47 protein-coding genes (2 of these 47 cut by a window edge) are annotated in these 57,671 nt (G+C 38.3%); 36 read left to right on the top strand and 11 right to left on the bottom strand.

What is annotated here, in order from left to right:
* A protein-coding gene (locus tag QNI15_RS08390) for a hypothetical protein (protein ID WP_314031370.1) crosses the window boundary here: on the top strand, positions 1–305 show its end. It extends 364 nt beyond the left edge of the window; 305 of the gene's 669 nt are visible here — the last part of the coding sequence; its start codon lies off the left edge, out of view; the stop codon is at positions 303–305.
* 194 nt (positions 306–499) lie between these two features.
* Positions 500–1,264, top strand: coding sequence for a type III pantothenate kinase (locus tag QNI15_RS08385; RefSeq protein ID WP_314031369.1), 765 nt, complete (start codon positions 500–502; stop codon positions 1,262–1,264).
* Between the two features lie 32 nt (positions 1,265–1,296).
* Here QNI15_RS08385 and QNI15_RS08380 read toward each other — a convergent pair whose 3' ends face one another.
* Positions 1,297–2,289 carry a LuxE/PaaK family acyltransferase gene (locus QNI15_RS08380; protein ID WP_313996658.1) on the bottom strand — a complete coding sequence of 331 codons (993 nt, stop codon included), beginning with the start codon at positions 2,287–2,289 and terminating at the stop codon, positions 1,297–1,299.
* A 34-nt stretch (positions 2,290–2,323) separates the two neighbouring features.
* Between QNI15_RS08380 and QNI15_RS08375 the strand changes: the two genes are divergently transcribed.
* A complete protein-coding gene (locus QNI15_RS08375) occupies positions 2,324–2,872 on the top strand; it encodes a hypothetical protein (RefSeq protein WP_314031368.1) in 549 nt (182 codons plus the stop codon).
* Positions 2,873–2,940: 68 nt separating this feature from the next.
* Here QNI15_RS08375 and QNI15_RS08370 read toward each other — a convergent pair whose 3' ends face one another.
* Positions 2,941–5,352, bottom strand: coding sequence for an alpha-ketoacid dehydrogenase subunit alpha/beta (locus QNI15_RS08370; protein ID WP_314031366.1), 2,412 nt, complete (start codon positions 5,350–5,352; stop codon positions 2,941–2,943).
* Between the two features lie 369 nt (positions 5,353–5,721).
* Here QNI15_RS08370 and QNI15_RS08365 point away from each other — a divergent pair, with 369 nt between their 5' ends.
* A complete protein-coding gene (locus QNI15_RS08365) occupies positions 5,722–6,489 on the top strand; it encodes a DUF1573 domain-containing protein (RefSeq protein ID WP_314031365.1) in 768 nt (255 codons plus the stop codon).
* Positions 6,490–6,770: 281 nt separating this feature from the next.
* Positions 6,771–7,334 carry a DUF4136 domain-containing protein gene (locus QNI15_RS08360; RefSeq protein WP_314031364.1) on the top strand — a complete coding sequence of 188 codons (564 nt, stop codon included), beginning with the start codon at positions 6,771–6,773 and terminating at the stop codon, positions 7,332–7,334.
* A gap of 54 nt (positions 7,335–7,388) precedes the next feature.
* Here the strand turns inward: QNI15_RS08360 and QNI15_RS08355 are convergent, their stop codons facing one another.
* Positions 7,389–10,241: a hybrid sensor histidine kinase/response regulator gene (locus tag QNI15_RS08355; protein WP_314031363.1), complete on the bottom strand. Its 2,853-nt coding sequence runs from the start codon at positions 10,239–10,241 to the stop codon at positions 7,389–7,391.
* A 70-nt stretch (positions 10,242–10,311) separates the two neighbouring features.
* On the bottom strand, positions 10,312–13,137 hold the full coding sequence (locus tag QNI15_RS08350; RefSeq protein ID WP_314031361.1) for a PAS domain S-box protein: 2,826 nt from the start codon (positions 13,135–13,137) through the stop codon (positions 10,312–10,314).
* Positions 13,138–14,128: 991 nt separating this feature from the next.
* Here QNI15_RS08350 and QNI15_RS08345 point away from each other — a divergent pair.
* From QNI15_RS08345 to QNI15_RS08265, 17 genes are all read left to right on the top strand, one after another.
* Positions 14,129–14,503: a response regulator transcription factor gene (locus QNI15_RS08345; RefSeq protein ID WP_314031360.1), complete on the top strand. Its 375-nt coding sequence runs from the start codon at positions 14,129–14,131 to the stop codon at positions 14,501–14,503.
* 19 nt (positions 14,504–14,522) lie between these two features.
* Positions 14,523–15,398 carry a sugar transferase gene (locus QNI15_RS08340; RefSeq protein WP_314031359.1) on the top strand — a complete coding sequence of 292 codons (876 nt, stop codon included), beginning with the start codon at positions 14,523–14,525 and terminating at the stop codon, positions 15,396–15,398.
* 85 nt (positions 15,399–15,483) lie between these two features.
* Positions 15,484–16,245 carry a TolC family protein gene (locus QNI15_RS08335; protein WP_313996642.1) on the top strand — a complete coding sequence of 254 codons (762 nt, stop codon included), beginning with the start codon at positions 15,484–15,486 and terminating at the stop codon, positions 16,243–16,245.
* The gene (locus QNI15_RS08330) at positions 16,242–18,440 is read left to right on the top strand and encodes an exopolysaccharide transport family protein (RefSeq protein WP_314031358.1); all 2,199 of its coding nucleotides are present in this window, start codon (positions 16,242–16,244) and stop codon (positions 18,438–18,440) included. Before QNI15_RS08335 ends, QNI15_RS08330 begins: the two co-directional genes overlap by 4 nt.
* Before the next feature lie 38 nt (positions 18,441–18,478).
* Positions 18,479–19,822 (top strand): oligosaccharide flippase family protein, encoded by a 1,344-nt coding sequence (locus QNI15_RS08325; RefSeq protein ID WP_313996638.1) that lies wholly within the window; start codon positions 18,479–18,481, stop codon positions 19,820–19,822.
* Positions 19,810–21,270 (top strand): O-antigen ligase family protein, encoded by a 1,461-nt coding sequence (locus QNI15_RS08320; protein ID WP_314031357.1) that lies wholly within the window; start codon positions 19,810–19,812, stop codon positions 21,268–21,270. Before QNI15_RS08325 ends, QNI15_RS08320 begins: the two co-directional genes overlap by 13 nt.
* A gap of 85 nt (positions 21,271–21,355) precedes the next feature.
* Positions 21,356–22,267, top strand: coding sequence for a glycosyltransferase family 2 protein (locus QNI15_RS08315; RefSeq protein ID WP_313996635.1), 912 nt, complete (start codon positions 21,356–21,358; stop codon positions 22,265–22,267).
* A 92-nt stretch (positions 22,268–22,359) separates the two neighbouring features.
* Positions 22,360–22,986 (top strand): acyltransferase, encoded by a 627-nt coding sequence (locus QNI15_RS08310; RefSeq protein ID WP_313976043.1) that lies wholly within the window; start codon positions 22,360–22,362, stop codon positions 22,984–22,986.
* The gene (locus tag QNI15_RS08305; RefSeq protein WP_314031355.1) at positions 22,983–24,182 is read left to right on the top strand and encodes a glycosyltransferase family 2 protein; all 1,200 of its coding nucleotides are present in this window, start codon (positions 22,983–22,985) and stop codon (positions 24,180–24,182) included. Before QNI15_RS08310 ends, QNI15_RS08305 begins: the two co-directional genes overlap by 4 nt.
* 5 nt (positions 24,183–24,187) lie before the next feature.
* Positions 24,188–24,310 carry a hypothetical protein gene (locus QNI15_RS08300; RefSeq protein ID WP_314031354.1) on the top strand — a complete coding sequence of 41 codons (123 nt, stop codon included), beginning with the start codon at positions 24,188–24,190 and terminating at the stop codon, positions 24,308–24,310.
* Positions 24,300–25,514, top strand: coding sequence for a glycosyltransferase (locus QNI15_RS08295; RefSeq protein WP_314031352.1), 1,215 nt, complete (start codon positions 24,300–24,302; stop codon positions 25,512–25,514). Before QNI15_RS08300 ends, QNI15_RS08295 begins: the two co-directional genes overlap by 11 nt.
* The gene (locus tag QNI15_RS08290; protein WP_314031351.1) at positions 25,504–26,463 is read left to right on the top strand and encodes an acyltransferase; all 960 of its coding nucleotides are present in this window, start codon (positions 25,504–25,506) and stop codon (positions 26,461–26,463) included. Before QNI15_RS08295 ends, QNI15_RS08290 begins: the two co-directional genes overlap by 11 nt.
* A gap of 2 nt (positions 26,464–26,465) precedes the next feature.
* Positions 26,466–27,656, top strand: coding sequence for a glycosyltransferase family 4 protein (locus QNI15_RS08285; RefSeq protein WP_314031350.1), 1,191 nt, complete (start codon positions 26,466–26,468; stop codon positions 27,654–27,656).
* Positions 27,643–28,812 (top strand): glycosyltransferase family 2 protein, encoded by a 1,170-nt coding sequence (locus QNI15_RS08280; protein WP_313996627.1) that lies wholly within the window; start codon positions 27,643–27,645, stop codon positions 28,810–28,812. The genes QNI15_RS08285 and QNI15_RS08280 overlap by 14 nt, the downstream gene beginning before the upstream one ends.
* A gap of 42 nt (positions 28,813–28,854) precedes the next feature.
* Positions 28,855–30,900: an LruC domain-containing protein gene (locus QNI15_RS08275; protein WP_314031349.1), complete on the top strand. Its 2,046-nt coding sequence runs from the start codon at positions 28,855–28,857 to the stop codon at positions 30,898–30,900.
* Between the two features lie 328 nt (positions 30,901–31,228).
* Positions 31,229–31,948, top strand: a complete 720-nt coding sequence (locus QNI15_RS08270; RefSeq protein ID WP_390902170.1) for a ferritin-like domain-containing protein — start codon at positions 31,229–31,231, stop codon at positions 31,946–31,948.
* Positions 31,949–31,962: 14 nt separating this feature from the next.
* Positions 31,963–32,757, top strand: coding sequence for a ferritin-like domain-containing protein (locus QNI15_RS08265; protein ID WP_314031347.1), 795 nt, complete (start codon positions 31,963–31,965; stop codon positions 32,755–32,757).
* A gap of 98 nt (positions 32,758–32,855) precedes the next feature.
* Here the strand turns inward: QNI15_RS08265 and QNI15_RS08260 are convergent, their stop codons facing one another.
* On the bottom strand, positions 32,856–33,740 hold the full coding sequence (locus QNI15_RS08260; protein ID WP_314031346.1) for a hypothetical protein: 885 nt from the start codon (positions 33,738–33,740) through the stop codon (positions 32,856–32,858).
* Positions 33,741–34,166: 426 nt separating this feature from the next.
* Between QNI15_RS08260 and QNI15_RS08255 the strand changes: the two genes are divergently transcribed.
* The 3 genes from QNI15_RS08255 to QNI15_RS08245 all read left to right on the top strand — a co-directional run bounded on the left by QNI15_RS08255 (position 34,167) and on the right by QNI15_RS08245 (position 37,690).
* The gene (locus QNI15_RS08255) at positions 34,167–34,769 is read left to right on the top strand and encodes a CGNR zinc finger domain-containing protein (RefSeq protein WP_313996619.1); all 603 of its coding nucleotides are present in this window, start codon (positions 34,167–34,169) and stop codon (positions 34,767–34,769) included.
* A 251-nt stretch (positions 34,770–35,020) separates the two neighbouring features.
* Entirely contained in the window at positions 35,021–37,003 is a 1,983-nt protein-coding gene (locus tag QNI15_RS08250; protein WP_314031345.1) for a tetratricopeptide repeat-containing sensor histidine kinase, read from the top strand.
* A gap of 57 nt (positions 37,004–37,060) precedes the next feature.
* Positions 37,061–37,690 carry a response regulator transcription factor gene (locus QNI15_RS08245; RefSeq protein ID WP_314031344.1) on the top strand — a complete coding sequence of 210 codons (630 nt, stop codon included), beginning with the start codon at positions 37,061–37,063 and terminating at the stop codon, positions 37,688–37,690.
* Between the two features lie 146 nt (positions 37,691–37,836).
* Here the strand turns inward: QNI15_RS08245 and QNI15_RS08240 are convergent, their stop codons facing one another.
* The 6 genes from QNI15_RS08240 to QNI15_RS08215 form a co-directional block, all read right to left on the bottom strand.
* Positions 37,837–38,532, bottom strand: coding sequence for a dioxygenase family protein (locus tag QNI15_RS08240; RefSeq protein ID WP_314031342.1), 696 nt, complete (start codon positions 38,530–38,532; stop codon positions 37,837–37,839).
* A 212-nt stretch (positions 38,533–38,744) separates the two neighbouring features.
* Entirely contained in the window at positions 38,745–40,058 is a 1,314-nt protein-coding gene (locus QNI15_RS08235) for a hemolysin family protein (protein WP_314031340.1), read from the bottom strand.
* Between the two features lie 697 nt (positions 40,059–40,755).
* Positions 40,756–41,499 (bottom strand): LytR/AlgR family response regulator transcription factor, encoded by a 744-nt coding sequence (locus tag QNI15_RS08230; protein ID WP_314031339.1) that lies wholly within the window; start codon positions 41,497–41,499, stop codon positions 40,756–40,758.
* Positions 41,496–42,533 (bottom strand): sensor histidine kinase, encoded by a 1,038-nt coding sequence (locus QNI15_RS08225; protein ID WP_314031337.1) that lies wholly within the window; start codon positions 42,531–42,533, stop codon positions 41,496–41,498. Before QNI15_RS08225 ends, QNI15_RS08230 begins: the two co-directional genes overlap by 4 nt.
* Before the next feature lie 69 nt (positions 42,534–42,602).
* Entirely contained in the window at positions 42,603–43,034 is a 432-nt protein-coding gene (locus tag QNI15_RS08220; RefSeq protein WP_314031336.1) for a DUF4288 domain-containing protein, read from the bottom strand.
* 59 nt (positions 43,035–43,093) lie between these two features.
* Positions 43,094–43,840 carry a LiaF transmembrane domain-containing protein gene (locus QNI15_RS08215; protein WP_314031335.1) on the bottom strand — a complete coding sequence of 249 codons (747 nt, stop codon included), beginning with the start codon at positions 43,838–43,840 and terminating at the stop codon, positions 43,094–43,096.
* Positions 43,841–44,107: 267 nt separating this feature from the next.
* Here QNI15_RS08215 and QNI15_RS08210 point away from each other — a divergent pair, with 267 nt between their 5' ends.
* From QNI15_RS08210 to QNI15_RS08160, 11 genes are all read left to right on the top strand, one after another.
* On the top strand, positions 44,108–45,730 hold the full coding sequence (locus tag QNI15_RS08210; protein ID WP_314031334.1) for a hybrid sensor histidine kinase/response regulator: 1,623 nt from the start codon (positions 44,108–44,110) through the stop codon (positions 45,728–45,730).
* Positions 45,731–45,736: 6 nt separating this feature from the next.
* Entirely contained in the window at positions 45,737–49,378 is a 3,642-nt protein-coding gene (locus tag QNI15_RS08205; RefSeq protein WP_314031333.1) for a response regulator, read from the top strand.
* A gap of 62 nt (positions 49,379–49,440) precedes the next feature.
* The gene (locus tag QNI15_RS08200) at positions 49,441–49,812 is read left to right on the top strand and encodes a response regulator (RefSeq protein WP_314031332.1); all 372 of its coding nucleotides are present in this window, start codon (positions 49,441–49,443) and stop codon (positions 49,810–49,812) included.
* Positions 49,813–49,830: 18 nt separating this feature from the next.
* Positions 49,831–50,643, top strand: coding sequence for a CheR family methyltransferase (locus tag QNI15_RS08195; RefSeq protein ID WP_314031331.1), 813 nt, complete (start codon positions 49,831–49,833; stop codon positions 50,641–50,643).
* Entirely contained in the window at positions 50,625–51,212 is a 588-nt protein-coding gene (locus QNI15_RS08190; RefSeq protein WP_314031329.1) for a chemotaxis protein CheB, read from the top strand. Before QNI15_RS08195 ends, QNI15_RS08190 begins: the two co-directional genes overlap by 19 nt.
* 94 nt (positions 51,213–51,306) lie before the next feature.
* Positions 51,307–51,567 (top strand): hypothetical protein, encoded by a 261-nt coding sequence (locus QNI15_RS08185; protein ID WP_313976083.1) that lies wholly within the window; start codon positions 51,307–51,309, stop codon positions 51,565–51,567.
* A 166-nt stretch (positions 51,568–51,733) separates the two neighbouring features.
* The gene (gene nhaD / locus QNI15_RS08180) at positions 51,734–53,011 is read left to right on the top strand and encodes a sodium:proton antiporter NhaD (protein ID WP_314031327.1); all 1,278 of its coding nucleotides are present in this window, start codon (positions 51,734–51,736) and stop codon (positions 53,009–53,011) included.
* 609 nt (positions 53,012–53,620) lie between these two features.
* Positions 53,621–54,979: a BNR repeat-containing protein gene (locus QNI15_RS08175; protein ID WP_314031325.1), complete on the top strand. Its 1,359-nt coding sequence runs from the start codon at positions 53,621–53,623 to the stop codon at positions 54,977–54,979.
* Between the two features lie 154 nt (positions 54,980–55,133).
* Entirely contained in the window at positions 55,134–55,841 is a 708-nt protein-coding gene (locus tag QNI15_RS08170) for a hypothetical protein (RefSeq protein WP_314031324.1), read from the top strand.
* 95 nt (positions 55,842–55,936) lie between these two features.
* The gene (locus tag QNI15_RS08165) at positions 55,937–56,614 is read left to right on the top strand and encodes a response regulator transcription factor (RefSeq protein WP_314031323.1); all 678 of its coding nucleotides are present in this window, start codon (positions 55,937–55,939) and stop codon (positions 56,612–56,614) included.
* 8 nt (positions 56,615–56,622) lie between these two features.
* Positions 56,623–57,671, top strand: the 5' portion of a protein-coding gene (locus QNI15_RS08160; protein ID WP_314031322.1) for a sensor histidine kinase. Its footprint extends 289 nt past the window's final position; 1,049 of the gene's 1,338 nt are visible here — the first part of the coding sequence; its start codon is at positions 56,623–56,625; the stop codon falls past the right edge of the window.

The following is a 57,671-nucleotide window of genomic DNA, read 5'->3' as shown; positions in this document are numbered from 1 at the left end:
CCAAACAAGCTGAGATTCAAGTGAATATCCAGCAGACTAAGCAACTGATTCTACAGTTGCAGGAAATAGAACAAGTTGAAAATAAGCTGGTTAATAGACTTGTTCAACGTGAGTTAGAGCGAGCGGGTATTGCTGTATTTACATCCGTGCATATTTCAGTTGAAAAACCTATAGAAGAAGTAATGAGATTGGAGGAAGATTCTGACTCTCGAGTTATTCATTTGACTTCTTCTGAAAATAACTCAGAGAATATAGTTAGTTGTAATAGCCATGACTTAGAATCGAAGTATTATAAGTTTGGTTAAATAATTGAGTGAAAAAGTATATGTATTTCTTCATTAACGTTTAGTAAGCAGATTTATATCTGAAAAGATGTTATTTTGGCTAATTATTACCCAATAGGAGCTATATCACAAATTTTTATTTTTATTCTTATTCTTAGGTTTGTGGTCTCTTATAGGGATGTTTTAGTCGTAGTAATCTAATTCAACTATAATTCATGTTATTAGCCGTTGATATTGGCAATTCCGATGTAGTAATAGGCGTCTGGGGCCTACAACAATGGAAACAAATATGGCGAATCCGCTCACTTCCTGAAGAAAATGCATTGTATTATCAAACCCGTTTGCTAAATTATTTTCTGGAAGCTGGTTTTCGGTTCAGCGACTTTGACCGGGTGGTGATAAGTAGTGTAGTACCGTCATTGACAGGATTGTTTCGCGAATTGCTTCAAGCATTGTTTGGATTCAAACCTATTGTAGTAACGATAGATACTTTTCCTACATTAAAAGTACAGATAGATCGTCCTCATGAGCTAGGAAGTGATTTGTTTGCCAATGCGGTAGCTGCCTATACAAAATACCAGCAAAATTGTATTGTTGTTGATTTTGGAACCGCATTGACTTTTACTACAGTTTCTGCCAAAAGTGAGTTGTTAGGTGTGGCAATTGCTCCCGGTTTAAAGACCGCCATGAAAGCACTTTCTGCTAATACGGCTCAACTGCCTGAAATTCCACTGTTTTTACCTTCTTCTGCATTAGGAAAGAATACAGTCCATGCCATACAGGCAGGTATTCTGCTGGGGTATGTAGGGCTAGTAGAGGCTTTATTAAATCAGATCAGAAAAGAATTAAATGGAGAGTGTATAGTAGTAGCTACAGGTGGTCTGTCGTCAATTATTCAACCTCTTCATTCACACTTTACGGAAGTGAACATGAACCTGACTCTTGATGGATTGCGTATTATAGGTGAGAGTACGCTTTAACCTTCTTGTCTTATAAAGAGCAATATTGCTCTTTATAAGACAAGCAGATTACAACCTCTGATATCAGAATTGTCAAAACGTCCTAATACCTGGAATGTATTGTCAGGATGTACAATCCCAATATCTTTTGTTTCAATGAATGCACAAGAATCTACATTGGCTAAATCTATGATATTGATGCCTCCACTTCGTTGATTGGTATTTATAGAGAAGGGGTCATTTACATCCCGTATCAGGATACGCATGGTGGGAGGCATCTGAAACACACCATTTCCAAAAGAATAAGCCTGGGAAAGGAGTTCTGTCATTCCATATTCAGAATGAACTTTAGGTAATAGAAATGCCTGTTTCAGAATTTCATGCACTTCTTCCCGCAGAAGTTCCTCACGTCGTCCTTTCATTCCTCCAGTCTCCATTACAATTACCTGGCTCCAGTCTCTGCCACCATAGTGTTCAGCAAGATCTAGTAAGGCAAAGGTAACACCAATGAGTAAGACTTTTTTGTTCTGTTGGACAAGTGTATCAATCTTTGAAACCAACTCAGATTGGTCATGTAGAAAAAATCCTGATTCCGAAGAATGGCTTTCCCGAATAAAATGCTCAACCATATATACTAAAGAAGAACCTGTTCGTTCTAAGTAAGATGGAAGTAACGCCAGCACATGAAATTCAGCCAGAGAGCCATAGAGTTGTTCAAAGATATGTTGTGCAACCTTTTCATAAAAAGAAGTGTCATATACATAGTGACGACTACGAGTCTGACCGGTTGTTCCACTACTTTCAAATAGAGCCGCTGGTTGGTTTTGTACAGAAGTAATGGTATGAGATTTGAAAAATTCAATGGGCAAAAAGGGAATCTCATTCAGTGAAGAAATTTTTGCCGGATCAATCTTAAGAAATTCTAAATACTTTCGATAAATTTGATTAGCAGAAGCCTGGAAACGAAATAGCTCAAGTGCATTCTCTTCAAAATGAAAAGACTCGAAAAGAGATTTTTTAAATGATAAAATAAATTGTTGATTCACTACTGAAAAGGGCTTTCTTCAACCTAACAAAAATATGAGTAAAAATAGTTTAACTACAGCATTTGTATTAACTCTGGCCGTTTTATTTTTTAGTGCCTGTGATGAGATCATTCCAAAGTTTAGTGATACTCCAAAAATTACCTTTGATAAGATTGATATAAGACAGAATCCTACTGCACGTATAGATACCCTTCGGATTTCTCTAAAGTTTCAGGATGGGGATGGCGATATAGGTAGTGATACAAAGGCAGACACTTCAAAGTGGAACTTTTTTTTTACACCCTATAAAAAATTCAGAGGAGAATTTGTGACAGTTATAATTGATTCAGCTAGCAAGAATGACTTTACACGAGGGACTATACCTGTTTTGAAACCGGATGGACGTAAAGGACCTATAGAAGGTACAATAACATGGATAATTCCTGCCATTACTCAAGTTGAAGAGTTTCCATTAACTCCAGAAGACTCTATGAAATTTTTGTTTAATGATATTGTAAAGTTTAAAGTCAAAATTAAAGATGAAGCTGGTCATTTTAGTAATGAAGTAGAGAGTGACGAGGTGCAAATATTGAAACCACGTTAGTATTGATACCTTAGATACAAAAAAAGGTCAGTTTTAACTGACCTTTTTTTGTATCTAAGGTATCCTATTTATTTATATAGAGCAGGAAAACGTTTAGGATCTACATCATGCATTATCTCATAGGCCATATCAAATACCATTTCAATATTCGGCTTGGAGAAATAGTCTCCATCAGTAGTATAAGCTGGGCGGTGAGGTTGAGCCGCTATAGTTTTAGGGGCTGAATCAAGCCACCGATATGCATTCTGGCCTACCAGTACCTGATCCATCATAAAGGCAGAAGCTCCTCCGGGTACATCTTCGTCTGCAAATATAACCCGGTTTGTTTTCTGAACCGATTGGAGAATAATCTTATGGATGTCAAATGGCAGTAGCGTTTGCACATCAATTACCTCTACATCAATACCTACTGTATCAAAAAGCTGACGGGCAGCTTCTAATACAATCCGACACATAGCTCCATAGGTAACAATGGTGATATCTGATCCTTTACGAAGAATTTCTGGTACGCCAACAGGCACACAAATCTCATCAATATTTTCAGGCATCCGTTCTTTCAGACGATACGCATTCAATGGTTCTACAACCAATGCTGGCTCGTCGGATTTGAGTATGGTATTGTAAAATCCGGATGCCTGAGTGAAGTTACGGGGTACAATTACATTCAATCCACGCAAGCTGCTTAGAATAAGGCTCATTGGGGAGCCGGAGTGAAATACTCCTTCCAATCTATGACCACGGGTACGAATGATTACAGGCGCTTTTTGTCCGCCCTTAGTCCGGTAATGCAAAGATGCCAGGTCATCTGAAAGGGTCTGAATGGCGAATGGAATATAATCAACATACTGAATCTCAGTGATTGGACGAAGCCCACGTAGTGCAGCCCCAATACCCTGTCCGATAATAGTTGTTTCACGAATGCCTGTATCTGTTACTCTGAGTTCACCATGTTTTTTCTGCAGGCCAGAAAATCCCTGATTTACATCTCCTATCATCCCTACATCTTCTCCGATGGCAAATACGCGTACATCACGTGTTAGAATAGCATCAAAACATGCCCGTATAATCTGCCATCCATCCATGAGCGGACTAGTTTCTGTATATATGGGCTTTACTTCTGCAATTTTGATCGCTGCTTCATCTGAATGACTATACAGATGAGAGTTGTAACGTTCTGCATTCTCCTGTTCTGTACGTTGCAGCCAGGCTATTAACTGAGTACGGGAAGGAATAAAATCATCTTTGAGCAATCGTAGTGCTTTCTTAATCGTGGCTGTTGCATCACTACGAATGGGATTAAGCGTTTTGGCAAGTGATTCACGTAATGCCAGTATTTCTGCTGCACGTCTACTTTCATGTGCTGCCTTTTCTAACAAACCAAGCGCTTCTTCATAATCTGGTTTCATAGAGGCTACAAACGCTTCCCATGTCTCACTTCTGACTTGTTTCAAATATTCTTTTGCCTGATTTTCTATTTCCTGTAGTTCATATTCAGATGCAATGTCATTGGAAACAATCCATTCTCTCATTTTACGAATACAGTCATATTCTGTTTCCCAGGCAAGTCGTTCTTTTGTCTTATAGCGTTCGTGTGAGCCTGAAGTAGAGTGCCCTTGAGGCTGAGTCATCTCAGCTACGTGTAGCAGAACGGGTACATGTTCTTTACGGGAAAGTTCGGCAGCTGACAGATAAGCATCCAGCAATGCCGGATAATCCCAGCCATTTACCCGGATGATTTCCAAGCCTGGTTCTGTTTCTGTACGTTGAAAGCCTGACATTAGCTTGCTAATCTCTTCTTTCGTAATCTGATATGAGTTAGGTACAGAAATACCATATCCATCATCCCAAACAGATACCAGCATAGGAACCTGTAGCACCCCTGCTGCATTCATCGTTTCCCAAAATACCCCTTCTGCTGTAGCGCCATTGCCAATTGTACCAAATGCTACTTCATTCCCTTGAATAGAGAAGTTTGTCAAATGTTGCAAGTCCGGGTTTTGCCTATAAAGTTTAGATGCATAAGCTAGTCCCAGAAGGCGTGGCATTTGTGCTCCTGTAGGAGATATATCAGAACTTGAGTTTCGTATTTCAAGTAAATTTTTCCAGCTACCATCTGCATTGAGAGATCGGGTTGCAAAGTGGCCATTCATCATCCTGCCAGCCGACGAAGGTTCCGCTTCTATATCTGTATGAGCATATAACTGCGCAAAGTATTCATGCCAGGTAAGTTCACCAATTGCTATCATAAAGGTCTGATCGCGGTAATAACCTGACCTCCAGTCTCCTTTTTGAAAAGCACGCGCCATAGTTAATTGCGCAATTTCTTTGCCATCGCCAAAGATGCCGAACTTGGCTTTGCCTGCGAATACTTCTTTTCTACCAAGTAAACTGGCCTGACGACTTTCACACGCAAGACGATAGTCGCGTAGAATGTCTTCTTTTGTTAGTCCTGACACAGATGATAATTCTTTAGTGATCACTTTACAATCCGGTTTTAATTTTGTTGATTAATAATAGTAATGTTGCTCCTTTGGACTGATTTTCTCACTTTGCGGCCTTTCTTTCTGCAATAGACTCTATAAAGAGGCCTATTGCCAGAATTATAGTAATCAGCAGGTAAGAGTTTGTATATCAACAGAAAATCTGGATAAATCCAAATAGAATCGTATTTTGAACAAGCATAAAACCTGCACTTATGCTTCAAAAATAACCAAAAACTAACACCAGTCAAAAAACACTGGAATCCATAAAACAATAACATTACTTACGTAGATCCGTTTCCTAATATAAAAGCCATATATTTGTAAATGATTTAACAGAATTATCCAAATATTTAATCGTATAGGATTATGAAGGTAAAATATTTAACTTTATTTATTCTCTTTGTTTCTGTTCTGCTAAAAACCCAGGCCCAAGGCATTATAAAGTTTGCGAAAGATGTACATGATTTCAGCACTGTAACAGAAGGCAAAGTGGCTACTCATGATTTTGAGTTTACTAATGATGGAAATGCACCTATTATAATTTCCAATGTAACTGCTTCCTGTGGTTGTACCACTCCATTCTGGACACATGAACCTGTGTTGCCTGGGAAGAAAGGAAAGATATCAGCTTCCTATAATAGTAATGGCCGGCCAGGTGCTTTCACCAAAACGATCACTGTGACTAGTAATGCCAGTAATGCCTCATTGGTGTTAACTATCAAAGGAACAGTAGTTCCTAAGCCAAAAGCAAGCCCTGAAGAACTGGCTAATTCACCATCTATGAAACTAGAGACAGAAGGACATAATTTTGGGAAAATTGAAAAAGCACAAACTGTAGTTAAGTCTTTCACTTTTACTAATACAGGCAAAACAGATCTATACATTAAGAATGTAGCCAGCACATGTGGTTGTGTAACGTTTAAAGGACCTGCTTCAGGAGTAAAATCTGGAGAGAAGGGAACTTTGGAATTGCGTTATTCGCCTCGTACACTGAATCAACAAAATGAACGGGTAACTATAACTACAAATGATCTGAATAACTCTACCCAAGTGATTATGTTGCAGGCAACTGTTGTAGAAAGTCTGGCACAGCAAAATATACTACGTGAACAGAAACGTGCGGTTCCTTTTTAGTTGAAAAATAACTAGTTATGAAGGCCTTGTCAATTTATCTGACAAGGCTTTTTTTATTTTCTGTGGATCTATCTTTCATATACGAATTGGATTTTTTAGACGTTTGAATAGTAGTTTCCCAATATACTATTGTCATACAGAAAATAGCTCTAATATAAGGTCCTATAGCAAGTTCTACTCTTACTTTCTGTTAAAACTTACCATTAACTACTCAGATGTAGCACATTTACGCATTCCAATGTGTGGAATGAATTTGGTTTCACATTAAATGCTACCGTAAGATGAAAACTGCAGTAAATTGCTTGTGGATTGTTTTGCTTATCAGTGTAAGCAGTTGTGCTTCACTTTCTGTTCGTTCTGATTATGACCGGCAGGCAAATTTCAGGCGTTATACTACCTACACCATAGAAAATCCGCCTGTAATCGGTAATGATCCCATTATGGGAAGTGAATTGAACCGACGTCGTATTGTTGAGGCTGTAGAAAGTGAAATGAATGCCCGTGGCTATGTCCGGAATGATGCCGATGCTGATCTAATGGTGCGTTTTCAAACAGATTCTAAAGACCGCCAGCAGATACAGTCCAATATGGCAAGTCCTATGTGGGGATGGTGGGGACAACCCAACAATATTTCGTCACGTACCTATGAAGAAAACCGAATCATTATAGGTGTATGGGATAACCAGAACCGACAGATGATATGGCAGGGGTGGGCCAGCGGGCAGTTAACTGCTCAACGCAAAGAAAAGAATATGGATGCCGCCATCCGAAATGCCGTATATCGCATTATGGAACAGTATCCGGCAAAAGAAAGGCTGGCAATGAACCGTTCCAATCCTAAATAATTTCTGCGACCAGTCTACACTAACAGGCTGGTCGCAGATTTTTTATAATACCCTCTACACTAATTCCTCTTCTTTTAAGGAGTGTAGTACCTGGTTGATTACCTCTTCTACATAATTAATCAACTCATTTAGCCGATTAATATCCAGTTGTTGAATATCTCCTTTGCCAAGTGTTTCTATCTCACGGATCTCATTCTTAAGCGATTGAATACCCATATTATCAATACTGGCTTTCATCTTATGTGCCAATGACCCTATTGCTGTCCAGTTTTCGGCTTGCTGATATTCTCTAAGTTGGACAAGTGCTTCTGTAGATGTATCCTGAAAGATATTAACCATCTTTTGCACAAAACTTTGATCTCCTCTGCTAAACTCTTTTAAAATAGAAAGATTATAGAGCTTTTGATACGAAGCCTGTGGTATATTAAGAAAATTCTCTTTTTTTAGATTTTCATATTTTTTGCCCAACCATGATGCGCAACAAAGGATAAATGTTTTTTCCTCAAACGGTTTTGACATGTAGTCATTCATTCCCAGACTTAAACATTTTTCCTTTTCACCTTTGATGGCATTTGATGTCAGGGCAATAATAGGTAAGCTTTTCTGAAGCGATTTACGTATATATTCTGTTGCTTCATATCCATTCATTTCCGGCATCTGAATATCCATTAGGATCAGATCAAAGTTTTGTAAAGCACATATGCGTACTGCTTCAGCACCATTTATAGCCTCTGTAACTATAGCCCCATAGTTGGTTAGGATTGTTGTAGCTAGAAAACGATTAAATTCATTGTCTTCCACAAGCAGTATTTTACTACCTTTGAGTACATATTCGTCGTTTTGAGGAATATCATTTTTTACTATATCTGAAGAGTTACCTATATCAAAACCCAATGTAAAAGTCATATTAGTTCCTTTATCTTTCTCACTGATGACTTCCATAGAGCCCCCCATTAGTTCAATAAGACGTTTACTGATACTGAGCCCCAATCCTGTACCTCCAAACTTCCGGGTGATGCTATTATCTGCTTGGGTAAAGCTATCAAAGATATGCGCCATCTTTTCCATATCAATTCCGATCCCGGTATCTGTTACCTTAAATTCGATAACCTGCATCTGAGGTGTTTCAAATTTTACGTCAGCATATATATCAATATGTCCTTCATTGGTAAACTTCACTGCATTTCCCACCAGATTTAAGAAAATCTGATTCAACCGATAAGGATCACCACGTAATACAGCCGCTACTTTAGGGTGGATGTGGGTTCTGAGCAATAATCCTTTTTCTTCAGCTTTATAGGATAATACTTCTACTACTTGCCGGAGAGTTTCCTGAATTTCAAAACCGACCTGTTCCACCTGCATTTTTCCTGCTTCAATTTTGGAAAAGTCGAGAATGTCGTTGATGATAACCAGCAGGTTTTCAGCCGATGTAGTGATTGCTTTCAGAAAGGAAATCTGTTGTTCATTCAGTGGTGTTTTATGTAACAACCGACTCATACCCAGAATCGCATTCATTGGCGTACGAATCTCATGACTCATATTAGCTAAGAAGATTTCTTTGGCTCTGGAAGATTCTTCTGCTTTACTGATTGCTTCCCGCAGATCGGCTTCCATACTTTTTTGTCTGGTGATATCCAGAAAAATGCCTGTTGTACCAATAACCTGTTTCTGACTATCATACAAAGGGCCTCCACTTCCGAGTAACCACAAAGGCTCTCCTTCTTTTGTATGTACCTCCATTTCGTAGATATCTGAGACTCCTGTCAGTCTTTTTGCCCTAATCTCATTTTCCTTCTCTTTCGTAAGTCCCGGGGCCAGTATATGACCAGCATGTTTTCCAGTTACTTCTTCCTGAGTATAACCGAGCATTCGACAAAAACTTAGGTTAGAGTATTGAACAATAGTATTTATGTCTACTTCCATCAGCCCAAGGTTCATATTTTCAATAATCTGACGGTATTTTTCCTCACTACGCTGCAACAGGAACTGAGTCCTTTTACGTTCTGTAATATCTTCATATTTCCATAAATGACCTGTATATTCTATACCATCAAAAATGGGTATAAAATCGCGTTCAAGGAATCTTCCATCAGCCATGGCTACTTCTTCATGTAATACTACTTGTTGGTCTTGAAGAATCTGATCCACACGTGTAACAAAACCTTCCGGATCTTTGAATAGGTATTTAGCCTGCTGAGCAGAATTACTGCAATCTGCTCCTACCAGTTGGCTGGCAGGAATAGGTATATTAAAATAATCACAAAATAACTGATTAGTGAGTACTATCTTTCGGTTATTATCTTCTACCAGAATACCACTACGGATATTGGTTATCAGAGTAGTAAGGCGATTGGCAGTATTATTCAATTCATGCTCTACTTTCTTTCGGGTAGTAATGTCTCTGCCATACACATTGATATAGCTCTCTTTAAAAATGGGTACACACACAAATGAGTAATACGCATTTTGTGTCTTAACTTCTATTTCAACATTGGTTTGTTGGGCTTCTACGAGTTCTGCTATTTTCTGAAGAAAAGTATCAAAGTTAAGTTTATGGGTATACATTGTGATTTCCTGCCCAATTTTTGTAATGGCTTCATTACAAAAAAGAAGCTTTCCTACAAATGAGATACGAAAGACCGGATCGGGTTTTTCGAGAGCAAGGTTAGCATAAGACTGTAAATGTAGTGTTTTCTTATCTACTTTTTCCTCCATAAGACGATCTACTTCTTTCAATTGTTCCTGAAAGAGCTTTAAGAAGTAATTTTTGCTCTCCAGCTCCTTTTCCAGCCCTTTCTTTTCCCGTTTTGCTTTTTCCAGTTGCTGTTCAAGTGCTACAATCTTCTTTTGTAATTCTACCTCTGGGTTCATGTATATACCTGTAATAGTTGAATTCTTTGTCAATAGTAAAAAGAGGTAGGTTGTTTTTGCGGAATGGTTAGTACTATATTGTGTAATTAGAATCTGAATTGTATTAGGACACTGGCTCTTTTAAGTGTTCCAGTTCCTGATGTAATTCTTGATTTATTTGTACAATAACTTCTTCGAAGTGGGTCATCAGATAATCCAGTCGGTCCAGATTATAGTTCCTATGGCTGATTTGTTCAATTTCTCTGATTTCATCCCTCAAAGAACTAATACCCATATTGTCGATATTGGGTTTGAGTTGATGAGCCAATGAGTAGAATCGATCAAATTCGCGATTTTTATGATAGCTTTTAAATTTGCTTAATGCTTCACTACTTGAATTTATAAAAAGCTGAATCATTTTGCAGACAAAGTTTTTATCCCCCCGGCTAATTAGTTGTAGCTGAGATAAATCGTATAGTTTTTCCTGTGTTTTCAATGTCTCAGCAATTTTTATTTCCATGGTAGATTGTTGCTTGAAAAGCCATACAGAACATCTGTGAATCAAATCCTTTTCTTCAAATGGCTTAGACAGATAATCATTCATTCCGACTTCCAGACATCTTTCTTTTTCCCCTTTGATTGCATTGGCTGTCAGAGCAATGATAGGAGTCTGTTTATTAAGATGACTACGGATATAAGAGGTTGCTTCAAATCCATTCATCTCAGGCATTTGTATATCCATCAGAATCAGATCAAAATCTTTTTTCTGGACTTTCTGCACAGCATCTAATCCATTGACAGCTTCTGTAACGATAGCTCCCTGATTACTCAATACGGTAATTGCCAGCATCCTATTGAACTCATTATCTTCTACAAGCAGAATCTGACGATCTGGTAACATATTTTCTGCTTCTTCTAATTTTTCTTCCTGTTCTAATGTTTCACTGTTGCCAATCTCAAATGTTAATGTAAAGGCCATAGTAGTACCTTTTCCCTTTTCACTAAAGACAGAGATACTGCCCCCCATTAACTCAATAAGACGTTTACAAATGCTGAGTCCCAACCCTGTACCTCCAAATTTCCGTGTTACACTATTGTCTTCCTGTGTAAAGCTTTTGAATATATCAGACTGTTTTTCTTTCTCAATACCAATACCTGTGTCACTGACAATAAACTCTATGCATTGACTGTTTTCAGTTTCTGTCAAAAGTCGTGTTTCTATCTTGACAGAACCCTGGTGGGTAAACTTCACAGCATTGCCTGCCAGATTAAGTAATATCTGATTGAGTCTATATGGATCACCCTTTAATGCTTTACTAATACGGTTATCAATATGGGTTTTGATATGGAGTCCTTTTTCTTCGGCTTTATAAACTATAATGTCAGAAACCTGCTTCAGGATATCCTTAACAGTAAAGTCCACCTGTTCCATCTGCATTTTTCCTGCTTCAATTTTGGAAAAGTCGAGAATGTCGTTGATGATAACCAGCAGGTTTTCAGCCGATGTAGTGATTGCTTTCAGAAAGGAAATCTGTTGTTCATTCAGTGGTGTTTTATGTAACAACCGACTCATACCCAGAATCGCATTCATTGGCGTACGAATCTCATGACTCATATTGGCTAGGAAAATTTCTTTGGCCTTTACCGATGCCTGTGCTTTACTGATCGCATCACGTAAGTCTTTTTCCATCTGCTTCTGGTCTGTAATATCCAGATGTATACCTATCGTACCGATGAAATTTTTATTGTCATCAAATAATGGGGCTCCACTAATTAATAGCCATACATCGTTTCCTTCTTTGTTCTTGATACAGATTTCATACGCATCTGAAATGGCTTTGCGTCTTCTGCTTTGAATCCTTTCCAGATTTTGTCCTATCTCACCCAATCTGTTGTCTCTGAAAAATATTTCTGTTGTTTTCTTTCCAATGAGTTCTTTGGAAGTGTAGCCAGTCATTAAACAGAAACTTTGGTTGGCATACGCGATTCTTTCCTGTAGATCTACCTCTATGAGGCCAAGATTCATGTTTTCAATAATGTTTCTGTATTTTTCTTCGCTTTGTTCCAGTAACGCCTGATTTTTTTTCCGTATGGTAATGTCCTGGAACTTCCATAAAGAACCCAGATATTCTTTGTTATCCAGAATAGGTATGTAATCTCTTTCAATCACACGACCGTCCTTAGTTTCCATTTCTATATCCAGAATAACCTGTCGTTCTTCAACAAGCTTACCGACCTGGTTCTGGATTACCTTAAAGTCATCAAATTGCCGCTGGATGAGTTTTCTCATCTTCCAGGCATCCATGCCAATCAGTTGATTAGGAGAGAGAGGAATATCAAAATAATCACAGAACATTTGGTTGACTAACAAAACACTATCTGTTTCATCTACAACCAATATAGCACTCTGGATACTAGAGATAATAGTGGTTAGGCGGCTGGCAGTTGCCTTGAGTGTATGTTCAATATTTTTCTGAGAGGTTATACTTCGGCCATAAATGTTTATGTAGCCTTCTTCTTTGAGGGGAACACAGGTAAATGAGAAATAATGATTTCCTGTTTCTGCCTCTATTTCTTTTTGGGTGTATGTTTTACATACATTTAGAGCTATATATTCCCAGAACTGGTCAAATGCATACCGTTCTTCTCCAACCTGTAAATCTGATGCAATCTTATTTATTGCTTCATTGCAGAATATGATCTTACCTTCAAAGTCTATTCGTAGTACAGGCTCAGGATTTTCCAGTGGCATCCTGGCCAATGATTTCATATCCTGAGTTCGTTTTGCTACCTGTTCCTCCAGTAGTTTATTTACATTTTTTAGACGCTCATTCAATACATACAAAGAATAGCTTTTTTCCTCTAGTTCCGCTTCTGCTTTTTTGCGAGCTTCTCTTTCTTGTGTCAGTAAGCGTTTAAGCTCCAGTATATCGTCTGGTATTGTTGTCATTGTTGTATTCTGTTAACAAACTTGACTTTGAACACAGTATGTATCGTATTTTAAATCCAGTTTAAGATAAGTCTCTATGGATTTCATCAGCATATGGGATAATAACACAACAATACGTGAGTTTATACATTGTTAAAGAGATAAATTCAACTCTATATAGTATTGAAAGAGGCTGTCTCTCGAATTTAATGCTACTATTTATTGAATGACAAAGATTTGTAATGGTTGATCTGTGCTCAACAGTTGTCGGGTGGGGTTATTTGTTTAAAGTGAAAAGTGTTTGACATACAGTTAGTTGTATTCAAAGATAGTAGAACGGTTGCTGTTAGAAAAGACATTGCTATTTATTAACTATCGTTTGTAATAGAATTGGGGTTTTTAATCATGCTATTGCTCTCTATCAAACAGAGAAAGAGGTTTTATAAAGAATAATCGCATATTTATAGTTGCAATAGTTAAATGAGGAGTAGGTAATGAAATATAGAGGTTTAGAATTTATAAATGTTTTTTCAGCCTTTCTTCAGTGTGAAAAAACGATATAATACTTAGATATATCAGATTGTTTTGTGTCTTATAGGTAAATAACTGTAGTTTACTCTGAAACTTAAGTTGGTTTTACTGTGAGGTAGGCTAATGTATATTTTTCTGTTAGGGATATCTTACTGATTGATTGTCAAAGGAAAACAACGAATATTTATTCTGAAAATTACAAATAGTCTATGTTGTAGCTTTCTTATCATCAGTTACATGAAATTGCGATAAATACTCGCTTTAAAATGCTTAAACAGTTGTTTTTCTTCTAGTTGACTTTTTAATTGTATTTTATTTAAGCAATAATACCTACCGGAAACCTATAGTTTTTCACCATTAAAATACATAGCTTTTATTCTGCCATATTTTGCAAAGGTTCCCATTCTTTTCCACTCTATCTTTGTCTGGAGCTAAAGAAACTCATGTCATTCTTTTAAATCAATTAGCTACGTGTAAGCTTATGAAAAAGACAATTCTTGTCGTTGATGATGAACCATCTATCCGACTGATTTTGGAACATTATCTGGGACTGAACTTTCAGGTCTTTGCAAAAAACAATGGAAGTGAAGCATTGGATTGGCTACAGGCAGGAAATAAGACAGATGCAATTATTGCCGATTATTCAATGCCATTAATGGACGGGTTAGAGTTTGTTGGTAAAATTCGCTCACTTAATGAGTATAAGAATATTCCTTTGATTATGTTATCAGGAAAGGATGAAACGAAGGAAAAAATAAAATGTTTGAAAGCAGGTGCAGATGACTATATGATAAAGCCCTTTAACCCTGAAGAATTAGAGGTGCGGATAGCCAATATTTTAAGAAGAGTAGGATAGTCTATAATACGTTTTCTTTATGAAAGAAATAACATATTCAGTGCCGTCAGATTATCTTCTGGAGAAAGAAAAAATACTGGCTACTCAGCAGGAAATTGCTGCACAGCGACAGCAGGAGTTGGAAGCAATCCGGGAGGTTTCCAAAATCAAGTGGGATAAACGCCTTTTTGATATTTTCTTTTCTTCACTCGCATTGATTTGTTTACTGCCTTTATTTGCTGTAATAGCTATTCTTATTAAGGTAGGATCTAAGGGGCCAGTATTCTATTACTCTTACAGAGTAGGAACAGGATATAAAATATTCAAGTTCTGGAAATTTCGCTCGATGCGCACAGATGCTGACCAATTGCTGGATTCTCTCAAAGGTCAGAACCAGTATGCCAATGCTGTTAACAATACAACATCTGTAGCTACCAGTTGTGCAGAATGCGATAGGATTGGAAATCCTTGTTCTCCATTGTTAATCGATGAGAAAGGAACACTGATGTGTGAGAACAGCTATAAGGAAATGAAGAAACAACAGGTAAAACCGGCTTTTCTAAAAATCAAAGACGATCCAAGAATTACCAAAATAGGCAAGTTTATTCGAAACACCAGTATTGATGAACTTCCTCAATTATACAATGTGCTGACTGGTGATATGTCTATTGTTGGTAATCGTCCTTTGCCTCTGTATGAAGCAGAAAAGCTTACAACAGATCAATTTGCTACACGTTTCAACGCTCCTGCAGGAATTACAGGATTGTGGCAGGTGAGTAAACGGGGTAAAGGAAATATGTCAGAAGAAGAACGAATTGCTCTTGATAACGACTACGCTCAAAATCACTCGTTGAAACGAGATCTGGGAATTCTATTACGTACAATCCCTGCATTGTTTCAGAAAGAGAGTGTCTAACTATTCATTATAAATTCAGCGACATTTCCAAAGTGTTATCTATGCTGGTCATACTGGTATATTGTATATCTATTGTTTTTATAAAATGAAAAAGCTTTTGCTTCTACTGTTTCTGAGCACTCTTACTCTTTCTGCATTATACGCACAAAGTACAGGTACAGAGTATGTAGCAGATTCTATATGGCAAAAGAAATTGTTTGAATCCCCTGATAAAATTTTACCTGTGTTGATTGAGGCTGCATTACAACATGCACCTGAAGTAGAAATTGAGTTAGCTGAGAAGGAGATCGTTAATCAGGATGCCATCATTGCTCGAAAAGCATTATTAAGTGGTGTTTCTCTGGTTTCAGCCTATAACTATGGAACGGCAGGCAATCTTTCTGTAACAGAGTCTACTATCAATAATCCGGTGAACTCCTTTACAACAGCTAAGTCATCTCGCTATACTGTTGGCGTTAATCTTTCTCTTCCCCTGGATAAGGTGTTTACCAGAGGAAATCAGTTGAAGAAGAAACAAATAGAACTTCACCAGACTGAATTAAATCAGAAAATTAAAGAGAATGATATACGTAAGGAAGTAATGGGACTATATCAGGAGCTGGTATTGACCAATCGCATACTGTTATTATCTAACGAATCATTAAATTCAATGCAAATTCATAAAAAGATGGCGGAGAAAGAATTTGTAGAAGGTGAGATTCCTGTTTCTGAAATAGTCAGAGTAAGCGAAATGTATACAAAAGCTGCTGTTAGCAATGAAGAAGTAAAAAGTAAGCTAAAATCTATGTATCTGTTGCTTGAGCAGCGGGTGGGTGTAAAACTGAGTGAACTGCTGATTGGAAAATGAGTCTGATTGATCTTATACGGTTACTGGTTAGAAACTGGTTGATGTTGACAGTGATCCCCATGATACTGGCAGTAACAATCTTTTATCTTACCCGCAATGAAACAAAGATTTATTCTTCAGACACAACTGTATATACAGGTATTGCATCTGGCTATACACTTCAGGGAAATGCTCAGGCTGACTTTTTTGCAACCAGCAATGCGTTTGATAATCTTTTAAATCTGATTAACTCCCGTCAGACACGTGAAGAAGTTGCTGTGCGACTTATTGCTAGTCACCTGATGTTGAAAGAACATGATCCTGATCTACTCAGTTGGAAGTCTTACTCCAAATTACATGAGTTGATCAGCGATTCTCTTGCCAGAACAATTGTAGCGGATACAAAAGAAAAGACCATCTCCAATATTTATAACTTGTTGAGACGGGATGCTCAAAATGCTGTTTATCTTCTTATAAATGGCGATAAACCAAATTACTCCATTTCGGCTCTGTCTAAAATGACAGCCATGCGTTTGAATTCCAGTGACCTGGTCAAGATTCAATATGAATCTGAAGATGCTGCTATGTGTAAGAACTCACTGGAAATACTCACAGAAGTATTTATTCGTAAAAAGAGAGAACTTCGGGAAGGTCAAACGGAATCTGTTATCAAGTATTTTGAAGAAGAGGTGGCCAAGGCACAGGCAAAACTAGGTGAGGCAGAACAAAAATTTCTGGCATTTAATAAAAACAATAATATTATTAACTATTATGAACAAACCAAGTACATCTCTGCTGAGAAAGAAGATCTTTATGATAAATACAATGGATTAGAGATGGACTATGCTGGTTCATTCTCTGTGATGGGAATGATTGAGCAGAAACTGCAAAACCGGACAGGTGTAAGTTTGAATGCTCAGGAAATTATGTCCTATCGTAGTCAGTTAAGCAAAATATCCACTGAACTGACTAAAATGGAGCTTTACTCCAAAGATACTAACGACCAGCGGGCACAAACTCAAATGGAAGATTTGAGAAAGCAGGCAGATAATGTGTCTCAACAGATCAAAGCTAGTGTAGACAATCTTTTTAAAAATACACATACCATTCAGGGGCTACCGAGTAAAGATTTGCTGGATGACTGGGTAAAAAATGCCATTATAGCAGAAGAGACAAAATCGCGTTTGTCTGTGATGGATAAACGTAAACAGGAGTTCCAGCAGGTATACGAACAAATGGCTCCACTGGGAGCTACATTAAAGCGAATAGAGAGAGAAATAGATATAGCAGAAAAGGAATATCTGTCTTTGTTACATGGACTTAATTTAAGTCGATTAATGCAACAAAGTAATGAACTAGCTTCCAATCTGAAAGTAATGGATGCCCCTTATTTTCCTCTCAAGTCAAAGGGATCTAAACGAATGGTTCTTGTGATTGCTGGTGGGTTTGGTGGGTTTGTAATCATTGCAGCTTGCTTGATTGCTATGGAAATGGCAGACAAAAATCTTAAAAAATTATCGCTGGCTGCAAAGCGTATAGGATTGCCTATGTTTGGGATATATCCCCTACTGATGAAGGGATCTACATGGAATAAGTTTTTGACTCGGGTTGAAGAACTGCTTGTTCAGCAACTTTTATTGAAGAAAGGTCAAGCGAATACAAAATCTGTATACACAGTAGCAATCATAAGCACTCAGAATGGAGAGGGGAAGACGACAATTGCCAGATCGCTGGCCTATAAACTCAATCAGATGCAGCAACCTTCATTGGTTGTTTTGCCAAATAACCACAGAGAAAATCTGACAGATACTGTAGAAACGGATTGTTTCTATAATATATTTTCCAATTTGAGTACAGCCCAATCCTGGGCAGAAATGACTGAAGGGAAAGTGAAGGATGGATTCCTGTTGCTGGAAATCCCTGCATTACTTGAAAATACCTATCCAGTGGCTTTACTTAAGGAAGTAGATCTGATTCTATTGGTAGTCAGGGCAAACCGTAACTGGAGGCAAGCAGATAAGCTTGTAATTGAACAGTTGCAACAATTGACTGTAACGCCTATTGAAATAATCGTAAATGGTGTGAATCCGGAACATACAGAAGAATGGATTGGAGAAGTACCTAAAACACGTAGCAAACTGCGCCGCTGGACAAAAAGAATGATGAAAATGGAGTTTAAAAAGAAGATAGGTTTTGCTGTCCGAAAGAAAGTCTGATAAGGGCATGTAGTTCATTTTACTAAGCAGGAACGGGTATGAATATAGCTACTATAGTTAAAAATAAGCATCTCCAGTCTTTGGCAGGGAATCTGTTGCCTGCTCTTTTAGGGCTGCTATCTTTTATGCTTTTGGCGCGAGGTTTATCTAAAAGTGACTTTGGTAGTTGGGCTCTATATCTCTCCTCTTTTACATTGCTGGAAATGATCAAGTCGGGTGGTGTTCAAACTGCTTTGGTGATGAGAATTTCCGGAAAAGAAGAATCTGAAAAGAATAAGACAATAGGAGCTGCCTGGAAATTGATTACACTCATATCGCTGACTGGGGGAGTCTTACTATTTGTCATCTCATTCTTCAGACAGACTAACTGGAACCAAGGTTTGGTGTCCTTCCTGTATTGGTATCCGTTAGTTGGGTTTATTACTATTCCATTTAATCTGAGTCAGGCAATTCTACAATCTGAACACCGTTTTGATAGATTACTACTTCTGCGTTTCATAAATAGTATTGGATTGCTGGTTATTTCAGGGGTTGTATTTTTCTATCATATTTCTCTGCAGGATGTAATTGTAGGGCATGCGTTGCTTCAATTAGTATGTTGTGCCTTTCTGATTGTCTCTGGCTGGGCTAAATTATATACCATTTCATTGGCATCCTGGAGACGTGTAAAAGAATTATTCCGGTTGGGAAAATATTCTTTTGGTACACTTGCGGCTACAAACATGCTTAAAAGTGCAGATACCTTTTTGATTGGTGCCTTTATGGGCCCAGCCGCTGTAGGTCTCTATTCCATTCCCTTGCGATTAGTTGAAGTATTGGAGATTCCCTTACGCAGTGCAGTAGGTACTGCCTTCCCTCGTTTTTCGAGTTTGTACAATCTGGGTGATAAACAGGAACTTCGGGTGTTGTTTTATCAATACGCAGGAGTAGTCTCATGGTTATTTATTCCTGTACTGGCAGGCTGCTTTGTGATGGCTGATCATCTGGTAGTATGGTTGGGTGGTGAAGCCTATGCCTCTTCAGCAAGTATTTTCCGTGTTTTCCTGTGTTATGGGTTATTTCTGCCTATGGATCGTTTTTCCGGAGTATTACTAGATGCATTGCAAAAACCTGCCCTAAATCTGACCAAAGTGCTGGTAATGGCAATCTTTAATATTCTGGGTGATATAGTGGCTCTTTACTTTTTTCATGATCTGCATGTGGTAGCGTTTGTATCTGTGTGTAATGCAGCTATTGGAATACTTCTGGGTTTTTATCTGAGTCGCAGATTTATATATGTCCGTATTAGCGATACAGTTTGTCGTGGATGGGTAATTATTAAAAGCACAGTGTTGAAGTATATTCAACCTGTACAAAAGGAGGGACCTGCATGGCACAAATAAATGCATTCTCTCCAGAAAAGCCATGGTTCATCAGATATATATGGCCAATCTGTATACTGTCCGCGATTGTGATTGGTTGGCTAACAGCTCGCAAAGGCATAGTTATTCCAGGTTTACTCATCGCAATGCCTTTTGCCATAGCCTTTTTTGTTGGATTGTTTTTACAGCCGCGTATTGCCCTTGTAACCTATATCATCTATTGTTTTGTGATTATGGGAGTCATACGACATGTGAAAGGACCTCCGTTTGGGTTAGGGATGGAAGCCTTATTGCTGTTAGGTTGGCTGGCTATCCTGTTTTATCAAACAGATCGCTTTCCCATGTCAAAGACAAAAAATGATTTGTGCAAAATGGGAACAGCATGGATGATCATTAATATCCTGGAAATTGGCAATCCGGCAGGAGCCAGTATAGCAGGTTGGTTTTACGAAATGCGTTCTTCTGCACTAGCCTGGTATATGATTGTTCCATTGGCATTTATGGTCTTTGATAAACCCAGGGATCTTAATTTATTTCTGATGTTGGTACTTGGCTTCTCAACCTTAGGGGCTTTGTATGGAATGAAACAATTGTATCTGGGTGTAGATGAAATGGAGCATTTATGGTTGGAAGCAGGTGCAAAAAAAACACATTTGCTTTTTGGTAAACTACGTGTATTCTCATTTTATAGTGAAGCCGCTCAGTTTGGCGCCTCACAAGCACATGTGGCTGTTATTTCTATCGTACTGGCATTGGGACCCTATAAACTATGGAAGAAGGCTTTGTTTGGAATAATGGGATTGCTTATTCTCTATGGAATGCTCATTTCCGGTACAAGGGGAGCTATGTTTGTATTGGCAGGAGGAATCTTTACCTATTTGTTTTTAAGCGGACAAACCCGTATCCTGATTCTGGGAATGATTGTCGCAATGATTGCTTTCGGAATATTAAAGTATACAACAATAGGAAATAATAATTCAGATATCGTTCGTATGCGGACCTCACTTGATCCTAATGATCCTTCATTGCAAGTCCGTTTTAAAAATCAACAGATATTACGAGAATACATGAGTTCTCGCCCTTTTGGGGGAGGTGTAGGTGTAATCGGTATGTGGGGCGTAACCTATAATGCAGACAAGTTTCTTTCTACGATTCCACCTGATAGTTTGTATGTCAAGGTTTGGGCTATGTATGGTATTGTAGGTTTTCTCATCTGGTTTGGAATCATGCTATACATATTAGGTAAATGTTGTGGAATAGTTTGGATGACGGAAGATAAGGCATTAAAACAAAAACTGGCTGCGTTGACTGCTGGTTTTGCAGGAGTACTCCTGGCTAGTTATGGAAATGAGGTATTAAATCAGATGCCCTCTGGGATGATTGTGTACTTATCATGGGTCTTTGTTTTTCTGGGACCTCAGTGGGAGTTGGAAAAACGTCAGCTTTCAAGTGCATCTTTAACTATATAAGTCAAACCATAATTACATAGACAAAAAGTAAGGGATTTCCCTGAATGTAAATAGTATTCAAACAGTGTCTAATTAAAAGGTTAGTATGGAAAGACCGTTAGTTTCTATTGTGAGTGTTATCTATAATCAGGTTGAGATTACCTGTGCAATGCTCACTTCCTTACGGAATCTGACTTATCCAAACATAGAAGTATTTATTGTAGATAATGATTCTCCGTTAGAAGATTCCTCTGTTATTAAAAAACGATTTCCGGAAGTACATCTTATTAAGTCTGACGAAAACCTTGGATTTGCAGGAGGTAATAACCTGGCTGTAAGACAAGCTAAAGGCAAATATGTATTATTTCTCAATAACGATACAGAAGTAGATGCCGGATTTCTGGAACCTTTGGTTGAATTATTTGAACATAACCCCAAAGCAGGTGTAGCCTCTCCTAAAATTATTTATTATGGTACGGAAGGCATTATTCAATATGCCGGTTGCACTGGAATCAATCACTGGACAGGGAGGGGGAGTGCTATTGGTAGTAAAGAGAAAGATCAGGGGCAATACAATGATCTTCGTTTAACAGATCTGGCTAATGGTGCAGCAATGATGGTTCCTATGGAAGTAATTCATAAAGCCGGATTGATGCCAGAGCAATATTTTCTCTATTATGAAGAGCACGATTGGTGCGAGATGATCAAACGGGCAGGTTATTCCTGTCATTATGTGGGCACTTCAACGATTTATCACAAAGAATCCATGTCAGTGGGGAAGGGGTCGGTATTAAAAACGTATTACCTCAACAGAAACCGCCTACTATTTATGCGAAGAAATCTGAAAGGATGGCAGCAATGGGTAAGTATCCTATTTTTTCTTTTGGTAGCCATTCCTAAAAATTCCCTAATGTTTGGTTTGCAACGACAATGGAAGCATCTGGATGCCTTATGGCGTGGGGTAAAGTGGCATCTGAGCCGACAAAATATTCATCAGAATATATTTATCACACGATAGATATTTTTCTTCCCACAATCCACAAGAGTCTGATAGAAAGTGAAAGTAGTAAAATGCAATGATTTGCCTGTGATAGTAAACCTGCACTTTGTATGTATGCAATAGCAAATGTAAAAACAGTACTTAGCCAGCGTGCTGCTTTGATTCGGGAACAACATCCGGATCAGTCTGGCTTGCAACTGATGTTGCATATGGGGTTGGATTTGTTTGCTGGTATAGGAAAGATGTTAGCAGCCCGCTATTATCTGCGGGGATGCCAGATTGGAAAAATGGTGTCTGTAAAAGGAAAACCTATGTTCAAAAATGAAGGACAGGTTATTATTGGTAATCAGGTACGTATCTGGTCTGTTATCCAACAGGCAAAAATATTTGTTGGAAAAGGAGCAACTTTATCTATTGGTGATAATTCAAGAGTAAACGGCGTACATATCTCTGCCAGTGAACGGATTGAGATTGGCAAGAATGTCCGTATGGCTCCCTATACCATTATCATGGATGATGATTTTCATGATCCCTCCAATCATTTCTCATCTGGTAAGAAAGCCCCCATTATCATTGAAGACGATGTCTGGATTGCAACCAGAGCCATCATTCTAAAAGGTGTAACCATCGGGCGTGGATCGGTGATTGCGGCAGGTGCTGTGGTCAGCAAGGATGTAGAGCCTTATACAGTAGTAGCAGGAGTACCTGCAAAACCTATAAAAAAAATAAAACCATGAGTATACTGGAAACTGTGATTCAGGTAACATTGTATGTTACAGCTGGCTATCTGGCATTTCATACTGTATATCTACTGTTTTTCGCTGTCGCTGGACATTTTTATAAGGAAGTCATAAAAGCCAACAAGCCCATTTATAAAAACAGGCCTATTTGTGTATTGATACCTGCCTATAAAGAAGATGCTGTTATTCTTGAGACGGCCCGTAAAGCATTAAAACATAACTATGCAGGCGACTTTCGGGTTGTTATCATTGCTGATCAGTTGCAAGCATTTACTCTTCAGACATTGCGTAGTCTGGGTGCGGAAGTGATAGAGGTGCATTTCGAGAAAAGTACTAAAGGAAAAGCCCTCCGATATGCTATGAACCTGTTACCTGAGCATATTTATCCCATTGCTGTGATTCTGGATGCGGACAATATTATGGGTGATGGATTTCTGAATCAAGTGGACATTACATTTGACAATGGATATCGGGTGGTTCAGGGACATCGGACTGCCAAAAATGTGGATACATCTTTTGCCTTACTGGATGCCTGTAATGAAGAGGTCAATAATCACATATTTCGTAAGGGGCACCGTGCTGTAGGATTATCCTCTGCTCTGATTGGTTCAGGAATGGCTTTTGAGTTTACCTATCTTAAGAAGCTGCTTGCTGATATTGGTGAAACTGCTGGTGAAGATAAAGAGCTTGATATAAGAGTGCTACGTGACAAGGTGACCATTCACTATCTGGAAACAGGATGGGTGTATGATGAGAAAGTATCAAGTGCCCAGGTCTTTACTAAACAACGCACACGCTGGATTGCCACCCAGATTGATTTCGTTGGAGGACACTTATCAGCTGGTTTGTATCAACTTTTGTTTAAGGGAAATGTTGCCTTCTTTGATAAGATAGTACAGTCCCTGTTGCTACCTCGGGTATTGCTTATGGGTGTTTTAACAGGAATTACTTTTCTAAGTATATTCTTACCCTGGGGGCCTTCATTTCTATTCTGGTTTTCACTACTTATTCTTACAGGAAGTGCTTTACTGATTGCACTCCCTAAAAGATTCTATAATAAACAACTCTGGCGTGCCTTAATCAATCTGCCAGTTGCTCTGAAAGCTATGAGTATCGCTTTGATTCGCAGCCGGAAAGCTGGTAATACATTTATTCATACTCCTCATACATCAACATCTAACGCTAAACTGTAACAACTATGCCTTGGGATATTATTGCTATACCTGCTATTCTGGCACTTGTATTTGGATTTTTGAATGGGAAGAAAGTGAAAGAGAAACTAGCTGCTCAGCCCGTAAAAAAGGGACGATATGGAAAATAAAGATATTGTTATGCTGGTCCAGCAAAGCTGGGATCTGGAGATAGGGAGTAATGCCCGAAATCTTGCTATGGAGTTTGCCAGGAAAAACAGGGTATTGTATGTGAATCCTCCTCTGGATATCAAGACTGTGTTGAAGGGAAGAAAAGATCCTAAAGTGCGTCAGAGATTAAAATCTGTCTGGAATGTAGCACCATCTTTACAGCAGGTAGATACAAATATATGGGTCTATACACCTGATTGTATTTGTTTATCAATCAATTGGTTGACTTCAAAGTCGTTGTTTCGTCGGTTGAATGGATACAATAACAGATTACTGGCAAAATCCGTTTGGAAAGCTATCTGTCAGTTAGAATTTTCCGGATTTACTTTATTTAACGATAGCCAAATGTTTTTAGGGTTGAATCAGAAAGAACTGATACATCCTGAGAAATATATTTACTATGTACGGGATTATCTGATTACACAGGATTATTTTAAAAAACATGGTACCTGGACCGAAGCAGAACTGATGCAAAAAGCAGATCTGGTAGTAGCTAACTCTGCTTATCTGGCAGACTATGCGCGTAAAAGTAATCCCCAAAGTTATGATATAGGTCAGGGATGTGAACTGGACGCATTTGATCCTGCTGTTAAACATTCCGTTCCTATTGAATTAACCAACTTGCCAAGACCTATTATTGGATATACTGGATTTCTTACTGCTGCCCGGCTGGATATAGCCTTGCTTGAAAGTCTTGCTGATGCCCGACCTGACTGGAGTTTTGTGTTGGTAGGGCCGGAAGACCAGGTTTTTAAAGATTCCAGGCTTCATCAGAAGAAAAATGTCTACTTCACAGGAACTAAGCCACCATCTCAGTTGCCTGCTTATTTACAACATCTGGATGTTTGTATCAATCCGCAACTGGTAAATGAACTTACTATAGGCAATTATCCCCGTAAGATAGACGAGTATCTGGGAATGGGTAAACCTGTTGTTGCCACCAGTACACGTGCTATGGAGATGTTTGCAGACTATGTATACCTGGCAAAAAGTTCAGGTGAATATATTGTTTTACTTGAAAAAGCACTGGCCGAAGACAATCATGCACAGGCATTAGCCAGAACTTCCTTTGCGAAAGGGCATACATGGGAAGCATCTGCCCAGGCAATGTATGATGCATTGCCATCATCATTAGAACAAAAAGAACCTGTCTATGAGCCTTAAAACACAGACCTATTATCCTGGTCTGGATGCTATTCGTGGAGTACTTATTATTCTGGTAGTGCTTTCACATTGCCTTTCTCCAGGTACGCCCGTATTTATTCTGTATTCATTTCATATGCCTCTTTTTCTGGGTATCGGAGGATTTCTTATTAAACGAGACTATATCAGAAATACAAGTACATTCCAGATTTTGCACAAGTATCTGTATCGGATGATTATACCCTGGATACTGGCAGTATGTATTTATTATCTGTGGCGCAGGTTATTGAGTATTCCGGTTGACTCACAACATGAGATTTTGTATCCATACTATCATTTATGGTTTGTACCTGCCTTATTGGGTATGGTATTGTCTGTAAAGTTATTGGAATACTGGAACATTTCTTATAAGGTTGTTTTGGGTGCAAGTATGCTTCTTTGTCTGGGGTGGTATATCCTGTATAGAGAACATCCTGATAATATGATCTATCCGTGGTTGTATTATCTGGGAGATAAACGTATCTATGGCTATTTTGGATTCTTTTATCTAGGATATGTACTAAGGGCGTATCCAGATGTATTTCCAAAGGTTAAAATGCACTATGTATTGCTTGCTGCTGGTGTATCTTTAAGTTTATTGATAGTTTCTGTTTATTTTCCTGTTGACCGACTGGTTTCCTTTCTGCCTTATTGGGTATTAAATATAGGTCTGATCTATTGGGCAATAGTATATGCTTCGGAACAGACACTAACTAAAAATTCATTCATTCTCTTTTGTAACAAGCAGTCACTGGCTATTTATCTATATCATTACTCAGTAATTCTGCTTGCTAGCTCATTTCTGACCATCAAAGGACCTCTTACAGTCGCTCTCTTTTTAATTACAGTAATTGCCACTTATCTGACAGTCTATCTGACTTCGTCTTTGCCTTTCGTTAATAAATATTTCTTTGGGTATACAAAGGCCTGATTATGAATACACCTTTACGGATTGGTATCGAGGCCCAACGGCTTTTTCGTGCCCGAAAACATGGTATGGATATCTATGCACTGGAGTTGATAAAAGCTTTACAGGAAATAGATACCATAAACCAGTATTACATTTTTGCTCAACCGGGTGAAGATGAACAGTGCATAGATGAGACTAAGAACTTTCATATCATAACCCAGAAGACCTTATCCTATCCTCTTTGGGAACAATGGACTTTACCAGACTTGGCAAAAAAGTATTCTTTGGATCTATTGCATTGTACGGCTAATACAGCCCCTCTGAGATTAAAAACCAAATTGTTACTGACATTGCATGATGTGATTTTCATGCAAAAAGACCCGCAGGTTAAGGGAAAGAAAGGTAATTCCTATCAGCATTTTGGAAATATGTATAGAAAGTGGGTTGTTCCTTCTGTTGCCAGAAAAGCAGACGCGTTGCTTACTGTATCTAACTTTCAGAAACATGAGATTGCACGGGTGCTGAATGTTTCTGAACAAAAAATTCAGGTGACCTATAATGGAGTATCTCCACATTTCTTTGAAGAATTGGACGAAAGTTACCTGGCACAGATTCGGCATAAATACCATTTGCCAGAACATTTTTTCTTTTTTCTGGGTAATACGGAGCCTAGAAAAAACCTTACAGGCGTATTAAAGGCTTTCCATATTTTTCAGCAACAAAATCCTAACCTGGCTTCACTAGTCATCAAAGGCATAGATGAAACTTATCTGATGCAGAAATTGACAGAAGAGGGCATACAGGATATTCGAAAATATATACATCTGGTTTCCTATTTAACATCAGAGGAACTGGCTGCTCTGTATCATCTTTCAGATTGTTTTCTGTTTCCTTCTTTTAGTGAAGGATTTGGTATTCCTATTATTGAAGCCATGGCTTGTGGTACTCCTGTCATAACTTCACAAACAACCTCTATGCCTGAAATTAGTGGAGGCGCTACCTTATTGATTAATCCCGCAGATGCAGGAGAGATGGCAGTAGGTATGAAACAGATGCTATGTAATACGGCTCTGGCAGAACGATTCCGAAAAGCTGGTAAGAGCCGGGCCACTTCATTTTCATGGAAAGATACGGCAATTTCTACACTGGCCACTTATGAAAAGATAACTGGTCGAATCTCTACCTCTCACTCAAATATATATGCAAGTTATTGAAATCCTGTTCTGGATCTGTGTAAGTATAGTATTCTATACCTTTATAGGCTATGCCCTGCTGGTTGGTATTTGGGCAAAGGTTACCAAATTATGGACACAGAAGAATTTTGACCAATCATATGAGCCTGAAGTTACGCTGGTTATACCTGCATACAATGAAGCAGATATTCTTGCTCAAAAGGTAGAAAATTGCCTGGAGCTTGATTATCCGGCTGAGAAGCTCCAACTGATTGTGATTACAGATGGATCGAATGACCATTCGGCCTCTATACTGGAAAAATATCCTCGGGTACTGCATGTACACGAAGCAGCCCGTAAAGGTAAAGCAGCTGCAGAGAATCGGGTAATGCATTTTGTGAAACATCCTCTGGTGATTTTCACAGATAGTAATACACGGCTTAACAAAGAAGCTGTACGGGAAATTATCAAACATTACCATGATCCTAAGGTAGGAGCAGTGTCTGGAGAAAAGAAAGTACAACAGGATCAATCTGCAGCAGGAAATGGAGAAGGTCTTTATTGGAAATATGAATCTTTTCTGAAACGTTGTGACTCAGATATTTATAGCCTCATGGGAGCAGCCGGTGAATTGGTGTCGTTTCGGAAAGAGCTATTTGCTCCTCTGGAGGAGGATAGCATTCTGGACGATTTTGTCCAATCCCTAAGAATTGTAGAGAAAGGATATAAGGTAGTGTATGAGCCTAAAGCATTTGCTTCCGAATTACCTTCTGAGTCATTGAAAGATGAGATGAAACGCAAAATTCGCATTTGTGCAGGAGGCTGGCAATCTATGTCACGACTTACAAGCCTGCTGAATATATTTAAGCATCCGGTAATAACATTTCTTTATGTCTCACACCGGGTACTACGCTGGAGTCTGACACCATTGATGCTGGCAATCTTGTTGCCTGTAAGTGCTTATTTATCTTTTCAGTTAGGTGGTATCTATACTTTGTTCACAATTTCACAAATTCTGTTCTATGCAATGGCATACATTGGCTGGTATGCTGATGGCCGTGGCAGGAAAATAAAATTGCTTCTGATTCCGCTCTATTTTAGTATGATGAATGTTGCAGTATTTTTTGGGTTTTTGCGTTTTGTCCGTCAGTCGCAGCCTGCGGCTTGGGAAAAAGCAAAAAGATCTGCTTATGCCTGATGTTTCAAGCCTTCTAAAACAAAACAATTATTAAGCATTTGTATGCCTATTCAATCCGTTTTTTTCAAATCATGCTTTGGCATTGCATTAATTACCTCTCTTGTTGCCTGTGTAAAAGACCCGGGACTAGAGCCAGGAGATTCGCAAGAGCCAATACAGTTAGAAATACCCGAAAGTTTTAATCATAGTACTACTGCCAATGTTTCACTGGCACTTATCTTGAAAGATAACCAGAATACCGCGCTTTCCAGCGTACGTGTTTCCGTTGCGTCAACAGATGCTCCCGATAAAATTTTGTTTACAGGGGCGACTGATGTAAATGGTAGTCTGACTACTGATATGACATTGCCATCTTATATCGAAAAATTAGTAGTTTATACAAACTATGTAGGATTGCCTAATCAGATAGTATTACCTGTACAAGGTACAGTCAATGCTGTATTGGGTGGAAGTGATCCGATAACCTATGAAACAATGGAAGCTAGTTCCGCACGTACTGCCTATACATCAGGTGCCAGAACACAGGCTATTACCTATTCTTACCTGGGAACCTGGAACGGTCAGGGAGTACCCAACTACAAAGAAGCAAAAACAGATACAGTAAGTTCGGAACTGATGTCCTGGATAAATGCTTCATTGCCAGAGCAAAAGCCTGTGCCAACCTACCACCCTGATTATGTGGATGCTACCACAAAAACCAATATGGATGTATTAGCTACCTCAGATGTGTGGGTTACTTTCGTGCATGAAGGAGCTGGCTGGACCAATAGCCTTGGATTTTATACGTATCCTACAGGAAGTGCTCCTGCATCTGTCAATGATATTACCAATATCAAAATTATTTATCCCAATGTCTCTTATGCAGGAAGTGGCGGTGGACTGAAAACGGGTATGAAAGTAAAAATTGGCCGTTTTGAGCCAGGAACTAGTATCGGTTTTGTATTAGTTGCCCAAGGCTGGAATGGAAGTGGCGTCGGAAATGGAGCATATAAACTATTCTCTAATTCAAATCTGAATCCGGAATCCAATACAAACCTACAAAAGCACAATGTGTTGCTATATGACTCAAAATACAAAATAACGATTCTCGGATTTGAAGATTGGCGTAGAGATGATGTATCGGGTTGTGATAATGATTTTAATGATGCTGTTTTTTATATTTCTTCTAATCCGGTTGATGGACTGAATGTTAAAGACTTTCTACCTGTAGATAAACCTATAGATTCAGATAAAGACGGTATCAATGATACGTATGATGATTTTCCAAAGGATCCTACCAAAGCCTTTATCAATTATTATCCGGCAAAAGGAGTACCTGGCACGCTGGCATTTGAAGATATGTGGCCTACTGTAGGGGATTATGATATGAATGATTTGGTCGTTAAGTATTATCATACAACTATTGCCAATGCCCAGAATAAAGTAATCCAACTTAAAACAGATATTGTACCTACAGCAGTTGGAGCTACTTTTAAAAACGGTTTTGGTTTTGAAATGCCTATTGCTCAGTCAAAAATTAAATCAGTATCAGGTTCCCGACTTACAGAAAATATCGTTACACTGGCATCAAATGGCGTTGAGGCAAATCAGAACAAGAGTGTTGTGATTGCATTTGATAATGCATTCTCTTTATATTCATCCGGGTCAGGACAATATGAAAACGTTGTTTCTAATACCAGTGTAAATACTCCGGATACAGTGAAGCTGACTGTTGATTTTGCAACACCTGTAACATCAACTGAGTTGGGAGATATGACCTTTAATCCCTTTTTGATTGCTAATGCAACAAGAGGCAGAGAGATACACCTGGCTGGATATTCAAATACAAAGCTCGCAAATCCAACGTATTTTGGAACACATCAGGATAATACCAACACTGCCAGTGGTAAATACTATAAAACATCAGGTAATTTGCCTTGGGCAATTAGCTTTGTTCAACCATTTGATTACCCATCAGAAGGGAAAGCATTAACAAGTGCCTATGTGAATTACGCTGCATGGGCTAAATCGGGTGGAACATTGTATAAAGACTGGTATCTGAATAAATCGGGATACAGAAATACAGGTAATATTTATACAAAGAAGTAAATCTGCATTCATTTAGTAGTATAATTCTGACAAAGGTTGTTGTATCAGGCTCTCCTGAGATAACAACCTTTGTTGCTTTTGCACAGCTTCTTACAGTTGTTTTCTGGTTTTATGAAAAAAATAATTATTGTATGTTGTTGATTTACAGTGTGTAAGCGTTGGCGTGAAATCTTTTTTCGGGAATTGTTTACAAAAATAAAATCCAATTATTTGTAGGCAGACGTATGTATGAACAGACTATATGATGAAAGCTGTGTATTAGATAAATATCACACAATCAGGCATATATGATGTTTTATTTTTTAACCAAACCAACCTGAGTAAAGCTATGTCCAAACTCATCATTCCTGAAATACAGGAAAGCCACATGCAAACAAAGGGTATGCTTACGCCTATGGGCCGAGGTTCTTTTTTAAAGTACCTGGGTGCATCTGCAGCATTGACAGCCCTTGTCCTCACCGGATGTAAAGACGATGACGACGATATGACCATTCAAGGAGTAAACCTGGGCAGTGGAGATACAGGGATCTTAAACTATGCTTATGCATTAGAGCAACTGGAAGCTGCATTCTATTCACAAGTAATTACTTCCAAGTACTCTGGTATGAGTTCTGCGGAACAGGAAATTCTGACAGAAATTCGTGATCATGAATTAGTGCATCGTGACTTTTTTAAGGCCGCTCTGGGATCTAATGCTATTGGAAGCCTGCAGGTAGACTTTAGTTCTATTGACTTTACTTCCCGTACAGCTGTATTAGGCGCTGCCAAAGTATTTGAAGATTTAGGTGTCTCCGCTTATAATGGAGCTGGTAAGCTACTCCAGAGCGCAGATTATCTGTTGATAGCTGGAAAAATAGTTTCTGTGGAAGCACGTCATGCTGCTGCAATCCGGGATCTATTGAGTCCTAATTCTGCAGACTTTGCCGGAGATGATGTGGTAACTGCATCCAATGGTTTGGACGCTGCCAAAGCACCCGCTGATGTACTAATGGCTGCCAAGACATACATCAAGAATACAATCAATGCAAGTAATCTTCCTCAAAGCTAAACTTACAGACAACCATGAATTTATTCAAAATAATTAAAGATATAGAGAAAGTCGATGCAGAAGTATATGATCGACTGGATTCCCGACGTGGCATGTTTAAAAGTGTAGGAAAGTGGGGTGGACGTATAGCTGCTGCTTCTGTACCGTTTATGTTGGGAGGTATGCTTAAGAAAGCCTATGGGCAGACTTCTAATAATAATGCTATTATTGAGGTTTTGAATTATGCGTTGACTCTAGAGTATCTGGAAAATGAGTTTTACGCGATGGGGCTTGATGCCAGCGGACTAATTCCGGCAGATCGGAAAGCGATTTTCCAGCAGATTGGAGAACATGAAGCTGCTCACGTTACTTTTCTGAAAACTGCAATTCAAAGCTTACAAGGTACTCCTGCTCCTAAACCAACATTTGATTTTACAGCCAATGGTACCTATTCTGATGTATTCTCAAATTATCAGACTTTTCTGGCTTTATCACAAGCTTTTGAAGATACAGGGGTACGTGCTTATAAAGGACAGGCTGGCAACCTTATTTCCAATAATGATGTGTTAACTGCCGCCTTACAGATTCATTCAGTAGAAGCCCGCCATGCTGCAATGGTACGCAAGCTTCGTGCACAGAAAGGCTGGATAAACGGCAAAGATAGTGGAGGCACAGTAGATGCAATCTATACAGGAGAGGATAATACTACACAAGGTGGAGTAAATCTAACAACATTGGGATATTCAGCAGCTGCTATAAGTCAGGCGTTTGATGAACCATTAACAAAAGAGCAAGTACTTCCTGTTGCTTCAACATTTATTAAAAGTTAAAGAAATTGCCTGAATTGCAATACTGGTTACAGTGTATAGTAAAAGCCAAAAAAGCATCTGTCTCAGATGCTTTTTTGTTTAGTAAGGAAAGATCTTTTTTAAAGTTGCACATAAGCAACGAAACTATTTTGCAGGAATATCACCCCCTGACTGGTAATGATAAGACTGCGGCTTTCTTCAGATGCAGGGAGTATATCTGTTACTCCCATTGAATGAAAATCAGAGACTCCTGTTTCTAACTGATGTGTTTTTGTAAAACCATCATAAGCAATTGTCAGTGTAATAGTTTGATTTGTCGGCACAGATGCTTCATAAACGCCCAGCGTATTAGTTTCTATTTGTCTAGATCCATCCGGCCAATTCAGTTTTACAATAGCATTTTCTAGAGGAATGCTTTGCATACTCACTACGCCTGATACGATAGATTGAGCTCCTGTCAAATCGAATACACCAAGACTAATGGTAGTATTAGAGTCTTTGGTCGTAAAAAATTTGGTTACTTTCATACCAGATTCAGTTTGTACTGTCATTGCTACTGTAGAGTTTGGCGCAAATGTTGTCTGTATGTAAGTGCCTTTCATTAGTTTAAATACTACTCCCTGAATAGGATCTCCAGCTTTGGTTTTGAATGATGCCCGCACAGCACAGGAACTATCCTGAGAGGTTACTGTTTGATGCGTTTTTTCTGAAAGAAAATTTAATTCAGGAACAACCAGAATTCCTTCTGTTTCAGGATTATTTGTAATGAACGGAATTGAGAGAGAGGCCTTGTATAGCATAACAGGAATACCAACTTCGGAAACTTGTAATCCATTCTTGTCCTGTATAGAGGCAGTTATTGTAGTTATATTGATCGCTGATTTTGGCGACTCTGCATTCAAAAGCATTGTGTTTTTTCGGCAACTACCCATTACAATACCTGCTGTAGTCAGCAGGATTAATGGAGTAATTCTTTGAGAAAAACAGGAAAAGAGCATTTTCATAGTTGTAGTGTAGTGTATTTGTCAATTATTAATTCTGTTGTAATGCAGGAGTTTGTAATCAACTTGACTCTACAAAATTCAGCATAAACTAGATACTACACCATCCTGACGGATTATGATTTTTTTCTCCTCATTTATGAGGAGAAGATTCCAGGTAGAGTGTTTATGCTTGGTTTTGTCAGCTAAGCATTATCAATACAAAAGTGCTTTAAAGGCAAATGCTAGAAGTTGGTAATTACCAAGATCTTCTTTTCTGACATCATGAGTGCAAAACATGTAAGTAAGCCTTCATACTGCTGAATAAATTGTACTATTATATAGTATTTGAATTAAAGAGTTTATATTTACCGTTTAATAGTGTTTTGATGGTAAAAATAGGTTGCGGATTATTGCCATCAAAATTGTTTTTACTGGTAATGCAAGAATATGGAAAAAACAATTGAAACAATTGCTCTACATGGAGGAATACTGTGTCTGGATTTTGTAAATACAGTATACACTTGGACACCTGAACGGAAGGGTGAGTTTCTGCATGGGTTTGATGATCTGGTTCGTTTTGCAAAGCGCCACACTATTATTTCAGAAGAAGAGCAACGTATAATTCTGGAAAGGAAACAGGGAAGACAAGCTATGTATGATAAAGCTGTTGTATTACGAGATCTTATTTACGAACTGTTTAGCCAATATATAACTGAACGAAAGGTTTCTGAGTCTGTTCTGGAAAAGTTTAATCATTTTTTGACAGAGGCTCGTACTCATTTACAGCTGGAATATACGGAAACAGGTTTTCAACAGATTTTGGTCACCCAAAATAAGGAGAGTGAAAAAATAGTATGGGCCATTGTACTTTCAGTTGCAGATACTCTACTCTCTGACAAACTATCACGTGTTAAGCGTTGTGGTTCATGTGGATGGTTGTTTCTGGATACAAGTAAAAATAGTAGTCGACGGTGGTGTGATATGCAGGTGTGTGGCAGTCAGATTAAAGCCAAAAACTATTATCATCGTATGAAAGATAAACAGATGTAAGTCCTACACTTTTATTTTTGAAAATCAGATATATTCTTCAATTAGCTTCACTAGATGAAAATGTAAGCACTGAGGTTTTCTGCAAGTCCAATTTGTAGTAGCACTACAGATAATGGATCTTCAAAGTGCTTCTGGTCTTACCATTTCTCCTCATTTATGAGGAGAAATGGTATCCTTATATTATAGTATTTTCATTTCCAGCATTGTACGATTCAAAAGTATTATCAAACTTGTAGAAAAATTAAGTAATCATGATGCGAATCATTGTTTGTATAGGTCTAATTATAGGAGCATTTTCAGTACTTGCAGGACAGGTGGTTAATCAACCGGCTGACAGTTTGAGGAAGCAACTGCTGGTGGCCCGTGAAGATACAAATAAGGTATTGCTATATATAGCATTGGGGCAACAGTATGAAGATAGTAAAGTAGATTCTGCAATCCATTTTTTTCGAAAAGCAGGTGAATTAAGTGAGAAGATAAAGTTTGTAAAAGGAACACTGAAATATCTGGCTAACTATACTAATGTACTGAACAGGCAGGGGAAATACACTGAATCGCTGAGACTTAATCAGAAGGCAGTTGCTATTGCACAAAAAAACAATCTGAAACTGGAAACAGCCAAGGCTTATGCAAACCTTGCCGCTAACTATCAATATCAGGATGAAATAGATAAAAGCTTGGATTATTATCTAAAAGCTAGTTCTATTTTCGAAGATCTGAAATTTGATACAGGTTTATATGTGATGTATGCCAATCTATGTGCATTATATGGCGATAATCTCCATCAATATGAAAATGCACTCTTGTATGCAGATAAAGCTATTGTCCTTGCCAGAAAGCAGAATAATAAGCTTGGTATCGCTTCTGTACAGATTAATAAAAGTACAGTATTAAATAAGCAGCGAAAATTTGATGAAGCGTTAAAAGCGTTGGAAGAAGGATATGCTATTGGGAAAGAACAGAAAAATTTATATCTGCAATTGGTTTCGCTTTCAATAATGGGCGATATGCACTTAAAACAAAGACAATACACCAAAATTATTCCTGTTGCTGAAGAAATGTTGAAGCTGGCTAAGGAAATGGGAGATGTTGAAGGACAATCTCTTGCATTAGGTGGATTAGCCTCTGCCTATCTTCATGCCAAGGAATACCAAAAGGCAAAGCAATATGCTGTAAAGTCGCTGGAGTTGAGTCGGAATAATAATATGAGAGACATCTGGATGAAGAAAGCATGGTTACTTGCTGATATTGAATTAGCCTTAGGTAATGTGAAAGCCTATGAAGATCTTTCAGCAGAAGCCGATTCTTTGGATGAAGTAGTTCTGAATGAAAAGATGCGAAAGAATATCCAGGAGCTGGAGGCAAAATATGAAGCAACAAAGAAAGAAAACCGAATCAAACAATTGCAGAAAGAGAAGGAAATTCAGATTTTAAGTATTCGCCAAAAGAATATTCTAAACTATGTATTCATCGGTGCTATTAGTATACTGCTTGTCTTAGGATTTTTATTTTATAGAAATACCCGTACTCAAAAAATAATATCTCAACAAACTGAAAAACTGCAGGAACAACGTATTCGGGAATTAGAGCAAGCACAGCAATTGCTGGCTGTAAACTCGATGCTTCAAGGTCAGGAGGCAGAACGTAGCCGTCTGGCCAAAGATCTGCATGATGGATTGGGGGGAATGTTATCTAGTATTAAACTATCTCTCAGTGATATGAAAGGAGACATGATTCTTTCGGAACAGAATGCATCCAGCTTCTCCAGAGCTGTTGATCAGCTGGACGATACAATTCGAGAACTGCGACGCGTGGCACACAGCATGATGCCAGAAGCGTTGGTACGTTTTGGATTGGTACGTGCCTTACAGGGATTCTGCAATGATTTAGGCAGATCCGCACATTTATCAATTGACTTACAGACTATAGGCTTGGAAGATCGACTCGATTCCAGTACTGAAATCATTGTATATCGGATTGTACAGGAGTTATTAAACAATATTATAAAACATGCTGGTGCAACAGAAGTATTGGTACAAATTGCGCGAGCAGAAAACAATCTGAATCTGACTGTAGAAGATAATGGCAAAGGCTTTGATACCTCCGGATCTTATCAGGGAATTGGATTGTCCAATATCCGTTCACGGGTAGAATATCTGAATGGAAATCTGGAAATTCAGTCTTCTCCGGGAACCGGTACTTCTGTGAATATTGATTTTACATTGAAATCATAATTTTGATGTACATTCACCTCCTTAAATCAGAGAAGTTCATTCAACTCACTACAACTCATGGAAAAAATCAAAGTCTTTCTGATTGATGATCATCCAATGATTATTGAAGGACTGAAAAGTTCACTCAACAATACAGACACAGTAGATGTGGTTGGTGCTGCAATCAATGCGTTTGAAGGCATAACCTTTCTGAAAAATAATCAAGTTGAGGTTGTTTTACTTGATATCAATCTGCCAGATATCAATGGGGTAGAAGTATGTGGAAAAATCAGAAATGAGTTTCCTGATGTCAAAGTTATTGCTCTAACTACGTTCAATCAATATGATTATATAAGCGAAATGATGCAGAGCGGAGCATCCGGATATGTGCTCAAAAATGCTACACGAGAGGAATTGGTAGAAGCTATCCATGCTGTCAAAGCCAATAAAAAATACTTCAGTTCAGAAGTGACAGAAACATTGCTACAACGTTCTGGCGATACGGCAAACAAGATTCCTAAGCTGACACGGCGGGAAAAAGAAATTTTGGCATTGGTAGCACAGGGGCTAACCAACCAGGAGATTGCAGACAAGCTGTTTATCAGTATATTAACAGTAATTAGTCACCGAAAAAACCTGCTTACCAAATTTGAAGTAACCAATACAGCTGCTCTGATAAGTTTTGCCATGAAACATCAGTTATTGTAAAAGCTATTGCAATTCTGTCTATCGGATACATTTAACAATCCTCAGATTAAAGGATAAAAAAAATGCTCATAAAACTATGAGCATTTTTTTGTAACACCACACTCAATTAAACAGTACAGTAACTATTTAAGGATTACAGTAACTATTTAAGCTTTTACATAGATCGTATGGGTAAGAGTGTACCCATTCGTCGTATCTCCACTTAAAGTGGCAAGTTCGTTATCCAGGCTATCACTAAAGATATTATCTGAAGCATTGGATGTATCTGCTTGTCCATGAGCTGTATAATAAGTTGTTTTATATACTGCAGATGAAATGTCTTCCGGAAAGGCAATTTGTGTTACAAGCAATGAAGTTCCACTGCTGTTATAGATATGTACATGAATATGAGGCGCCCTGCCACTGTACCAACCAGGATAGATGCTGGTAAAAGCTGCTAATCCAGTGGTATCTGTTGTTTGACGTCCTCTCAGAAAGTGAACAGATGTATAATTGGTACTTTGCATGCTTGTTCCACCATATTCGGAATAGTTGCCAGCCGTATCACAATGCCAGATATCAACTATTGCATTTTCAAGTGTAGCACAGCTATTATTAACATTTTTGATATAAATGTTTACAGTAAGTGGCAAACCTGTTTTGCCGTCAGTTATGTCCTTACGTACATAACTGGATGGCGATTTGGTAGGGAAAGGCCCTTCTGTTTCACTATCAGTAACAGTACAGGTAGTACCCTCAGTAGAATCAGTGGGAGTTACTTCATCTTCTTTCTTGCATTGAGAAAACATTGTGAAGAGACCTGCCATTGCAAGAGAGTTTTTTAAAAATTCTTTACGTTCCATAAGTCTAAAATTGAATTGTCTTCAACTACCGATTTTGGAGATAAGACAATCAACTTTGAGCTTTATTTACGAAAAGATCAAAAATGAGGTAGAATGGAGAAATATTGAGACGAATGACGGAATTGTAGGTATATAATTCTTTAGCTGGAATAAAATAGTTGTCTCTTGTCAGGTAAGAAACAACTATTTCATAGTATAGGTTGTAATACTATTTATTCAGTTGTATCATTTTCATGACCTTCTTCAATCCATTCCAACTGTACCTGAACAATTTGATTTTGCTTCATCTGTACAACAGTAATTTTATAATTTTCTATGGTAAGAGTTTCTTCCTGTGCTGGTAATCGTTCTAGTTGTGAAATAATTAATCCACCGATACTTTCATATTCTTTGCTTTCTGGAAGGGCTTCTGGTATAAATTCATTCACATCACTGACAGAGGTATTACCTGCTACTATATACACATTGTCCCCTTTGTTCTCAACTATAGGTGTTTCTATATCGTATTCATCCTGAATATCTCCAACCAATTCTTCTACAATATCTTCCATAGATATAATACCATTGGTACCACCATATTCATTCAACACTACAACCAGATGAACATGTTGACGCTGAAGGTCACCAAGCAGATCACCAACCTTCTTGGATTCAGGGACAAAAATAGCGGGTCGTAGCAGGCTGCGGATGCTTACATGCGGATCTTTGCGCATTGCTATCAAGAGATCTTTAATATTGAGTACTCCAATAATGTTATCAATTGTTTCTTCATATACAGGAATTCGGGAGTAACCTTCATCAATGATCTTTTCAATTTCTTCGGCATCTGCATCAATATTTAAAGCACTTATCTGAGTACGGGGCACCATAATCTGGCGTGCTGTACGATCTGAGAAGTCGAATGCATTACGGATGATTTCATAGTTTGTTTTTTCAACCAGTCCTGTTTCTGTTCCCTGTTCAACAAGATACAATAGTTCTTCCGGGCTATGTACTTCTTGCTCTGCAGCAGGTTCAATACCAAATAGGCGTATGATAAAATTGGCGAAGCCATTTAGTAACCAGATGATGGGACGTCCTACCAGAAAAAAGCCATACAAAGGATAGGCAACTGCCAGAGTAGTGGCTTCAGACCGTTGAATAGCCATAGATTTTGGTGCTAGCTCTCCAAATACTATATGTAGAATGGTAATAAGTGTAAAAGAGGTTGGCACTGCAATACTATGAGCCATAGTTGGATTAACCTGAATCTGAAGTAAATCAAAACCTGCTAATACCATTTCTGCTACCACACTTTCTCCTACCCAACCGAGTGCCAGACTAGCTATGGTAATTCCTAGTTGAGTAGCTGAGAGATACGAGTCCATCTGGCTTATTATCTTCTTTGCCATTAAGGCTGTCTTACTACCTGATTCGGCCAGTACCTCAATGCGGGATGATCTGACTTTTACAATGGCAAATTCAGCAGCAACAAAAAAGCCATTTAACAGGACTAAAAATAATGTTAATAGTATATCAAGAAGCACAATATGTAGAATTAAGTGAACAAATATGCATCAAAAAGTTGATAGCATGGTATAAAAAATAAATATGCTGACCGAAAAATGAAGCAGTACTAAGCGGTAATGCATGAAAAGTACAAAGAATCTGCCTTTGCCCAAAGGGAGTTTGATTAAAAAAGAAAAAGCGATTCAGTAGAAGGATTGTAATTTGCAGGTAAGCGGAATAGAAATCTGGGATAAGAAATATTTCTATTCAATAGAAGATAAAAGTCTTTACTAAATCATTGTGTTATTTTAAAAAATAACACAATGCACTAACTAAAAGAGCAATACCAATGCGGACGGATGCCTGAACATACAAATGAGAAGTTGTTTTCATGATAGTTTTGTAGTAAATAGTCATAAGTTAGTATGAATTATTGCCAAAAAGTAATCTTGGAAAATGTTTTTTTTAGACTAAAAAAAGTTACTCACTCACAAGGTATTAGTAAGTATTGGACTGTGTTTTATTCGATGATCCGAAAAGAATATTACATAAGTTAGGAAATGCTTTTTTTCTTGTTGCTACTCTTCTGCGTGTATAGTTACTTTGCATCACTAAAATATAAAAGCAGCCGAAAGGTAGCTTTCTTGAGCATCAAGCTCCAAAGCCCGGTGGGAGTGCCGGGCTTTCGTCATTATATAGATTTTGTAAAGACACTATCTGTTTGGTAGAATAATCTCATATCCCCAGTACCATTTTTAGTTTCCCATAGCCAGTACGACTCACAGGAATTTTAGCCCCGGATTTAAGTATTGCTGTATATGTGTCCTTTTGATAAGGATCAATGCGGGTAATCTGCTGTACCTGCACAATGTATGAGCGATGTATACGCACAAATTGTTGGTTATCCAGCACATTTTCAAAGTGTTGCATTGTTTGGCTCTTTAGAAAAACTCCTGCATGAGTATGAATCTTTACATAGTCATCATCTGCTTCCAGATATAGGACTTCATGCGTAGGTATAATACGAATGTTATTACCCGTTTTTACAACCAGGCGATCCTGTTGATTAGGAAGCTGAGAGGCTGTTTCGAGTAATGCTGATGTACCTTGTATTTTTTCCGAAGTAGCAGGCTGCTCGATCCATTTTTGTAATGCTTTATCAAAACGTTCTTTGGAGAATGGTTTTAGCAGGTAATCTATAGCATGGGCATCGAAAGCTTTAATGGCATAGGAATCAAATGCTGTTGTGAAAATAATAGCGAGTGGTTGATCGATTAGTTCCAGCATCTCAAATCCGTTGATTTTAGGCATTTGTATATCCAGAAACAGTAAATCAGGACGATGTTGCTGAATTGCTTTTATACCTTCAAATCCATCATTGCATTCCTGAATAACTTCAATCTGTGGATAGTCCTGTAGATATTCCAGAATGATCATGCGGGCTAAAGGTTCATCATCTATAATAATGGCACGTTTCATGGTTGCGGAATACGAATAAGGGTTGTAAATATATTTTGTGTAATATGTGTTTGTAGAAGATCGTTTCGGGCAAATAACAGATACAATCGACGTTTTATGCTGCTCAGGCCAAACCCTGTACCTGACCTGGGAGGAGTTGTTTCCGGATCAAACGGATTTGAAACCTCAATTTCCAGAATAGTATTTACTACGTTGGCTTTTATTGTAATAGTTACAGTTCCAATAACATCATATAATCCGAATTTTATCGCATTTTCCACAATAGGTTGTAATAAGAGAGGGGGTAGTTGTAATGTTGAACATTCAGGTGTACACTCTATTTCTGTATTGAGCCGATGTCCAAACCGTACTTTCTCAATAGAAAGATACAATTGCAGATATTGTAGTTCTTCCGTTAAACTAACCCATTGATTCTCTTCTTTTTTTAATGTACCTCTCAAAAAGTCTGAAAGCTGATAAATCATCTGGCGGGCTTCTCCCGGCCGACTACCTATCAGTGCACTAATCGAATTCAGGCTGTTAAACAGAAAATGGGGCTGCAGTTGCTGGCGCAATTTGTATAATTCTGCTTCCCGAGCTAGTGTTTCTGTATCTGCTTTGCGTTTGTCTTCTTCCATTCGCTCTTGTAGTGATTGCCACAATACATTTACAAATGTCATCCAGCAAATAATAAGAAATGCGACTCCTGAACGAAGAGGAAATGTTTGAGAAACGAAAGTCAGATAGTCTGAATGATTATCCAGTAAATAAACAAGCAGATGATGGTTTATTAGTAATGCAATACTGGTATAAATCAAACATATGCTTAACAGATAAACGGTGGTTCTTGTGGCCGGACGATAATAGCGCAGGCTATTACTTACAATCAGGCAGGTTATAAAAAGTAGTATGTTTGTTGTAACAGCATCTGTCAGTGCATCCTTCCAGGTAAAACCTGCATTCAGGATAGAATAAACCTGTATAAAGGCCAGTAAAATCCAACTTATAAGAAATAAAACAGTAATACGACGGTCTGACAAAGGGACTAGTTGCATATAAATTTGGTAATAATCCGGATCATTTCCTGAAGAGCTTATATTTCCGTTGTTTTTTCTATAAAGTACTCAAACCAGATAGCGTACAATTTTTCTATTTAGAGATTGGCTAAGATAACGGAAGATACCTGAGACAGCCAGGATACATTTAATATAGGTCCGATACCAGAAAAAATATTGATTTGACTGGCTAATAACCTGACAGGAATGTGATGAATAATAATCATTTACTTGATTTTTTGTTGTAACATATGAAGACCATTGCCATGATGTTGCGAGCTTTCCTACTAAGGTTAGGTCTGCAACATGGCTAAATTGCCATTGTACCCACTTTTGCTTCAGATCCAGAAAGCAATCCTGCTGGGTATAACCAATCGAATTAGCTTTCTGGTGAGCTTCATGCTGATCAAAGGCAGGTATAATACACAGTTTTTTTGCCAACGAAGCCTGAGCATCCTGACCAATAATACGAAATACAATAGTTGCTTTATACCAGTTCATAAGACGATAGTCAAATAAATGAATGGTGGATAGTTGTAGTAGTATATAGGAAGAAGTAATCAGGCATAGGTGTGAATTTCTATGCCCCCAAAAATCGAAGTTCCCTGCAATACCAGCGTTTTATCAAAAGATCCATTAAGTCGGCTTCTTTTGTCTTCCATACCACCGAAGATGGTTACTACTTCTGATACAACTTCCCAATTGGAAGGAATAATCAGTTTTGTACCACCAAATATTTGTGTAATTTCAAGTTCCATCCGACTAGGAATTTCTGCATTGACCAAATTTAGTTCAACACCTCCAAAGATGGCAACAGCTTCCCCTCCTCTGAAATTTTTAGAAAGAATAGTCTTCTTTATTGAGCCAAAGACCACTACATCATCCAGTCTTTCTTCTGTACTACTAGTTGCATTATCCATTTCTTCATCTTCCATGGAAGAATAATAATATGGTTTGTCCTTTTTTTCTTTTCTGAAAGTTTGCTTGCCAAATATAATCCACACACCCGCAGTGATAATAGCTACAGGCCATATAAACCGAACTATATGTAAGTCAGGAAAAATATATTTGGTGAGAAAGATAAATCCTATTATGGTTATAATAATCCATCCCTGATCATAACGATATTGATGTTTTGCTCCTGTAATCAACCCTACAATAATCAGAATCATCGGCCATTTGAAAATCCAGTCTGGCAATATGGTTCCTAACTGTTTCAGGAAAAAAACAGATCCAAAAGCAACAAGAAAAGCTCCCAAAACAAACTTGCTTGACTGAGAATGTGAATTATAGAAATGATTTTTCATAGTGTTTGATAATTGTTTTGTAATTTTTAATCAAATCTATAGTTTCGGGGTGTTGGGAACAATGACAAAGAGGCAATATGTAGTCAGCTGTCGGTAAATGTGGTTTATATCTCGGTGAAATTTACTGTCGGTGTATTTTGTCAGGTAAATAGGGGATAGGGTTATTTTGTTCCACAAATTTGTATATTGCGACGGCGGAATTGCCTTCGTACAGAATATAATAGTAAGACAGTTGAGACTTTTTTGCCTAAAAACCATAATAGATTAATGATCCTGATAGTTGATGATAAGCCGGAAAATATTCTTTCATTAAAAAGTATTCTGGTGCTTAACTCTTTTGAGGTAGATACAGCTTTGTCTGGAGAAGAAGCATTGGTAAAGATTCTTAAAAATACTTATTCGTTGATTATTCTGGATGTTCAGATGCCTGGGATGGATGGATTTGAGGTAGCAGAGGCTATATCAGGACTTAGTCGTACTAAAGATACTCCTATTATCTTCTTATCTGCTGTTAGTATAGAGAAAAACTTTGTAACGAAGGGCTTCGAATCAGGGGCAATAGACTATATTACCAAGCCCGTAGATCCTGACATCTTTATGTTAAAGGTCAGGACTTTTTGTAAGTTATATGAACAAACCCGTGCTTTAAATAATGCCCATCTGGCTTTGCAGCAGGAAGTTGAAGTGAGAAAAGAAGCCGAAAGAGCATTACAGTCGACACTTACAGGATTACACCTTACATTAGAATCGCTTCCCCAGATTGCTTTTACCGCAACACCTGATGGTAAAATTGAATTTGTCAATCAGCGATGGTACCAATATTCTGATTCAAAAGATATATTTCCTAGTCTACATGCTGATGATGAATCCCTTACAGACCGATGGGATGAATGTATCCACACGGGAAAGCTACTGGAAATGGAGTTTCGGATCAGAGAACTTACTACGGGAGAATATCGGTATCATTTGCTTAGAGTAATGCCTGTAATAACCAACGGAATTATTGTAAAATGGGTAGGAACTTTTACAGACATCAATGAGCAAAAACGATTGAGCGAGTTTCTGGAGCAAAAAGTAAATGAAAGAACCCGTGCTTTGCAGGAAACAAATCAGCAACTGGAAGCCAGTAACCACGATTTACAACAATTTGCTTCTGTAGCCTCTCACGATTTACAAGAACCACTGCGCAAAATCAGGATTTTCAGTAGTATGATTAAAAGTAAGAAATACACTGACCCTGATTTACTGGAATATCTCAGTAAGATTACAGACTCTTCTGAGCGGATGAGTACACTGATTCAGGATTTACTCAACTTTGCCCGTTTATCCAAAGCGGATAGTTTTAAGTTAACAGACCTGAATGAGATTATTCGTGAAATACTAAGCGATCTGGAGTTGGTGGTTACTGAAAAGCAAGCCTTCGTTTCTGTTTCACCAATGCCGTCACTGGACGTTATTCCAGGTTTAATCAGACAAGCTCTTCAGAATATTATCAGTAATGCATTAAAGTTCTCCAAGCCTGATAATGTTCCTGTTGTCACTATTACAGCTGACTTTTGTGAAGAATTAAGTGTAGATAGTCCTTCTGTTGTGGAAGGGGAGTATTGCCGTATTTATATTCGTGACAATGGAATAGGATTTGAAGAAAAGTATTCAGATATCATTTTTACCCTTTTTCAACGGTTAAATTCCAGTGAGCAATATGAGGGTACAGGAATTGGATTAGCCATTGCTAAGAAGATTGTTGAAAAACATAATGGATTAATTATTGCTCAAAGTATACCTGAGCAAGGATCTGTCTTTACAATTATTTTACCTGTTCTCCAGCAGAAAGAATCTTTTTCAGATTCACATTCATTGAAAACCACTTTTTTAACAAAAAAGATTTAAACTGGGATGGAAAAAACTTCCAATACTATAATAACCAGAATTCGAACAGTATTTATCATTTCTGGTATATTATTACTACTAAGTTCTATTGCTTCTTATTACAGTATACAGCAACTTATTGAGAACTCAAAGTGGGTAAATCACACTTATCAGGTACTGCTTGAAGCCGATAATATTGTTGCCAATATTAAAGAAGCAGAGGCCAGTCATAGAGGGTATCTGCTTACACATGAAGAAGCTTTTCTAAATGCATTCAATGAATCGTATAAAAAAGTAATTGATCGTTTTAATACGGTACAGGAATTAACACAGGACAATTCACAACAGCAAAAGAATCTGGTTGATCTGAAAACATTAATTGAGAGAAGGTTTAATCAGTTTGAGAAATTGCTGGAAACAGATAAGTCCAGAGACAGAAGTATCATTACCAACGCACTGAATCCTGAACTTTTATATGGTAAGCGGATAATGGATCAATTGAGTGATGCCATAAGCCGAATCGAAAGAGAAGAAAATCGTTTGTTAGTCACTCGTACAGAAGCACAGAATCAGTACATCAGCTATGTGCCAGTTCTGGTGTTGATTACGGCTATAATTTCAATGACTATAACGGCCCTTGCCTATATACGGATTCGTTCTGATATGGAGCAGCGTCTGGTGAAAGAGAAAGAAGAACGGGCCAGATACCAGGAGACATTGCATCGGATAGGAGTAATGGAAACCGTAACACAGAAAATAGCTGCGGGAGACTATGCAGCCCGAAGTGCAGATACGAAAGATGACGAATTGGGGCGTATCTCAAAGGCGATGAATGTAATGTCAGATTCTCTGGAGGAGAGTTTCAAACAGATGAAGGAACACAGCTGGTTGCAGTCAGGTGCTGTGTTTATGAGTGATGCTACACGAGGCCAAACCAACATAGAAGAGTTGGTAACAAATGTTTGCAATGTAATCGCTTCCTATCTGGAAGTTCCATTGGCTGTTTTTTATGTCGTCACAGATAGTCGTTCCCTTTTTATGAAGGGTGGATATGGCGTATCAGATGCTCCCGAAGAAATTGGGTATGGTGAGGGTTTGTTAGGGCAAGCTGTTAAAAATAAACACATTATTACATTAGATGATCTGCCTTCCGATTATATCAGGATAAATTCTTCATTAGGTAATACTCTGCCTTCCTATCTCACCATTGTACCTATTACATTAAGAGATAATGTGCTTGGAGTGATTGAGATAGGCTCTTTACACAAACTATCTGATTTACAACTTCAGTTTCTGAAGGATAGCCGGGAAATTATTGCTATTAGTCTGGATGGTGTAAAAAATCTTATTCGACTACAAGAGTTATTTGAAGAGACACAGTCTCAGTCAGAGGAGTTGCAGGCCCAACACAATGAGCTGGAAAATATCAATGCTGAACTGGAAATGCAGGCTCAAAAGCTTCAGGCATCGGAAGAAGAAATGAAAGTGCAGCAAGAAGAGCTGCTACAAGCCAATCAGGAATTGGAAGAAAGATCCCGTTTATTGGAAGAAAGAAACCAGGTGATTGTAGAAAGGAACCTGGAAATTCAGCAAAAGGCAGAGGAGTTGGCATTGAGTACAAAGTATAAGTCTGAGTTTCTGGCTAATATGTCACATGAATTGCGTACACCGCTAAACTCTATATTACTATTATCTCGATTGCTAGCAGAAAATAATGATGCTAATCTTTCCGGAGAGCAGATTGAGTATGCTCGTGTAATCCAGAGTTCGGGCAATGGACTTCTTGCTTTGATTGATGAGATTCTGGATTTATCAAAAATAGAGTCTGGAAAAATGGATCTGGATTATGCTATGATTGCTGTGGAAGACGTTGCAACATCTATTCGGTCCCTATTCACTCCGATAGCCAGAGAAAAAGGACTCGATTTTAAGGTGCAAATAGATCCTGGCGTGGTACCACAGATAGAAACAGACAAAATGCGTCTGGAGCAGATCCTTAAAAATTTACTTTCCAATGCATTGAAGTTTACATCCAAAGGCAGTGTAGAGCTATTAGTTTCTCCTTCTCCTGAAAAGCCTACTAATATCCTGTTTATAGTAAAAGATACGGGAATAGGTATTTCAAAAGAGAAGCAGCAAATCATCTTTGAAGCTTTTCAACAGGCAGATGGATCGACGCGGCGTAAATATGGGGGAACAGGATTGGGATTGTCCATTAGCAGAGAGTTAACCCGTTTGTTAGGAGGTGATATTAAGGTTACAAGTGAACCAGGTCAGGGAAGTATATTTACATTCTACCTACCTGTAAAACAAGCTTACAAGGAGCAGGCTGTTTCACTACCTAAAGCATCTGTAACTCCTAAAGCTGAAGCGTTGCCTAGTGAAGAGACAAAAGAAGTTAAGCAACTTGTTGCAGAGAATACATTTACTTCTGAATTTATTCCTGAGAATATTCCGGATGATCGGTTGTCTGTATTACCTACAGATAAGGTTATTTTGATTGTAGAAGATGATATTTCATTTGCAAAAGCTTTGTTGCAGTATACACAGAAGCAAGGATATAAAGCGATTGTAGCTGTACGTGGAGATGAAGGAATTATACTGGCTCAACAATACAAGCCAACAGGTATTCTACTGGATATTCAGTTGCCAGTGAAAAGTGGTTGGGAGGTAATGGAAGTATTAAAAGCCAGTCCAAAGACCCGTCATATTCCAGTACACATAATGTCCTCTCATTATGCTAAAAAGGAAAGTTTATTAAAAGGAGCTGTTGACTTTATCAATAAGCCAGTTGCATTTGAACAAATGCATGAGGTCTTTAAGAAAATAGAACATGTATTGACAAAGGAAAGTAAGAAAGTATTGATTGTTGAAGAAAATACCAAACATGCCAAAGCTCTTGCTTATTTTCTTGAAACCTTCAATGTCCATTCTGAAATATCAGAAAGCATACCTGCTGGCCTGAAAGCATTGAATCGGGATGAAGTAGAGTGTGTAATTCTGGATATGGGTATTCCTGATCAGAAAAGTTACGAAGCGCTGGAGTCAATCAAACGAAATCCTGGCCTCGAAAGTTTGCCTATCATTATCTTTACTGGTAAAAGTTTGTCAAAGGCAGAAGAATCCCGATTAAAACAATATGCGGATTCTATTGTAGTAAAGACAGCCCACTCGTATCAGCGTATTCTGGATGAGGTTTCTTTGTTCCTGCATCTAATGGAAGAAAGTCGTTCCAATGAAAAGCCAAGTAGTAAATATCCTAGACTAGGAGGCATGAGTGAAGTCTTGGCAAACAAAAAAGTATTGATTGCAGATGACGACGTACGAAACATCTTTTCGCTCACTAAAGCTTTGGAGGCACATCAGATGATTGTTTTACCTGCTATGGATGGTAAGGAAGCCGTTCGGATGCTGGAAGAAAATCCTGATATAAATCTGGTATTAATGGATATTATGATGCCTGAGATGGATGGCTATGAAGCCATGCAGCGTATACGACAACAGATCCGATTCAGAAACCTCCCTATTATTGCTGTAACGGCTAAGGCTATGACTGGTGATCGGGAACGTTGTATTCAGGCTGGAGCTTCAGACTATATTTCCAAACCTGTAGATATTGATCAGCTGATTTCTCTATTACGTGTCTGGTTATATGACAAAGCCCTATAAACGAATTACTTTAAGAAATGACTGCCATGTAGGAATAGCTACTATGTGAGTTGATACTTTATATGGAACAAACAGAAAAGAAAATATTAATTATTGATGATGATAGCCGGAATATTTTTGCTTTGACGGCCATCTTAAAATCCAGAGGCTTCATTGTTTTTTCGGCTGCCAGTGCTCAGGAAGGTATAGAGATGCTTTTACAAAATAAAAGTATAAAAGCTGTTCTGATGGATATGATGATGCCTGAAATGGACGGGTATGAAGCAATAGATTATATTCGGAATAAGGAGGAGATAGCTCATATTCCCATTATTGCTGTGACCGCACAGGCGATGGTTGGTGATAAAGAAAAATGTCTGGAGGCAGGTGCCAATGACTATATTTCAAAGCCTATCGATGTAGATGCTTTATTAAAAGTATTAGCAAACTATTAACTATTACAGATTGTCCAGATGATTACAGATGAAGAAGTAGACTGGTTGTTGAGCGATCTGTTGGAAGTGTATGGCTATGATTTTACAGATTATTCAAGAGCATCTATAAAAAGACGCATGAGCCGGCTCTTCTCTCTAGACCGGTTTCCCAGCTTTGCCGAATTTCGATTCAAACTTAGAAATGATGAAGAGTATCTGAAACGCTTTGTAGAAGAGATCACTGTGAACGTCACTGAGATGTTTAGGGATCCTACATTTTACAAAGTGCTTCGTACAGAAATACTTTCTGTACTGGCAACCTATCCTTTGATTCGGATCTGGCATGCTGGGTGTTCGACAGGCGAAGAAGTATATTCGATGGCGATTTTGCTGTCAGAAGCCAATCTATTACATAAATCATTGTTGTATGCAACAGACATTAACCCCAGTGTGCTGGAAAAGGCTAGCCGGGGAATATTTCCGTTGAGCCAGATGAAGCAATATTCTGAAAATTACATTCAATCAGGAGGGAAGCGAGATTTTTCATCTTATTATACCGCTAAATACGAATATGTGAAGTTTCATGAAGATCTGAAGCAGAAAATGATATTTGCTACTCATAATCTGGTGTCTGACCGATCTTTCAATGAGTTTCAATTGATTCTTTGTCGAAATGTACTCATTTACTTTGATCAGAACCTTCAGGAGAGAGTGTTTTCACTTTTTGATTATAGTTTGGAATCACTTGGATTTCTGGCATTAGGGTCCAAAGAGACTTTGCGCTTTTCCACTATCTCTACAAACTACCGTCAACATAGTTCCAAAGAAAAGATATGGCGGAAAATATCCTAAGTAAAAAATACAAATTAGTAGTGATTGGTGGTTCGGCGGGGAGTATGGAAGTAATTCTTGGAATACTAGCAGAATTAAAGCGAACTCTTTCACTAGCTATTGTTATTGTACTGCATCGAAAAAAAAATGGAGAATCTTTATTAGTTGACCTTTTCTATTCCAGAACCTCTCTGGTAGTAAAAGAGGCAGAAGAAAAAGAAAAGATACTGCCCGGGCATATTTATATAGCACCAGCAGATTATCATTTGCTGATTGAGAAAGACTTTACCTTTTCACTGGATTTCTCTGAAAAGGTGCACTACAGCAGACCAAGTATTGATGTTACTTTTGAAACGGCGGTAGATGCATATGGAGAGTCTCTGATTTGTATACTCTTGTCTGGTGCAAATGCGGATGGGGCACTTGGCGTAAAAAAAGCAAAGGCAGCAAAGGGGTTGACAATGGTTCAGAATCCTGAAGACGCAGAAGTATCTTTTATGCCCACACAGGCCATTGCTATAGCGCAAGTAGATTTGATTGTGGATGGGGCAGAGATGGGAGCCATTATTAATAATTTATCTGCTCAGTAAATTTCAGTGAGATTGTGTATTTTTGATAGACTGGGAACTTTGTCAACTGAAAAATGATTTTTCAGAAATAAACTTTATAAATAATCTTTGCATCATGAAATTGATATGTATCGATGATACCTGCAAGCCTAATGAGGTACAGCAGAAAAACTGGATCAAAAAAGGAGTAGAGTATACTGCATTGCGTCTGTATCGTAATCCATTGTCAGGAGATCAGTTTTTTGCTTTGGAAGAAGTGCAGCCAGATGCACCTTATGCAGGATATAAAGTGCAACGCTTTTCGTTTGATATCGATGAATTTATGAAAACATTTGTAGAACAGAAGGAAACAGTAGAAGAGCCTGAACTTGTGTAGTTGTTTTTATAAATGCTTCAAAAGAAATTGGGATCTCCGTGTTTTTATATAACACGGAGATTTTTTTATATATATGGTCCGGTAAATAATTAATTCCCAACGAAGAGTGTGATATGTTTTTCGCTATATAACTTGGTATTTGCTCTCTGCACTTTATTTTTACCGTATGAGTATTACATTACTTGTCACTCTTTTTATAGTGGGTTATGCAGCTATCACCCTTGAGCATCAGATTAATCTCAACAAAACAGCAACAGCGTTACTAACTGGGGTATTGTGCTGGACAATCTATGCACTTTTTCATGCTTCCAATACAAACCATGTTGTGGAAGAACTCTCCCGGCATTTATCTTCTATTGCTGAGATTCTTATCTTTTTATTGGGGGCTATGACTGTAGTAGAGCTGATTGACGCACATGAAGGTTTTCGTATTATCACAGATCATGTCACTTCCCGAAATACACTTCGGCTTCTTTGGATATTGTCTTTGTTGACTTTTTTCCTCTCAGCATTATTGGACAATCTTACTACTGCCATTGTCATGGTTTCATTGTTACGCAAACTGGTGACAGAAAAGGAACAACGTAAATTTTTTGCGGGAATCATTATTATTGCAGCAAATGCCGGAGGTGCTTGGTCTCCTTTGGGGGATGTAACTACTACTATGTTATGGATTGGCGGACAAATTTCTGCCATACCGATTATGAAAGGAGTTTTCCTCCCTGCATTGGTTTCGCTGCTTATTCCCCTGATCTATCTGTCATTTAAACTGAAAGGAAATAATATAGCTCCAAAAGTTGAAGATACAGGTACCCAAAATATCCAAGGTGGGCGCTTGATGTTGTATTGTGGATTAGGGAGTCTGCTTTTTGTCCCTGTCTTTAAAGCCATTACACAATTACCTCCTTATATAGGTATGTTACTGGGATTAGGTCTTGTATGGGTCGCTTCTGAGATTATACACAAAGATAAAGATGAGGAAGAACGGAAGCCTTTTACTGCCGTGTATGCTTTGCAACGAATAGATACTTCAAGCATACTTTTCTTTTTAGGCATTCTGCTCGCTATCAGTTGCCTGGAATCTGCTCATGTATTGCAAGGCTTAGCTATCTGGATGGGCAATACTATCGGAAATCTGGATGTGATAGTAGTATTGATTGGGTTAGTATCTGCTGTCATTGATAATGTGCCACTTGTGGCTGCAACAATGGGTATGTATGATTTGGCAAATTATCCTATGGACCATAAGCTATGGGAGTTTTTAGCCTATGCAGCTGGTACAGGTGGCAGTATCCTTATCATTGGTTCAGCAGCGGGAGTCGCTGTAATGGGAATGGAAAAAATAAATTTTATGTGGTATTTGAAACGTATTGGAATACTGGCTTTTATAGGCTATCTGGGAGGTGCGGTTACATACCTCCTCATCTATCAGATTCTACATTAAGAAGGATGAGTAACAGAAATTTTAAGGTATTTTTAAGGTATTTTCTTCTTTGTTACATAGTAGATTTTGTAAACTTGCTATCATCATTTCCCTTACGCATTAGGAAATATGATTTATTCATAGACAGGCACTGCTGACTGGAGTTTTCAGTTAGCAGTCTTTTTTTAGGGTTGTGGGTAGTACTTATGAGGTATACCAGACATGAGAACTATGGCCCGGGTAGGATCTCGGCAAGGTGTAAACCGAGATCTTTTGTATGGAACCAATCCAGCTGTCTGTCCCCGGTAACAGTGAGTAGGAGTGTTTCTATAAAATGTTGAATGTAGGTTTAGTGGTCTGCATTAGGTTATGCTATTACGATGTTTAAAAGTAACGATCTGAAAGTAAATGCCAACCTAAATGAGATAGACAGAATAAATATGTAGATATATACTTTGACTTCCTCGACATAATTGTTGGGGAAACTATTAGCTGTCAGGAAGTTGGCTTAGACTAGTACAAGAAAAATTTCTTTTCTCCTTTATAAATGGTTGATTGTATCTATTTTGGCAAACTCAAACTATAGATAGATTCACTAGCCAAATGCCATATACTATTAGCTTATACAATGTGAAGAGTTTTATAACTCTTTTATTTTCTCCTTATGCCAAACGTATTTTACTGCTTTTTATCCTTTCTCTTAAAGCGGGTGCTGGTATTGTATACGGTCAGAAAACCGAGCCCGAAGTAACTATTCTTCCTGTAGGAAAAGGTTGGGCATCCAATTCTGTAAATACTGTTATATTCCGCAGGAATGCCTTAGTCACCCATGGTAACTATCAATACATTGCATTTTATGATAGTACCCGGCATGTAGTTTTAGGTAAACGAAAGCTGAAAAGCAAGAAATGGGAATTGGTGCAAACCATTTTTAAGGGTAATGCCTATGATGCACATAATTGTATAAGCATTATGGTAGATGGTGAAGGATATTTGCATCTGTCCTGGGATCATCATGATAATCAGTTGCGGTATGCTAAAAGTATTACTCCCGGTTCTTTAATTATGACCTATAAGCTTCCAATGACAGGTATATTGGAAGAAAAAGTTTCTTATCCGCAGTTCTATAGGTTCCCAGACGGAAACCTATTGTTCTCTTATAGAAATGGAGCCTCTGGAAGGGGAAATCTGGTAATTAACAAATACAACACTACTAATAAGAAGTGGCAGCAAATCACTCCAAATTTGATTGATGGTGAAGGAAAGCGAAATGCATATAGTCAGACTTATGTCGATCCAAAGGGAATAATTCATATTAGCTGGGTATGGCGTGAATCTCCCAATGTCGCCAGCAACCATGATATGTGTTATGCACGATCCACCGATGGAGGCTTAACATGGGAAAAATCTACCGGAGAGAAGTATCAACTGCCGATTAACGCTGCTTCGGCTGAATATGTTATGCAAATCCCGCAAAATAGTGAGTTGATCAATCAAACCTCTATGTTTGCAGGAGTTGATGGGTATCCATTTATTGCCAGTTATTGGCGTGATCAAAATGAAAAAGTGCCTCAATTTCGTGTGATATATTATGATGGAAACAGATGGAATCACCTGAATACGAATTTCAGAAAAACGCCTTTTAGCTTAAGTGGTGGTGGCACCAAACGTATACCTATTTCCCGTCCCTATCTGGTTTCCTGGAAGAACAAAGGTCAAACATCAGTGGCTGTCATTTTTCGAGACGAAGAACGAGGTAGTAAGGTTTCTGTGGCCATCTGTCAGAATATTACTAGTCCTACTTGGGTAGTGAAAGACCTTAGTGTAGAATCAGTAGGGTCATGGGAACCTACCTATGATACAGAGTTATGGAAATACAAAGGCATTCTGGATTTATTTATACAAAAGGTAGAACAAACCGATGCAGAAGGCGTGTCTGCTATTCCTGCACAGGAAGTACAAGTGATGGAAGTAAAATTTAACCGATGACCTGAAGAAAATTATGGGTCTATTATATCATAGTTATCAACAGTATGAAGAAAAATTAATTTCTATTTCATATTGCTCTTAACTTGGTTAGGTAGTTTTGTATCAATTCAATTACAATTCACATTTAACCAGAGTAATTACTATGAAAACCTCAATGAAAAAAATACTGATAGCCATTGCTGCCTTAATCATTTGTGCTCCTGTATTTGCGCAACAAACCGAAGACGACCACCGTCGGGGCCCGCATGGAGAAGGACGTCCTCCTCATGAAAAAGGTGACAGACCTCACGGTCGCGGAAAAGGTGGTTTACGTGTATTAAGTGAGTACAAAGGCACATTGGTCGACTTTACTTATAATGAAGAGAAAGCATACAATGGTTTTACCTTAAGTTCAGAGGGAAAAAATACGGAGGTACGCTTTGCCCCTCATTTAGCCAAAGAAATTATGAGTGCTGCTAAAAAAGGCGGAAATGTAACGATTATAGGCTTTAAACGATCTGGCAAAGACGGAGCAGAAGTAATTGTATTGAACAGTATTACTTCCGGATCAAAAACAGTGTATGAACACAGACCTGAGAGAGATGGTCGTCCGAAAGAAGAATTCACAAAAGCAGATGGAAAGATTACAGCTCTTGCCAAGGATAAAGAAGGACGTGTAAACGGTGTGTATCTGGATAAATCTCTGGTACGATTTGCTCCACATGTAGCTTTTCAGCTAGGTGATAAACTATCTGTTGGAAAAGCAATAGCTATAACAGGGTATGTACGTGGCAATAGAGAAGGAGAAGTATTTGTCGAAAACACCAAAGTGGTAATGGCACAGACTCTGGCTGTAGATGGTACTACGTATGCTGTACGTTAATAAGCATATCTCAAGTCTATTTATTTAGGCTTGGGATATTTTTTGCATGTAGTAAGCTGGTATTAAAAAGTGTATGTTAAAAAATCTGTTGTGTTATGAAGATCCTGTTGGTAGAAGATGAAGTTCGCTTGGCTGAACATGTTTCTAAAGGTTTGGAGCAGGCTGGACATATAGTAGATACTGCTTCTAATGGCTCTATAGCGCTTGAATACGCTTCTACCACAGCGTTCGATCTGATCTTGCTTGATTTGATGTTGCCGGGACAAAATGGGTTCGAAGTATTAAAAAACTTACGAGATTTCAATATTCGTATTCCTGTCATCATTCTAAGTGCATTAAGTAATACAGAACATGTAATCAAAGCTTTGAATGATGGAGCTTTGGATTATATCCGAAAACCGTTTGATTTTGAAGAGCTTCTCGCCCGAATTGGAGTGATTGGAAGAAAGACGATGACACAACAGAGTACAAAACTGATAGTGGCAGGGTTGGAAATGGATAAAATGAAACATGAAGTAAGTCGGGATGGTAAAAAAATAGAACTGACCAATCGTGAGTTTGCTTTGTTAGAATTATTTATGTCTAATCCAGACAAGCTGATTTCCCGAACACAGATTGCTGAGAAAGTTTGGGAGGTTGATTTTGATATGGGGAGTAATGTGATTGAAGTCCATATTTACCAGCTTCGAAAGAAGATCAATAAAGGATTTGAGACAGAGCTAATACGCACAGTTGTTGGACGAGGATATGTCCTGGAAAGTAATCCACTCTAACAAGTAGTATGGCTGTGATTTTTTACAAGACTATTCGGTTCCGGATCGCACTGATAAGTGCCGTTATATTCATTATTATTTCCACTATTGGAGCGGTTGTTTGTTATATACTAATCCGCAAAACGGTAGAGCGGGCAGCATTTCGCCAGACAGAATCTCAGGCGTATGCCTTACTGGATCGTATAGAAATTGACCCGGTTCTCATTCCCTTACCACAGGCTGATGAGGCTGCCCGTATAGAGTTGATCAGTTTGGATTCTGTACAGGTATTGTTTGAATCTCCCCAACTTAAACAGTTTAAAATTACCAATCGTCTGAACTTTCGTCATAATCCAGTGGTACATGTGACGAAGTTTGTAGATGCAGAAACTGTTCTATCTGTATTTTTTACCAGTACCCGGCCTGAAATAGCTGAGACGTTAAATCGTATAGCCTGGGTTTTGGGAATTACTATCGTATTCAGTGGTAGCATAGCTGCATGGCTTGCGTACCTGGCCGGAAATATATTTTTACAGCCAATCAGACATATAACAGAGGTTGCCAGAAAGATACATCTGAGTGAACGCCCCCAACAGGTAGTAGAAGTAACTCAAACTTATGATGAAGTTCAGCAACTGGCTGAAACTTTCAATCAGATGCTGATACGTATTGGTAGTGAAGTTGAAAAGCAAAATCATTTCTTTGCTTCAGCCTCCCATGAGTTACGAACTCCACTTGCTATTCTACAGACGGAAATACAGGTAAGATTAAAAGGCGGGAATTTACCAGATGATATACAAAAGCTACTGGAAAACCAATTGGCAGAAACGCATCGACTTCGGAATCTGGTAGAAGATTTTCTGATGGTCAGTTCTCTAAAGAATCCTGACCTGTTATTATTACCTACTACAGTAAAGATGGACGAATTGGTGTTGGAAGTTGCGGATCGGTTTACATTGTTATTACATCAGAGACAACTTCGTTTGAGCATAGATCTGGATGCCAACACCGATTTATTTGATGTACAGGGAGATGCTTCAAAACTAAAAACAGTTGTAAGTAATCTTTTTGATAATGC

This window comes from Xanthocytophaga flava (assembly GCF_030068545.1).
Lineage (GTDB): Bacteria > Bacteroidota > Bacteroidia > Cytophagales > 172606-1 > Xanthocytophaga > Xanthocytophaga flava.
The sequence above is the reverse complement of the archived record's forward strand: the minus strand, read 5'-3'. Positions and strand labels throughout refer to the sequence as shown.

Coding starts and splice junctions, on each gene's coding strand:
- QNI15_RS08385 (WP_314031369.1), top strand. CDS start 500: ATGTTATTAGCCGTTGATATTGGCAATTCCGATGTAGTAATAGGCGTC.
- QNI15_RS08375 (WP_314031368.1), top strand. CDS start 2,324: ATGAGTAAAAATAGTTTAACTACAGCATTTGTATTAACTCTGGCCGTT.
- QNI15_RS08365 (WP_314031365.1), top strand. CDS start 5,722: ATGAAGGTAAAATATTTAACTTTATTTATTCTCTTTGTTTCTGTTCTG.
- QNI15_RS08360 (WP_314031364.1), top strand. CDS start 6,771: ATGAAAACTGCAGTAAATTGCTTGTGGATTGTTTTGCTTATCAGTGTA.
- QNI15_RS08350 (WP_314031361.1), bottom strand. CDS start 13,137: ATGACAACAATACCAGACGATATACTGGAGCTTAAACGCTTACTGACA.
- QNI15_RS08345 (WP_314031360.1), top strand. CDS start 14,129: ATGAAAAAGACAATTCTTGTCGTTGATGATGAACCATCTATCCGACTG.
- QNI15_RS08340 (WP_314031359.1), top strand. CDS start 14,523: ATGAAAGAAATAACATATTCAGTGCCGTCAGATTATCTTCTGGAGAAA.
- QNI15_RS08335 (WP_313996642.1), top strand. CDS start 15,484: ATGAAAAAGCTTTTGCTTCTACTGTTTCTGAGCACTCTTACTCTTTCT.
- QNI15_RS08330 (WP_314031358.1), top strand. CDS start 16,242: ATGAGTCTGATTGATCTTATACGGTTACTGGTTAGAAACTGGTTGATG.
- QNI15_RS08325 (WP_313996638.1), top strand. CDS start 18,479: ATGAATATAGCTACTATAGTTAAAAATAAGCATCTCCAGTCTTTGGCA.
- QNI15_RS08320 (WP_314031357.1), top strand. CDS start 19,810: ATGGCACAAATAAATGCATTCTCTCCAGAAAAGCCATGGTTCATCAGA.
- QNI15_RS08315 (WP_313996635.1), top strand. CDS start 21,356: ATGGAAAGACCGTTAGTTTCTATTGTGAGTGTTATCTATAATCAGGTT.
- QNI15_RS08310 (WP_313976043.1), top strand. CDS start 22,360: ATGTATGCAATAGCAAATGTAAAAACAGTACTTAGCCAGCGTGCTGCT.
- QNI15_RS08305 (WP_314031355.1), top strand. CDS start 22,983: ATGAGTATACTGGAAACTGTGATTCAGGTAACATTGTATGTTACAGCT.
- QNI15_RS08300 (WP_314031354.1), top strand. CDS start 24,188: ATGCCTTGGGATATTATTGCTATACCTGCTATTCTGGCACTTGTATTT.
- QNI15_RS08295 (WP_314031352.1), top strand. CDS start 24,300: ATGGAAAATAAAGATATTGTTATGCTGGTCCAGCAAAGCTGGGATCTG.
- QNI15_RS08290 (WP_314031351.1), top strand. CDS start 25,504: ATGAGCCTTAAAACACAGACCTATTATCCTGGTCTGGATGCTATTCGT.
- QNI15_RS08285 (WP_314031350.1), top strand. CDS start 26,466: ATGAATACACCTTTACGGATTGGTATCGAGGCCCAACGGCTTTTTCGT.
- QNI15_RS08280 (WP_313996627.1), top strand. CDS start 27,643: ATGCAAGTTATTGAAATCCTGTTCTGGATCTGTGTAAGTATAGTATTC.
- QNI15_RS08275 (WP_314031349.1), top strand. CDS start 28,855: ATGCCTATTCAATCCGTTTTTTTCAAATCATGCTTTGGCATTGCATTA.
- QNI15_RS08270 (WP_390902170.1), top strand. CDS start 31,229: ATGTCCAAACTCATCATTCCTGAAATACAGGAAAGCCACATGCAAACA.
- QNI15_RS08265 (WP_314031347.1), top strand. CDS start 31,963: ATGAATTTATTCAAAATAATTAAAGATATAGAGAAAGTCGATGCAGAA.
- QNI15_RS08260 (WP_314031346.1), bottom strand. CDS start 33,740: ATGAAAATGCTCTTTTCCTGTTTTTCTCAAAGAATTACTCCATTAATC.
- QNI15_RS08255 (WP_313996619.1), top strand. CDS start 34,167: ATGGAAAAAACAATTGAAACAATTGCTCTACATGGAGGAATACTGTGT.
- QNI15_RS08250 (WP_314031345.1), top strand. CDS start 35,021: ATGATGCGAATCATTGTTTGTATAGGTCTAATTATAGGAGCATTTTCA.
- QNI15_RS08245 (WP_314031344.1), top strand. CDS start 37,061: ATGGAAAAAATCAAAGTCTTTCTGATTGATGATCATCCAATGATTATT.
- QNI15_RS08240 (WP_314031342.1), bottom strand. CDS start 38,532: ATGGAACGTAAAGAATTTTTAAAAAACTCTCTTGCAATGGCAGGTCTC.
- QNI15_RS08230 (WP_314031339.1), bottom strand. CDS start 41,499: ATGAAACGTGCCATTATTATAGATGATGAACCTTTAGCCCGCATGATC.
- QNI15_RS08225 (WP_314031337.1), bottom strand. CDS start 42,533: ATGCAACTAGTCCCTTTGTCAGACCGTCGTATTACTGTTTTATTTCTT.
- QNI15_RS08220 (WP_314031336.1), bottom strand. CDS start 43,034: ATGAACTGGTATAAAGCAACTATTGTATTTCGTATTATTGGTCAGGAT.
- QNI15_RS08215 (WP_314031335.1), bottom strand. CDS start 43,840: ATGAAAAATCATTTCTATAATTCACATTCTCAGTCAAGCAAGTTTGTT.
- QNI15_RS08210 (WP_314031334.1), top strand. CDS start 44,108: ATGATCCTGATAGTTGATGATAAGCCGGAAAATATTCTTTCATTAAAA.
- QNI15_RS08205 (WP_314031333.1), top strand. CDS start 45,737: ATGGAAAAAACTTCCAATACTATAATAACCAGAATTCGAACAGTATTT.
- QNI15_RS08200 (WP_314031332.1), top strand. CDS start 49,441: ATGGAACAAACAGAAAAGAAAATATTAATTATTGATGATGATAGCCGG.
- QNI15_RS08195 (WP_314031331.1), top strand. CDS start 49,831: ATGATTACAGATGAAGAAGTAGACTGGTTGTTGAGCGATCTGTTGGAA.
- QNI15_RS08190 (WP_314031329.1), top strand. CDS start 50,625: ATGGCGGAAAATATCCTAAGTAAAAAATACAAATTAGTAGTGATTGGT.
- QNI15_RS08185 (WP_313976083.1), top strand. CDS start 51,307: ATGAAATTGATATGTATCGATGATACCTGCAAGCCTAATGAGGTACAG.
- nhaD (WP_314031327.1), top strand. CDS start 51,734: ATGAGTATTACATTACTTGTCACTCTTTTTATAGTGGGTTATGCAGCT.
- QNI15_RS08170 (WP_314031324.1), top strand. CDS start 55,134: ATGAAAAAAATACTGATAGCCATTGCTGCCTTAATCATTTGTGCTCCT.
- QNI15_RS08165 (WP_314031323.1), top strand. CDS start 55,937: ATGAAGATCCTGTTGGTAGAAGATGAAGTTCGCTTGGCTGAACATGTT.